Source organism: Spiroplasma endosymbiont of Eupeodes luniger, assembly GCF_964019525.1.
Taxonomy (GTDB): Bacteria; Bacillota_I; Bacilli_A; order Mycoplasmatales; family Nriv7; genus Nriv7.
This window is the reverse complement of sequence record NZ_OZ026453.1, coordinates 403,700-461,370: the sequence shown is the minus strand read 5'-3', so window position 1 is coordinate 461,370 and position 57,671 is coordinate 403,700. Positions and strand designations below refer to the sequence as shown.

General features: G+C 28.2%; 69 protein-coding genes, 3 rRNA genes and 1 pseudogene (1 of these 73 cut by a window edge). 18 read left to right on the top strand and 55 right to left on the bottom strand.

Annotated elements, in window-relative coordinates:
• Positions 1 to 22 precede the first annotated feature (22 nt).
• The 4 genes from AACK86_RS07265 to AACK86_RS02670 all read right to left on the bottom strand — a co-directional run bounded on the left by AACK86_RS07265 (position 23) and on the right by AACK86_RS02670 (position 1,812).
• Positions 23 to 415, bottom strand: coding sequence for a transposase family protein (locus AACK86_RS07265; RefSeq protein WP_422398306.1), 393 nt, complete (start codon positions 413 to 415; stop codon positions 23 to 25).
• The gene (locus AACK86_RS07260) at positions 400 to 852 is read right to left on the bottom strand and encodes a transposase family protein (protein ID WP_422398289.1); all 453 of its coding nucleotides are present in this window, start codon (positions 850 to 852) and stop codon (positions 400 to 402) included. The genes AACK86_RS07265 and AACK86_RS07260 overlap by 16 nt, the downstream gene beginning before the upstream one ends.
• Before the next feature lie 140 nt (positions 853 to 992).
• On the bottom strand, positions 993 to 1,169 hold the full coding sequence (locus tag AACK86_RS02675; RefSeq protein ID WP_338982468.1) for a hypothetical protein: 177 nt from the start codon (positions 1,167 to 1,169) through the stop codon (positions 993 to 995).
• Between the two features lie 79 nt (positions 1,170 to 1,248).
• Complete coding sequence (locus AACK86_RS02670) at positions 1,249 to 1,812, bottom strand: hypothetical protein (RefSeq protein ID WP_338982466.1); 564 nt, start codon at positions 1,810 to 1,812, stop codon at positions 1,249 to 1,251.
• A 535-nt stretch (positions 1,813 to 2,347) separates the two neighbouring features.
• Here AACK86_RS02670 and AACK86_RS02665 point away from each other — a divergent pair.
• Positions 2,348 to 2,704 (top strand): transposase family protein, encoded by a 357-nt coding sequence (locus AACK86_RS02665; RefSeq protein WP_338982464.1) that lies wholly within the window; start codon positions 2,348 to 2,350, stop codon positions 2,702 to 2,704.
• A gap of 286 nt (positions 2,705 to 2,990) precedes the next feature.
• Here the strand turns inward: AACK86_RS02665 and AACK86_RS07255 are convergent, their stop codons facing one another.
• The 19 genes and pseudogenes from AACK86_RS07255 to AACK86_RS02590 all read right to left on the bottom strand — a co-directional run bounded on the left by AACK86_RS07255 (position 2,991) and on the right by AACK86_RS02590 (position 12,254).
• Positions 2,991 to 3,131, bottom strand: a complete 141-nt coding sequence (locus AACK86_RS07255) for a hypothetical protein (protein WP_422398206.1) — start codon at positions 3,129 to 3,131, stop codon at positions 2,991 to 2,993.
• An 8-nt stretch (positions 3,132 to 3,139) separates the two neighbouring features.
• A complete protein-coding gene (locus AACK86_RS07250; protein ID WP_422398344.1) occupies positions 3,140 to 3,382 on the bottom strand; it encodes a transposase in 243 nt (80 codons plus the stop codon).
• Positions 3,367 to 3,822 (bottom strand): helix-turn-helix domain-containing protein, encoded by a 456-nt coding sequence (locus tag AACK86_RS07245; RefSeq protein WP_422398288.1) that lies wholly within the window; start codon positions 3,820 to 3,822, stop codon positions 3,367 to 3,369. The genes AACK86_RS07250 and AACK86_RS07245 overlap by 16 nt, the downstream gene beginning before the upstream one ends.
• A 123-nt stretch (positions 3,823 to 3,945) precedes the next feature.
• A complete protein-coding gene (locus AACK86_RS02655) occupies positions 3,946 to 4,671 on the bottom strand; it encodes a hypothetical protein (RefSeq protein WP_338982462.1) in 726 nt (241 codons plus the stop codon).
• A 109-nt stretch (positions 4,672 to 4,780) separates the two neighbouring features.
• Positions 4,781 to 5,029 (bottom strand): hypothetical protein, encoded by a 249-nt coding sequence (locus tag AACK86_RS02650; protein WP_338982460.1) that lies wholly within the window; start codon positions 5,027 to 5,029, stop codon positions 4,781 to 4,783.
• A gap of 261 nt (positions 5,030 to 5,290) precedes the next feature.
• Positions 5,291 to 5,682 (bottom strand): annotated as a pseudogene (locus AACK86_RS07240) (transposase family protein).
• Complete coding sequence (locus AACK86_RS07235) at positions 5,667 to 5,816, bottom strand: hypothetical protein (protein ID WP_422398285.1); 150 nt, start codon at positions 5,814 to 5,816, stop codon at positions 5,667 to 5,669. Before AACK86_RS07235 ends, AACK86_RS07240 begins: the two are co-directional and overlap by 16 nt.
• Complete coding sequence (locus tag AACK86_RS07230) at positions 5,779 to 6,120, bottom strand: helix-turn-helix domain-containing protein (protein WP_422398287.1); 342 nt, start codon at positions 6,118 to 6,120, stop codon at positions 5,779 to 5,781. Before AACK86_RS07230 ends, AACK86_RS07235 begins: the two co-directional genes overlap by 38 nt.
• Positions 6,121 to 6,201: 81 nt before the next feature.
• The gene (locus AACK86_RS02640; RefSeq protein ID WP_338982458.1) at positions 6,202 to 6,720 is read right to left on the bottom strand and encodes a hypothetical protein; all 519 of its coding nucleotides are present in this window, start codon (positions 6,718 to 6,720) and stop codon (positions 6,202 to 6,204) included.
• 54 nt (positions 6,721 to 6,774) lie between these two features.
• Positions 6,775 to 8,661, bottom strand: coding sequence for a hypothetical protein (locus AACK86_RS02635; protein ID WP_338982456.1), 1,887 nt, complete (start codon positions 8,659 to 8,661; stop codon positions 6,775 to 6,777).
• Between the two features lie 271 nt (positions 8,662 to 8,932).
• On the bottom strand, positions 8,933 to 9,325 hold the full coding sequence (locus tag AACK86_RS02630) for a hypothetical protein (RefSeq protein ID WP_338982454.1): 393 nt from the start codon (positions 9,323 to 9,325) through the stop codon (positions 8,933 to 8,935).
• 22 nt (positions 9,326 to 9,347) lie between these two features.
• On the bottom strand, positions 9,348 to 9,596 hold the full coding sequence (locus tag AACK86_RS02625) for a hypothetical protein (protein WP_338981900.1): 249 nt from the start codon (positions 9,594 to 9,596) through the stop codon (positions 9,348 to 9,350).
• Between the two features lie 2 nt (positions 9,597 to 9,598).
• Positions 9,599 to 9,883: a hypothetical protein gene (locus AACK86_RS02620; protein WP_338982453.1), complete on the bottom strand. Its 285-nt coding sequence runs from the start codon at positions 9,881 to 9,883 to the stop codon at positions 9,599 to 9,601.
• Positions 9,884 to 9,886: 3 nt separating this feature from the next.
• Positions 9,887 to 10,873: a hypothetical protein gene (locus AACK86_RS02615; protein ID WP_338982451.1), complete on the bottom strand. Its 987-nt coding sequence runs from the start codon at positions 10,871 to 10,873 to the stop codon at positions 9,887 to 9,889.
• A gap of 24 nt (positions 10,874 to 10,897) precedes the next feature.
• A complete protein-coding gene (locus AACK86_RS02610; protein ID WP_338981903.1) occupies positions 10,898 to 11,143 on the bottom strand; it encodes a hypothetical protein in 246 nt (81 codons plus the stop codon).
• Between the two features lie 165 nt (positions 11,144 to 11,308).
• A complete protein-coding gene (locus AACK86_RS02605; protein ID WP_338981904.1) occupies positions 11,309 to 11,539 on the bottom strand; it encodes a hypothetical protein in 231 nt (76 codons plus the stop codon).
• A gap of 3 nt (positions 11,540 to 11,542) precedes the next feature.
• Positions 11,543 to 11,704 carry a hypothetical protein gene (locus AACK86_RS02600; protein WP_338982449.1) on the bottom strand — a complete coding sequence of 54 codons (162 nt, stop codon included), beginning with the start codon at positions 11,702 to 11,704 and terminating at the stop codon, positions 11,543 to 11,545.
• Positions 11,704 to 11,925, bottom strand: a complete 222-nt coding sequence (locus AACK86_RS02595) for a hypothetical protein (RefSeq protein WP_338982447.1) — start codon at positions 11,923 to 11,925, stop codon at positions 11,704 to 11,706. Before AACK86_RS02595 ends, AACK86_RS02600 begins: the two co-directional genes overlap by 1 nt.
• Before the next feature lie 2 nt (positions 11,926 to 11,927).
• Complete coding sequence (locus AACK86_RS02590; protein WP_338981773.1) at positions 11,928 to 12,254, bottom strand: hypothetical protein; 327 nt, start codon at positions 12,252 to 12,254, stop codon at positions 11,928 to 11,930.
• Between the two features lie 516 nt (positions 12,255 to 12,770).
• On the opposite strand from AACK86_RS02590, the gene AACK86_RS02585 reads away from it, so the two are divergent.
• The gene (locus tag AACK86_RS02585) at positions 12,771 to 13,499 is read left to right on the top strand and encodes a hypothetical protein (protein ID WP_338981908.1); all 729 of its coding nucleotides are present in this window, start codon (positions 12,771 to 12,773) and stop codon (positions 13,497 to 13,499) included.
• A 266-nt stretch (positions 13,500 to 13,765) separates the two neighbouring features.
• Here AACK86_RS02585 and AACK86_RS07225 read toward each other — a convergent pair whose 3' ends face one another.
• From AACK86_RS07225 to AACK86_RS07215, 3 genes are all read right to left on the bottom strand, one after another.
• Positions 13,766 to 14,020, bottom strand: coding sequence for a transposase family protein (locus tag AACK86_RS07225; protein WP_422398286.1), 255 nt, complete (start codon positions 14,018 to 14,020; stop codon positions 13,766 to 13,768).
• 123 nt (positions 14,021 to 14,143) lie between these two features.
• Positions 14,144 to 14,293 (bottom strand): hypothetical protein, encoded by a 150-nt coding sequence (locus tag AACK86_RS07220; protein WP_422398285.1) that lies wholly within the window; start codon positions 14,291 to 14,293, stop codon positions 14,144 to 14,146.
• The gene (locus tag AACK86_RS07215; RefSeq protein ID WP_422398284.1) at positions 14,256 to 14,597 is read right to left on the bottom strand and encodes a helix-turn-helix domain-containing protein; all 342 of its coding nucleotides are present in this window, start codon (positions 14,595 to 14,597) and stop codon (positions 14,256 to 14,258) included. Before AACK86_RS07215 ends, AACK86_RS07220 begins: the two co-directional genes overlap by 38 nt.
• A 137-nt stretch (positions 14,598 to 14,734) precedes the next feature.
• Between AACK86_RS07215 and tpx the strand changes: the two genes are divergently transcribed.
• Positions 14,735 to 15,211 (top strand): thiol peroxidase, encoded by a 477-nt coding sequence (gene tpx, locus AACK86_RS02575; RefSeq protein WP_338982445.1) that lies wholly within the window; start codon positions 14,735 to 14,737, stop codon positions 15,209 to 15,211.
• Positions 15,212 to 15,280: 69 nt separating this feature from the next.
• Here the strand turns inward: tpx and AACK86_RS02570 are convergent, their stop codons facing one another.
• Entirely contained in the window at positions 15,281 to 16,015 is a 735-nt protein-coding gene (locus AACK86_RS02570) for a hypothetical protein (protein ID WP_338982443.1), read from the bottom strand.
• A gap of 407 nt (positions 16,016 to 16,422) precedes the next feature.
• On the opposite strand from AACK86_RS02570, the gene AACK86_RS02565 reads away from it, so the two are divergent.
• The 9 genes from AACK86_RS02565 (at position 16,423) to AACK86_RS07200 (ending at position 20,191) form a co-directional block, all read left to right on the top strand.
• Entirely contained in the window at positions 16,423 to 16,764 is a 342-nt protein-coding gene (locus AACK86_RS02565; protein ID WP_338982441.1) for a hypothetical protein, read from the top strand.
• Positions 16,677 to 17,519 carry a rolling circle replication-associated protein gene (locus AACK86_RS02560; RefSeq protein ID WP_338982438.1) on the top strand — a complete coding sequence of 281 codons (843 nt, stop codon included), beginning with the start codon at positions 16,677 to 16,679 and terminating at the stop codon, positions 17,517 to 17,519. The genes AACK86_RS02565 and AACK86_RS02560 overlap by 88 nt, the downstream gene beginning before the upstream one ends.
• A gap of 65 nt (positions 17,520 to 17,584) precedes the next feature.
• Entirely contained in the window at positions 17,585 to 17,797 is a 213-nt protein-coding gene (locus tag AACK86_RS02555; protein ID WP_338982436.1) for a hypothetical protein, read from the top strand.
• A 164-nt stretch (positions 17,798 to 17,961) separates the two neighbouring features.
• Positions 17,962 to 18,192 (top strand): hypothetical protein, encoded by a 231-nt coding sequence (locus tag AACK86_RS02550; protein ID WP_338982434.1) that lies wholly within the window; start codon positions 17,962 to 17,964, stop codon positions 18,190 to 18,192.
• A 15-nt stretch (positions 18,193 to 18,207) separates the two neighbouring features.
• Positions 18,208 to 18,450: a hypothetical protein gene (locus tag AACK86_RS02545; protein ID WP_338982432.1), complete on the top strand. Its 243-nt coding sequence runs from the start codon at positions 18,208 to 18,210 to the stop codon at positions 18,448 to 18,450.
• Positions 18,451 to 18,481: 31 nt separating this feature from the next.
• A complete protein-coding gene (locus AACK86_RS02540) occupies positions 18,482 to 18,943 on the top strand; it encodes a hypothetical protein (RefSeq protein WP_338982430.1) in 462 nt (153 codons plus the stop codon).
• 419 nt (positions 18,944 to 19,362) lie between these two features.
• Positions 19,363 to 19,815: a transposase family protein gene (locus AACK86_RS07210; protein ID WP_338982632.1), complete on the top strand. Its 453-nt coding sequence runs from the start codon at positions 19,363 to 19,365 to the stop codon at positions 19,813 to 19,815.
• Positions 19,800 to 20,042 carry a transposase gene (locus AACK86_RS07205; protein ID WP_422398343.1) on the top strand — a complete coding sequence of 81 codons (243 nt, stop codon included), beginning with the start codon at positions 19,800 to 19,802 and terminating at the stop codon, positions 20,040 to 20,042. The genes AACK86_RS07210 and AACK86_RS07205 overlap by 16 nt, the downstream gene beginning before the upstream one ends.
• Before the next feature lie 8 nt (positions 20,043 to 20,050).
• The gene (locus AACK86_RS07200) at positions 20,051 to 20,191 is read left to right on the top strand and encodes a hypothetical protein (RefSeq protein ID WP_422398206.1); all 141 of its coding nucleotides are present in this window, start codon (positions 20,051 to 20,053) and stop codon (positions 20,189 to 20,191) included.
• Positions 20,192 to 20,304: 113 nt separating this feature from the next.
• Here AACK86_RS07200 and AACK86_RS02530 read toward each other — a convergent pair whose 3' ends face one another.
• The 10 genes from AACK86_RS02530 to AACK86_RS02490 form a co-directional block, all read right to left on the bottom strand.
• Entirely contained in the window at positions 20,305 to 20,466 is a 162-nt protein-coding gene (locus AACK86_RS02530) for a hypothetical protein (protein ID WP_338982428.1), read from the bottom strand.
• A gap of 207 nt (positions 20,467 to 20,673) precedes the next feature.
• Positions 20,674 to 20,797: ribosomal RNA gene (rrf, locus tag AACK86_RS02525) — 5S ribosomal RNA — on the bottom strand.
• Positions 20,798 to 20,870: 73 nt separating this feature from the next.
• Positions 20,871 to 23,792 (bottom strand): 23S ribosomal RNA (locus AACK86_RS02520).
• Positions 23,793 to 24,002: 210 nt separating this feature from the next.
• Positions 24,003 to 25,527: ribosomal RNA gene (locus tag AACK86_RS02515) — 16S ribosomal RNA — on the bottom strand.
• Together the 16S, 23S and 5S rRNA genes form the textbook arrangement of a ribosomal RNA operon.
• Positions 25,528 to 26,000: 473 nt before the next feature.
• A complete protein-coding gene (locus tag AACK86_RS02510; RefSeq protein WP_338982427.1) occupies positions 26,001 to 30,356 on the bottom strand; it encodes a PolC-type DNA polymerase III in 4,356 nt (1,451 codons plus the stop codon).
• A 15-nt stretch (positions 30,357 to 30,371) separates the two neighbouring features.
• On the bottom strand, positions 30,372 to 31,322 hold the full coding sequence (locus tag AACK86_RS02505) for a phosphatidate cytidylyltransferase (RefSeq protein ID WP_338982425.1): 951 nt from the start codon (positions 31,320 to 31,322) through the stop codon (positions 30,372 to 30,374).
• Between the two features lie 467 nt (positions 31,323 to 31,789).
• Positions 31,790 to 32,182, bottom strand: coding sequence for a transposase family protein (locus tag AACK86_RS07195; protein WP_422398306.1), 393 nt, complete (start codon positions 32,180 to 32,182; stop codon positions 31,790 to 31,792).
• Positions 32,167 to 32,619, bottom strand: a complete 453-nt coding sequence (locus AACK86_RS07190) for a transposase family protein (RefSeq protein ID WP_422398283.1) — start codon at positions 32,617 to 32,619, stop codon at positions 32,167 to 32,169. The genes AACK86_RS07195 and AACK86_RS07190 overlap by 16 nt, the downstream gene beginning before the upstream one ends.
• Positions 32,620 to 32,724: 105 nt before the next feature.
• A complete protein-coding gene (locus AACK86_RS02495; RefSeq protein WP_338982422.1) occupies positions 32,725 to 33,447 on the bottom strand; it encodes an IS5 family transposase in 723 nt (240 codons plus the stop codon).
• 39 nt (positions 33,448 to 33,486) lie between these two features.
• Positions 33,487 to 33,813 (bottom strand): SGNH/GDSL hydrolase family protein, encoded by a 327-nt coding sequence (locus AACK86_RS02490; RefSeq protein ID WP_338982420.1) that lies wholly within the window; start codon positions 33,811 to 33,813, stop codon positions 33,487 to 33,489.
• A 91-nt stretch (positions 33,814 to 33,904) separates the two neighbouring features.
• On the opposite strand from AACK86_RS02490, the gene AACK86_RS07185 reads away from it, so the two are divergent.
• Together AACK86_RS07185 and AACK86_RS07180 are read left to right on the top strand one after the other, a co-directional pair.
• The gene (locus AACK86_RS07185) at positions 33,905 to 34,207 is read left to right on the top strand and encodes a helix-turn-helix domain-containing protein (RefSeq protein WP_422398282.1); all 303 of its coding nucleotides are present in this window, start codon (positions 33,905 to 33,907) and stop codon (positions 34,205 to 34,207) included.
• Between the two features lie 134 nt (positions 34,208 to 34,341).
• Positions 34,342 to 34,734 (top strand): transposase family protein, encoded by a 393-nt coding sequence (locus AACK86_RS07180; RefSeq protein WP_422398342.1) that lies wholly within the window; start codon positions 34,342 to 34,344, stop codon positions 34,732 to 34,734.
• Between the two features lie 166 nt (positions 34,735 to 34,900).
• Here AACK86_RS07180 and AACK86_RS02480 read toward each other — a convergent pair whose 3' ends face one another.
• From AACK86_RS02480 to AACK86_RS02450, 7 genes are all read right to left on the bottom strand, one after another.
• The gene (locus AACK86_RS02480) at positions 34,901 to 35,029 is read right to left on the bottom strand and encodes an NAD(P)-binding domain-containing protein (protein WP_338982418.1); all 129 of its coding nucleotides are present in this window, start codon (positions 35,027 to 35,029) and stop codon (positions 34,901 to 34,903) included.
• A 65-nt stretch (positions 35,030 to 35,094) separates the two neighbouring features.
• Positions 35,095 to 35,652 carry an elongation factor P gene (efp, locus tag AACK86_RS02475; RefSeq protein WP_338982416.1) on the bottom strand — a complete coding sequence of 186 codons (558 nt, stop codon included), beginning with the start codon at positions 35,650 to 35,652 and terminating at the stop codon, positions 35,095 to 35,097.
• Positions 35,653 to 35,666: 14 nt separating this feature from the next.
• Positions 35,667 to 36,332, bottom strand: a complete 666-nt coding sequence (locus tag AACK86_RS02470; protein ID WP_338982414.1) for a class I SAM-dependent methyltransferase — start codon at positions 36,330 to 36,332, stop codon at positions 35,667 to 35,669.
• A gap of 2 nt (positions 36,333 to 36,334) precedes the next feature.
• Positions 36,335 to 37,687: a sigma-70 family RNA polymerase sigma factor gene (locus AACK86_RS02465; protein ID WP_338982412.1), complete on the bottom strand. Its 1,353-nt coding sequence runs from the start codon at positions 37,685 to 37,687 to the stop codon at positions 36,335 to 36,337.
• Positions 37,688 to 39,469 (bottom strand): DNA primase, encoded by a 1,782-nt coding sequence (gene dnaG / locus AACK86_RS02460; protein WP_338982410.1) that lies wholly within the window; start codon positions 39,467 to 39,469, stop codon positions 37,688 to 37,690.
• A 24-nt stretch (positions 39,470 to 39,493) separates the two neighbouring features.
• Positions 39,494 to 40,867: a glycine--tRNA ligase gene (locus tag AACK86_RS02455; protein WP_422398341.1), complete on the bottom strand. Its 1,374-nt coding sequence runs from the start codon at positions 40,865 to 40,867 to the stop codon at positions 39,494 to 39,496.
• Between the two features lie 390 nt (positions 40,868 to 41,257).
• Positions 41,258 to 41,593, bottom strand: coding sequence for a Panacea domain-containing protein (locus AACK86_RS02450; protein ID WP_338982406.1), 336 nt, complete (start codon positions 41,591 to 41,593; stop codon positions 41,258 to 41,260).
• Positions 41,594 to 41,753: 160 nt separating this feature from the next.
• Here AACK86_RS02450 and AACK86_RS07175 point away from each other — a divergent pair, with 160 nt between their 5' ends.
• The 4 genes from AACK86_RS07175 (at position 41,754) to AACK86_RS07160 (ending at position 43,572) form a co-directional block, all read left to right on the top strand.
• Complete coding sequence (locus tag AACK86_RS07175; protein WP_422398281.1) at positions 41,754 to 41,945, top strand: hypothetical protein; 192 nt, start codon at positions 41,754 to 41,756, stop codon at positions 41,943 to 41,945.
• A gap of 245 nt (positions 41,946 to 42,190) precedes the next feature.
• Positions 42,191 to 42,583 carry a transposase family protein gene (locus tag AACK86_RS07170; RefSeq protein ID WP_422398306.1) on the top strand — a complete coding sequence of 131 codons (393 nt, stop codon included), beginning with the start codon at positions 42,191 to 42,193 and terminating at the stop codon, positions 42,581 to 42,583.
• 240 nt (positions 42,584 to 42,823) lie between these two features.
• Positions 42,824 to 43,195: a helix-turn-helix domain-containing protein gene (locus AACK86_RS07165; protein WP_422398280.1), complete on the top strand. Its 372-nt coding sequence runs from the start codon at positions 42,824 to 42,826 to the stop codon at positions 43,193 to 43,195.
• Positions 43,196 to 43,218: 23 nt separating this feature from the next.
• On the top strand, positions 43,219 to 43,572 hold the full coding sequence (locus tag AACK86_RS07160; protein WP_422398340.1) for a transposase family protein: 354 nt from the start codon (positions 43,219 to 43,221) through the stop codon (positions 43,570 to 43,572).
• A 459-nt stretch (positions 43,573 to 44,031) separates the two neighbouring features.
• Here the strand turns inward: AACK86_RS07160 and AACK86_RS02435 are convergent, their stop codons facing one another.
• The 11 genes from AACK86_RS02435 to AACK86_RS02385 form a co-directional block, all read right to left on the bottom strand.
• A complete protein-coding gene (locus AACK86_RS02435; protein ID WP_338982404.1) occupies positions 44,032 to 46,257 on the bottom strand; it encodes a RelA/SpoT family protein in 2,226 nt (741 codons plus the stop codon).
• A gap of 19 nt (positions 46,258 to 46,276) precedes the next feature.
• A complete protein-coding gene (locus AACK86_RS02430; protein WP_338982402.1) occupies positions 46,277 to 46,789 on the bottom strand; it encodes an adenine phosphoribosyltransferase in 513 nt (170 codons plus the stop codon).
• A gap of 25 nt (positions 46,790 to 46,814) precedes the next feature.
• Complete coding sequence (gene secDF / locus AACK86_RS02425) at positions 46,815 to 49,646, bottom strand: protein translocase subunit SecDF (protein WP_338982400.1); 2,832 nt, start codon at positions 49,644 to 49,646, stop codon at positions 46,815 to 46,817.
• A 12-nt stretch (positions 49,647 to 49,658) separates the two neighbouring features.
• On the bottom strand, positions 49,659 to 49,934 hold the full coding sequence (locus tag AACK86_RS02420) for a hypothetical protein (protein WP_338982398.1): 276 nt from the start codon (positions 49,932 to 49,934) through the stop codon (positions 49,659 to 49,661).
• 124 nt (positions 49,935 to 50,058) lie between these two features.
• Positions 50,059 to 50,793 (bottom strand): YebC/PmpR family DNA-binding transcriptional regulator, encoded by a 735-nt coding sequence (locus AACK86_RS02415; RefSeq protein ID WP_338982396.1) that lies wholly within the window; start codon positions 50,791 to 50,793, stop codon positions 50,059 to 50,061.
• A gap of 17 nt (positions 50,794 to 50,810) precedes the next feature.
• Positions 50,811 to 52,187: a dihydrolipoyl dehydrogenase gene (gene lpdA, locus AACK86_RS02410; protein ID WP_338982394.1), complete on the bottom strand. Its 1,377-nt coding sequence runs from the start codon at positions 52,185 to 52,187 to the stop codon at positions 50,811 to 50,813.
• A gap of 11 nt (positions 52,188 to 52,198) precedes the next feature.
• Positions 52,199 to 53,458 carry a dihydrolipoamide acetyltransferase family protein gene (locus tag AACK86_RS02405; RefSeq protein WP_338982392.1) on the bottom strand — a complete coding sequence of 420 codons (1,260 nt, stop codon included), beginning with the start codon at positions 53,456 to 53,458 and terminating at the stop codon, positions 52,199 to 52,201.
• A 19-nt stretch (positions 53,459 to 53,477) separates the two neighbouring features.
• Complete coding sequence (locus AACK86_RS02400; RefSeq protein WP_338982390.1) at positions 53,478 to 54,479, bottom strand: alpha-ketoacid dehydrogenase subunit beta; 1,002 nt, start codon at positions 54,477 to 54,479, stop codon at positions 53,478 to 53,480.
• Entirely contained in the window at positions 54,479 to 55,567 is a 1,089-nt protein-coding gene (locus tag AACK86_RS02395) for a thiamine pyrophosphate-dependent dehydrogenase E1 component subunit alpha (protein ID WP_338982388.1), read from the bottom strand. Before AACK86_RS02395 ends, AACK86_RS02400 begins: the two co-directional genes overlap by 1 nt.
• A gap of 16 nt (positions 55,568 to 55,583) precedes the next feature.
• On the bottom strand, positions 55,584 to 56,570 hold the full coding sequence (locus AACK86_RS02390; RefSeq protein ID WP_338982386.1) for a lipoate--protein ligase: 987 nt from the start codon (positions 56,568 to 56,570) through the stop codon (positions 55,584 to 55,586).
• Between the two features lie 15 nt (positions 56,571 to 56,585).
• Positions 56,586 to 57,671, bottom strand: partial view of an FAD-dependent oxidoreductase gene (locus AACK86_RS02385; protein ID WP_338982384.1) — the 3' portion only. 327 nt of this gene lie beyond the right edge of the window; only the last 1,086 of its 1,413 coding nucleotides appear in the window; the start codon falls outside the window, past its right edge — the gene reads right to left on this strand; the stop codon is at positions 56,586 to 56,588.

The following is a 57,671-nucleotide window of genomic DNA, read 5'->3' as shown; positions in this document are numbered from 1 at the left end:
AATTTTAAATAAATCTTTTATGTTAAATTAATAATTGCAAATTATAAATTGAGGCAATTAAATTAAATCTTAAACCAAATCTTTTTCTACGATTACGATATTTTTCTGTCATAATTTTAAATTTTTTAAGAATAGCAAAAATATTTTCAATAATAATTCTCATTTTTGAAACTAGTCTATTATGTTGTTTTTGTGCTTTATTTAAATGGTTTTTCTTTGTTTTCTTTGTAGGTATTAGAACATTATTGTGAATTTTTTGTATTCCTTGATAACCACTATCAACTATTAATTTGGTATTTTTTAAAATTGGGATTTTTGATTCTTTAAATAAAGCATAATCATGTTTTTTCCCAAGTGAAAAACTTGTTGCAATAATTTTTCTGGTTTCTTGTTCGATAATTACTTGTGTTTTAATGGTGTGTTTTTTCTTTTTACCAGAATAAGATTGTTTTTGTCTTTTTTTGGGCGTTGGATTGGAGTTTCGGTAGCATCAATAATAATAGTTTTATCATTAAAATAATCATTTATTAGTGCTTTTTTACCAGCAAGTTGTTGAAAATCAGAGTTTTTAATTAAAATATCTTCAATTCACTTGATATTCAGATAACAATTAGCTTCACTAATTCCGAAATTTTTACCAAGATGAAAATAAGTCTGATATTCTCGTCAATATGATAAAGTCATCAATAATCTATTTTCTAGTGATAATTTATTAGTTTTACCACCTTTTTTAAATTTTTCTATTTCAGCTAATTGTAAAATATCTAACATTTTATTAAAAGTGGATTTTTTTATTCCTGTTAATCTTAACCATTCTTTATCATTAAGAGTATTAAATTTATTATTGTTCATATTTTGATATCCTCATAAATTATATTTTATAAGAATATTTTAATAAAAAAGGTATCGCAAGAAGTCTATTGAAGCACCTGTGCCACATCCATTACTAACTTCCGCCATAATACTACCCTGAATTAATAAGGCCGCAGCAATTATCGGCAATGCAGGGGCAACTGCTGCAACTTCCCTAATAATACTTTATTAAGAGCGGCAACAATCGTTTGAAAACCACCATTTATTATGCCACCAATAGAAATACATTTAACAATTGATTCATCAAGATAAAAATTAAATCCTCACCAAAAAAAATCAATTTTATTAAGCCCCATATAAGAAGAATTAAATTCCTTACTAAATGAAATATTATGAACAATTTTTAATTTCTTATATCACAGTTACCAAACAAATTTAATAAGAAGGCGACTCAAGAGGATCATATTTAGGTAAAAATTGGGTAAAAAACTTATTTAGTAATTCTCACATTATCGTTTTATATTCTTCTTCTGTTAATAATCATTGTGAAAAAGCTTTAGCAAAAAGTTCTCGCAAACTATTAGTTCGACCATAATTACTTCTAATAATAGACCACGCAAACAATCTTTTTTGCATAATTTCTTCAATACCAATTTGATGAGCAAGTCATTCTACTAAATAATCACTAGCTGTTTGAATTCTTTTTTCATCACTACCATTTTTAAAGGATTTTAAAGATGAAAAAGTACTATTATTAGGGCAAGCATTACCATAATATTTTCAACGCATTCCTATTGAAAGGTTTAAATTTTTATCTTCACAAGGATAATAATTACTATTAAATCTACTTCTAGTATGGAATAATGAATTTAAAAAGTTTTCAATCGCATGTCCATATTCATGAACAATAACAGTTGTAATATTATTTGCTGACCAATATCCATTTTCAAATTGATCTCTAATATTTTCATAATTATTAAAATTATTAGAAAAAACCATATACTGTCATAAACGAGTAACATTTGCTCTTGTAACAGCAACATTATTATTATTATTAAAATTATTAATTTTAATAATAATAATTTTAAAATACTATCTTTATCATAATAATGTGCAAATCTATTATAAAACTTTAATAACTCTGCTTTCATCATTATTTTATTACTATTATTAAGATTATCCAATAATTCATTTCATCTAATATCAACATTAATAGATGATTTCAATTTTGTATTATTAAAATCATTTTGTAATGCATCAAAACTTTTAAAATTAGTTAAACTTTTATTAACTTTATTAAACTCTTCACTACTTTTTAAAGAAGCTTTTTAAAAAAGCACTGCTTCACAATTTAGTAAAAATTTAACATCATACTTTGTTAAATTACGAATTACAAAATTAGTTTCACCCTTTGCGCCTCGTTCTTGTTGAGCAATTTTCAATTCTTGAAAAACATCAGGATTTAATAGACTTCTTGCGATACCTTTTTTATTAAAATATTCTTATAAAATATAATTTATGAGGATATCAAAATATGAACAATAATAAATTTAATACTCTTAATGATAAAGAATGGTTAAGATTAACAGGAATAAAAAAATCCACTTTTAATAAAATGTTAGATATTTTACAAGTAGCTGAAATAGAAAAATTTAAAAAAGGTGGTAAAACTAATAAATTATCACTAGAAAATAAATTATTGATGACTTTATCATATTGACGAGAATATCAGACTTATTTTCATCTTGGTAAAAATTTCGGAATTAGTGAAGCTAATTGTTATCGGAATATCAAGTGAATTGAAGATATTTTAATTAAAAACTCTGATTTTCAACAACTTGCTGGTAAAAAAGCACTAATAAATGATTATTTTAATAGACTTCTTGCATAACCTATTAAAAAAGTTACAAATATTTGTAAAAAGACAGTAATAGAAAAATATAATTTTAATTAATTATGTCTTTTATCTAAAAAATTAATATTTTGCCACAACAAAAAATGAATTTATTAGACTTCTTGCATAACCTATTAAAAAAATTACAAATATTTGTAAAAAGACAGTAATAGAAAAACATAATTTTAATTAATTATGTCTTTTATCTAAAAAATTAATATTTTGCCACAACAAAAAACGAATTTATTATTTAAATTCTTTAATTTTAAATAAATCTTTTATGTTAAATTAATAATTGCAAATTATAAATTGAGGCAATTAAATTAAATCTTAAACCAAATCTTTTTCTACGATTACGATATTTTTCTGTCATAATTTTAAATTTTTTAAGAATAGCAAAAATATTTTCAATAATAATTCTCATTTTTGAAACTAGTCTATTATGTTTTTTTGTGCTTTATTTAAATGGTTTTTCTTTGTTTTCTTTGTAGGTATTAGAACATTATTGTGAATTTTTTGTATTCCTTGATAACCACTATCAACTATTAATTTGGTATTTTTTAAAATTGGGATTTTTGATTCTTTAAATAAAGCATAATCATGTTTTTCCCCAAGTGAAAAACTTGTTGCAATAATTTTTCTGGTTTCTTGTTCGATAATTACTTGTGTTTTAATGGTGTGTTTTTTCTTTTTACCAGAATAAGATTGTTTTTGTCTTTTTTTGGGCGTTGGATTGGAGTTTCGGTAGCATCAATAATAATAATAGTTTTATCATTAAAATAATCATTTATTAGTGCTTTTTTACCAGCAAGTTGTTGAAAATCAGAGTTTTTAATTAAAATATCTTCAATTCACTTGATATTCCGATAACAATTAGCTTCACTAATTCCGAAATTTTTACCAAGATGAAAATAAGTCTGATATTCTCGTCAATATGATAAAGTCATCAATAATCTATTTTCTAGTGATAATTTATTAGTTTTACCACCTTTTTTAAATTTTTCTATTTCAGCTACTTGTAAAATATCTAAAATTTTATTAAAAGTGGATTTTTTTATTCCTGTTAATCTTAACCATTCTTTATCATTAAGAGTATTAAATTTATTATTGTTCATATTTTGATATCCTCATAAATTATATTTTATAAGAATATTTTAATAAAAAAGGTATCGCAAGAAGTATATTATATAAATAATATCTTAAAAAGTCAAATATTCCCCTACTCTAGCGGTTTTTAATTACTTTTCTTTTCGTTCATATATTTTATTATTTATATAACAATAAAAGATATTAACAACAACAAATAAAATCAAAATAATGATACTAGCAATAATAACTAAGACAACTAACAATCAATTTGCAACATCTAATTTAGGTAAATAAGGGAAATACAATAAAGTTGTTTTATCATCTAATACTCCCATATACAAGCGAAGAATAATATATAAAAAGTAAAATAATGGATAAAGAAAATTAATTCATAATTTTTTCTTTAAATATTCTTTAATAACAATTGGTTTTTCACCAATATGAAAACACATATAGAAAATTACTAATAATGGAACAATTAAATGCTGACTCATATTTTCAAATCAAGTAATTGGTGTCATTGTTGTTGTCGCAAAAGGGAGCATCATTGTCATATATGTTATAAAAGTAATAGAAATATATAATGAGATGACAATTAAACCACCTTGTCTTAAAATTAGTGGTTTATCACTTTTAAAATGATAAATTGCTGCCAATAAAAATCACACAAAAACAATAATATTACTTTGAATTGTAAAATAACTAAAATATTGACCTTGAAAACCCGTATAAGAAAAAGATTCATCAATACTTCTCATTCAAGTTTTAGTTATTAAATGTTCAATATAACCAAAAATTAAAACTGATAATGTAAAAACTGCAATTACGATTTCATAAATGATGCTTCATTTATTAGAATCTTTAATAATTTTCATAAAATATCCTCCTTTAAATTAAAAATAATTAACTATTATTTATTCGCGGAAATAATATTTGTTTCAAATTAATTTGAACATTATCTAAGTCTTGAAAATTAGTTAAATTTTACAAATTTAACTGTTCATAATTAATATTTAATTGTTGAAAAATAACAATGCTTTTTGTTACTAAAACAGGTTGTAATAAATACGCACTTACTTTTAAAACTTGTAATAAATTATTAATAACTTTATTTAAATTAACATCATGATTAGTAAATAATATTCAAGGAGTTCTTTCTTCAATATACTTATTAGTATAATGTAATAATTCAATTACTGCTTTAACAGCATCATTAATTAAATATTGATCCATTTTTGCTTCATAACTTTCAATTGTTAAATGAATGTGTTGTTCTAATGCCTTATCTAAATCATTAGTACTAGGAACATACTGCGGAATAACATTAGACTTCTTGCATAACCTATTAAAAAAATTACAAATATTTGTAAAAAGACAGTAATAGAAAAATATAATTTTAATTAATTATGTCTTTTATCTAAAAAATTAATATTTTGCCACAACAAAAAATGAATTTATTATTTAAATTCTTTAATTTTAAATAAATCTTTTATGTTAAATTAATAATTGCAAATTATAAATTGAGGCAATTAAATTAAATCTTAAACCAAATCTTTTTCTACGATTACGATATTTTTCTGTCATAATTTTAAATTTTTTAAGAATAGCAAAAATATTTTCAATAATAATTCTCATTTTTGAAACTAGTCTATTATGTTGTTTTTGGCTTTATTTAAATGGTTTTTCTTTGTTTTCTTTGTAGGTATTAGAACATTATTGTGAATTTTTTGTATTCCTTGATAACCACTATCAACTATTAATTTGGTATTTTTTAAAATTGAGATTTTTGATTCTTTAAATAAAGCATAATCATGTTTTTTCCCAAGTGAAAAACTTGTTGCAATAATTTTTCTGGTTTCTTGTTCGATAATTACTTGTGTTTTAATGGTGTGTTTTTTCTTTTTACCAGAATAAGATTGTTTTTGTCTTTTTTTGGGCGTTGGATTGGAGTTTCGGTAGCATCAATAATAATAGTTTTATCATTAAAATAATCATTTATTAGTGCTTTTTTTACCAGCAAGTTGTTGAAAATCAGAGTTTTTAATTAAAATATCTTCAATTCACTTGATATTCCGATAACAATTAGCTTCACTAATTCCGAAATTTTTACCAAGATGAAAATAAGTCTGATATTCTTGTCAATATGATAAAGTCATCAATAATCTATTTTCTAGTGATAATTTATTAGTTTTACCACCTTTTTTAAATTTTTCTATTTCAGCTACTTGTAAAATATCTAACATTTTATTAAAAGTGGATTTTTTTATTCCTGTTAATCTTAACCATTCTTTATCATTAAGAGTATTAAATTTATTATTTTTCATATTTTGATATCCTCATAAATTATATTTTATAAGAATATTTTAATAAAAAAGGTATCGCAAGAAGTCTATTGAATTTAGTTATTATGGATTTTCAATTTCAATTTCAAAATTATTTGTTTTATTTAATCTATAATTGTTAGTATCATCATGTTCAAAAGTTAATAATTCTGTTCCTTGTGCTTTAATTCTAATTGTTTTATTGGGTATATTAATCATTCAGGTATAAAAATTTAAACCCGAAGTATCTATTTTTGTTCCATAAGTATTTGTTATTTTTTGAAAGTCTTTTTGTTTAATTATATTATTTACAAGCTCTGCATTAAACTCTAAACTAAAAGTTTTTACATTTTTTAAATTTGGTAATTGTTTATCTATATTTGCATTTATATTTTCTTCTGTTCTTATCTCAACTTTTAAAAGGTCATGGTCTTGCCTTTCTGTTAAAAATCTTACTTTTTCTAAGTTTCTAATTTCAAAATCATAAACTTTGTTTTCGTTATTTTTATTTTTTTGTTCTACTGGTTCATTTCCTTTTTTAGAACAGCTAACTATTGGTAATATTGTTAATGTCAAAATAGTTATTACATTTAAAATTTTCATTATTTTAATTCCTTTATTATCTTATTTTTTCAATATATATATATATATAATATATTACAGGAAAATCCTTAAAATCATTAGAAAAACGGCAAAACCGATTAAAAATTGAAAGGTATAGTAAAAAGCTGGTACTGTTTTAAAAAATGGAAAAATGGCGGTTGAAAAGTTAACTGTTGCTTTTGCAATAATTGCTAACGGGCGTAAAATTGTAATGATTTGTGACGCTGTTAGTATTCAGTTTAGCATTTTAATGCTAGCATTTTGAATGGCACAACCAATATCATTAAAAGTTGGTATTCAGCGTCCGGAATATTTGCAATTTGGTGGCAGAATTAGGTCATCCCATTCTGAGTTGGTTGAACCATCGGGGATAAATGCTGTGGAATTAAGAACATTAAAGTCATAAATTTTAAAATTGTAGTTAGAGATGTTGCCTTTGTGATAAAGTGGAAAGGTTAAGGTAAAAATATTAATACCATAACGAATATCAATATCATTATTGAGGTAATTGATATTGTTAGCGGCCTTGCTGGTTGGCAAGGTAATTAGTTTATTATCATAGGATTTTAAGACATTAAAATCAATTTGATAGATACTATTATTGTTTTTAAAGGCATCATAATTCTCTTGATGCGTTTTTTTGTCAAAAGTAAAGAAATAACTTCTTAGTAATAATTCTGAGTTTCCTATAATATTTACTAAGTATTTTTTGGGATAAAAGGTAATTAACGAGCGATAAAAGAAACCAATTTGAATAAAGTAATCTTTGTTATAGTTGTCTACTCCTTTAAAAAAAATTTCAGTGTAAGTTTTTTCATCCATATCGAAAGTGGCATAAAATAAACTAGCAAAGAAGTTACCAAGGATTTCATAGATTTCGTCAAAAATATTTTTGTAATCGCTGTTGTTAATACTAGGAATGTTGTTTTTAAAATAAATGTAAATGTCATTCCGCAAGTCAGGGTCGTATCTCAAAAAACTAAATCTAACATTGAGGTAATTTAAGGTACCAAAAAGATACTTAATTAAGTAATAATCGTTAGCGCTCGCAGGGTCATATTTTCAGATTTTCTTTTCACCATGTAATAATTGTAAATAGTTATTACCTGCAATTAAAGTTTTGTTAAATGCCTTAATTTTCAAAACATTCTCATTTACTACATTTTTATCACTAGAGGTCTTATGATAAAAATAGCTTTCATCTTTAAAGCCGTGATTTTTAATCATAAATTCTTTATAGTAACCTTTTTCTAAGGTGTCAATGAAATTAAATACCGGCGTTCAATAGAGGTAGGAGTAATTAAATTTATCAAAATCACCACGGTGAATCATTAAATAGTCAAGATTATCAATAACATCGTTATAGTTATGGTTACCGTCAAATTTGGTGTTTGTTGTTGGCAATTCAATATCAGTACTATCTTTTTCAATTTCAATTTCAAAATTATTTGTTTTGTTTAATCTATAATTGTTAGTATCATCATGTTCAAAAGTTAATAATTCTGTTCCTTGTGCTTTAATTCTAATTGTTTTATTGGGTATATTAATCATTCAGGTATAAAAATTTAAACCCGAAGTATCTATTTTTGTTCCATAAGTATTTGTTATTTTTTGAAAGTCTTTTTGTTTAATTATATTATTTACAAGCTCTGCATTAAACTCTAAACTAAAAGTTTTTACATTTTTTAAATTTGGTAATTGTTTATCTATATTTGCATTTATATTTTCTTCTGTTCTTATCTCAACTTTTAAAAGGTCATGGTCTTGCCTTTCTGTTAAAAATCTTACTTTTTCTAAGTTTCTAATTTCAAAATCATAAACTTTATTACCTTGTCTTTTATTTCTAATTAATGATTGTGTTGTTATTTCGTCATTGTTAATGTTTTGGGGAATAGTAAAAATGTTATTGAAACTAATAATTAACACGGTAAATATTTTCATAAACATTTTTATCATTCCTTTTTAAAATATTTTATTTTTCATTATTATTTTATTTTTAATCTTTTTTAATATAAAACGAATTAAGCAGTTTACTATTTCTGATATGGTTACTAATACTAATGAATAACCTATAATCATTAACTTACCAATTGCTCCAAAATTTTTAATAAATTGTTGCAAATTTTCAATATCTGTATGTAATAATAAAACTATACTTAAAGATATGAATATAATGTAATTAAGTATTATTCATCAATATCTTTTTAAAAAATTAATTAACTTGTTTATTTTCATTTTTTAAGGCTCTTTTTGCTTTAACTTTCTGAATAATCAAGCGGATTAATTTTTCAAATTTAATTGCAAAATATATTGCTCCGCTTCATCAGAAAATAAATATTCCTGCGAGCATAATGCCACTATTAAATTTGCCAAAGAATTTAACCATCTCTTCATTCATAAATTTATTAAATTCTTCACTTGTTCCGGTTATTCATTTAGTATTGATTGCTGTTAATGCACAAATTAATAAGCTTATAAAAATGAAAATGATACTTAATGCTATCTTTAACCACTGTTTTTTAAAAGAATTTTTAATTCTTAATTTTAACGGCAATTTTTCTTTTGAATTATCTTTTTTAAATAATTTTCTTAAAAGTTTTTTCATTTTAATTCTCCTTTCATATTTTTTACCGTCCTTTAATCACAATAAATAAAGCAATAAGTACACAAGTAACACCAAGAATGGTAAAGATTGGATGTTGAGAAAATGTCCGAGCCATTGGTTTAAATAGTTCTAAAATTTTTAAATTGCTAGTAATAAATTTTTGGAAATTGGCAAGGCCTTCGCTAATATAGTTAGTTAAAGTTTCAAAATGGCTACCAGCTAAAAGTCCAAGAACAGTTATTAAGATAAAAATAATAATTAGTTTAAACATTGTTAGTTAACTTGTTTTGTTTTTATTGGTTTTATTTGTTTTTTGACTTTTCCTCATGCACTTAAACGACCACTATTTTTAACCGCATATTGGCGTTGTTTTTCTAAATTAACTTGTTGACTACCAAATCCAAGAATAATTGCCATAAGAAATTCTACAGCCAGCGTTAAGAATAAAGGAAATATCAGTTGAATATTCGTTCCCGGAACTTCTAAACTTCAAATTAAGTCAAAAACTTTATAAAGCATTTGAGCGAGAAAGTCAGCCATTTTTGCAAGATTTGCCATTTTTTATTGTTCCTTTTCTTTCATTTTTCTTAAAAATTTGCTAAATTTATCCATTTTTAAGTATTCTAAGTCTTCTAAATCAATTGCGGTGTCATTATAGTATTTGTCTTTATAGTCAGGATTTACTTTTGAATTTAAGTAATCTCTTAAAAATGCTAAGTAAAAAGAATTGTAAGTGTTAAGTATTGGTAGAGGAATTTTTAGTTTAAAAAAATAAATATCAAGTTCAGGAATATCACGATATTTAATACGACGACCCTTTTTACTATTTTTAGCATCAATTAAGGTGTTTCGTCAGCGTTCATATTCTTCAATGCTCGTAAAGGTACCATAGATGACTTTTAAGTAGGGGCGAAAAATATTAACGGGCTTTTTACGAATGCCCACAATCACATTATTGGCAATATCACGAACTTTAACTCAAATATGTTTATCTCTTTGACCGCTAGCGAGCACAATATGACCAAAATGGCGTGCTAAGGCAAAATATTCTTGGATACCGGTTTCTTCGTTTTTGGCATTATTTTTTTCTCAATCGGTTCCTTCTAAAAATAAATTGGTTTCATCTCATAAAAGTAAGGTTTTGTCTGGCAATACCGGATAATCAAAGTCTAATAATCCCATATGCCCTAAACTTAATTTTTGGGTTTCTAGCAATGGAAAGGTTGAGGCGATGTGATATTTCTTCTTTTTTAGTAATTTTGATGCATATACTAGAAAAGCAGTTTTTCCAGTTCCTAATGAACCAATAACAATATTTAATGGTGAGTTTTTTAAGAAGTTAATAACTTTGTTAATTTGTGTTAAATTACTGATTTTAAAAAGAAAAATTAAAATATAACCCGCTAAAAATAAATAGCTCACAATGTTTTTAAAATAACCGTTGTAAATATATCAAATTGCTCCCCAATGTCATAAAATTAAAAATGAGGTGCGATTTAATTCAATAAAATGGTTATTTTTTTCTATTATTCATTTGCAAAATTTCATCTTTCACCTCACTTTATTTTTTTATTAGCGGACTGCTCCAAGTAATTTTTCAAACATTTTAAAGCAAATAAAGAATATTGCCAAAATAAATGGAAAAATGAATATTCAGTAGTCAGCAAAGAAGTTACCGACTTGTGGCATATTAACAGCAATAATTTCTCACATTTTAGTAAACGCCGTTATAATTGCATTTCACAATTTAGTCATTGCGTCACTAGCTGTTATTTTTTCTACTGTTACTGGTGTATCGGCCAAGAAAGTTCCAAACATATAATCACCCCCTTTCTTTTTAAAGCATTCATCATTTATATTCAAAGTTTTTCTTAAATTTGTTAAAACCACGGTTAACCTTAACACGACTGTATTTTTTCCTAATTAATTTTGAATTTCTTTGGAAATGCATCACAATATAACTTCTTGACATTAATTTTGTCTCTATCTAAATACTGATATGGTTTTTCAAAATAACATTAGAATAAATCACACTATAATCGCTGTTAGTAATCAAAAGGCAATGTTTACTATTAAAAGTCAAAGTGTTTCTTGGGTTAAATCAATTTCTTTACCACCACTAATATGAGCCGGAATAGTTGTAATTTGAATAAATAAATCTCAGAAAGTTTGTTTAATTTGTTCTCAATTAAATTCTTTTAAATTTACTGTCATTTTTTATCTCCCAAAAATCATTTTTATTAGTAAATACATAATTGAAATTAATGTGAAAAGAAAAGTAATGATAATAATTAATCCGGCAATAAACGCCACTTGTGCAGGCATTTTTTCTATCGGAACAAACAGTTTTAAGAATTCCATAATAATTTCTCAAAACATTATTTTTTGTTCTCATTATTTTCTTTTGAATTAGGAGCTTTAACTCATTCTTCAAAGCGAGCAATAAATACTTTTTCGTCTTTTGTAAAATTACCAGTATTATTTTTAATGGCATTTTTGTATTTAATTCGCGTTTTTATTTTTGCATAAATTTTATAAGCAAAATATGCCAGTAACATTATGCAAATGATTATAAATATTAGTCCAATTGTAGTATTCATTTTTAAACTCCTTTAAAATAGTTATAATTTGTATCTTTTTTGTTGTTTTCTTTTTCGGTAATGAAGAAACTTAATAATTCTTGTCCTTTAATTAACTTGGTTTCTTGCTCAGATTGATTAATTGAAATTACTTGGTATTCATTATTCTTGATTATTCCGATGCAAATGGAATTTTCATATTTTCCTTTATAAACAAATCGCTTTGGAAATCAAATACCGATTTGTTTATTAAATCAGGGAATTTTTGGTGCTTTGATTAAAATGGCGTTTTGAGTTTCTTTTAAGAGATATTTTTTAGTATTTAAGAAAATGTTTTCAATGTTTTTCATAGTAAATTACCTTTCTATAAAATAAGTTATTTAACTAAGTTTTTTAAACATTTATATATCGCAGATTTGAATGTTTAACAAGTTTTGTTAGTAAACTTCGTTTACTAATTAACTTAGTTTGATTTTATGGGTGCAAAAAAATATAAGACATAATTAAAAATAATAAGTGTTAATTTAACCTTATATTTCTTGCAATAAATAAATGAGCTCATATTTATTTATTGATTTTGTGTAAAACTAACATAAGTGTGTGCTTTACACAGTTTCTACAAAAATATGTAATATACCATAGACTTATGACAAGAACAAGAGGATTTTTAAAAAAGGGGTGGATTTAATTTTTTATTTAAAATTTTTATAAATAACGACAAATTCTAAGGAAGTTTTTAAAAATAGTTTATAATTAAATTCCAAGACAAAAAGATTATAGATTGTTTTTTGGTAGAGAGGCTGTTGATTATTGAATAAATTTTATTATTAATTACTAAAAAATTTATGAAAAGGAAATTAATTAGTATGAAACAATTACTATCAATTTTAGGAACAATAACAATAGCAGGAAGCGGAATGGCGGGACTTCTTGGCAATGCCCCAGCAAAAAATAATATTATTTATCAACAAACAAGTAATTTAAAAAAATTTAGCAGAGTAAAAAGACAATATCAAACAGATATTTCTACTTATGTTACACAAACTGATTTGGGAACAATCCGTCCAGGAAGCAGTTCTGGGGGGAGAATATCTGATTTGAGGATTTTAAATGCATTTGTAAGAGCAAATCCAAATTTACCAAACGAATTAAGAGCTACAGCCGGAAGAAACAGAATAATATATGTTTCAGTAAATTATGGGGATAGAGCTATTATTGATGTTCACTCAGGAACTTCATATACGGGTAGTGTTCAAGTAACTTTTAATGGTGGACAAACACCAACACAAGATAATTATTCATTTGGTCTGCCTTCAAATTGAGGTAGTAGATTAAGTTTATCTACTTTACCGAATTTAAATAGAAATTTAGGTAATATTCTCGGTACAAGTGAAGAACGCATTATTCAAACATTTATGTTTAATAATCAACATTTGCCAAATGAACTGATAAATATTTTAAGAGTTCGAGATATAACAAATAGTAGTGCAAGACTTTATGTTCCAGCAGGAAATAACCGATATGAAGGCGATTTAGTTGTTTTCTTTAGTGGAAGAAGTAACACTACTTATTTGTGACCGGGTGAATATAGTTAACTATTAAAATTACTTTGTTAAAAGTTCTCGTAATTTTTGAAAAGGAGTTTTAGTGTTTAATGATGAATGATGGCGTTCAAAGTTATAAAAGTAATAATAGACTTCTTGCATAACCTATTAAAAAAATTACAAATATTTGTAAAAAGACAGTAATAGAAAAATATAATTTTAATTAATTATGTCTTTTATCTAAAAAATTAATATTTTGCCACAACAAAAAACGAATTTATTATTTAAATTCTTTAATTTTAAATAAATCTTTTATGTTAAATTAATAATTGCAAATTATAAATTGAGGCAATTAAATTAAATCTTAAACCAAATCTTTTTCTACGATTACGATATTTTTCTGTCATAATTTTAAATTTTTTAAGAATAGCAAAAATATTTTCAATAATAATTCTCATTTTTGAAACTAGTCTATTATGTTGTTTTTGTGCTTTATTTAAATGGTTTTTCTTTGTTTTCTTTGTAGGTATTAGAACATTATTGTGAATTTTTTTGTATTCCTTGATAACCACTATCAACTATTAATTTGGGATTTTTTAAAATTGGGATTTTTGATTCTTTAAATAAAGCATAATCATGTTTTTTCCCAAGTTAAAAACTTGTTGCAATAATTTTTCTGGTTTCTTGTTCGATAATTACTTGTGTTTTAATGGTGTGTTTTTTCTTTTTACCAGAATAAGATTGTTTTTGTCTTTTTTTGGGCGTTGGATTGGAGTTTCGGTAGCATCAATAATAATAGTTTTATCATTAAAATAATCATTTATTAGTGCTTTTTTTACCAGCAAGTTGTTGAAAATCAGAGTTTTTAATTAAAATATCTTCAATTCACTTGATATTGCGATAACAATTAGCTTCACTAATTCCGAAATTTTTACCAAGATGAAAATAAGTCTGATATTCTCGTCAATATGATAAAGTCATCAATAATCTATTTTCTAGTGATAATTTATTAGTTTTACCACCTTTTTTAAATTTTTCTATTTCAGCTACTTGTAAAATATCTAACATTTTATTAAAAGTGGATTTTTTTATTCCTGTTAATCTTAACCATTCTTTATCATTAAGAGTATTAAATTTATTATTGTTCATATTTTGATATCCTCATAAATTATATTTTATAAGAATATTTTAATAAAAAAGGTATCGCAAGAAGTCTATTATATTACATCATTTCTTTATATAATTAAATTATACATACCCTAAGGATGACTAATATGGAAGTAAAAATGAAAGGAAAACCTTTACAATTAATTAAAGAACCAATTAAAATTGGTGAAACTCTTGATTTTATCGCCACTAATCTTAATATGTCAGACTTTAAAATAACTGACATCGTCAATAAAAAGAAAGTAATCTCAGTTGTCCCCAGTGTTGATACTAGCACTTGTTTAAACCAAACTAAACATATGAACGAAAATATTAGTAAACTAGAAAATATGCAACTAATTACAATTTCAAGAGACCTACCCTTCGCCCAAAATAAAGCTTGTGAAAGTTTTAAAGACAATAACCACATCCTTATATCTGATTACAAATACCGTGATTTCGGCATTAAAACTGGTTTAGTAATCCAAAAACTAGAACTTCTAGCAAGAACCTTGTTAGTATTAGATGAAAATAATATAGTTATCTACATTGATATTAACGAAGAAACATCAGTGGAACCAAATTACGCTAAACTATGAGACTTTTTAAACAAATAATCACATATATTAAAAACACACTTTGTATAAAGTGTGTTTTATTTATTTTATTATTAACTTATATAAGTTTTATATATGTGAAAGTCCTTCTAAATATAAACTTAATGAAACTTCATCTAAACTACCAACTTTAACAGTTAAATCAAGATCTGTTTCACCAAAAAAAGAAGTTAATTTATTATTTTTTGAAATTGGTGTTCCATCCTCAATAATTACTTGATCATAGTTTATTTTTCCCAAATATTTTTGTAATTGTTCTTTTAAAAGAGCAATAGCTTCGCTCCTTGAGTTTGTAAGTTCCTTCAAACCTCAGTTATAGCGAATTTTTAAAAAATTTTTAACTTTAGTTAAAATTTCTTCATTTGATTTTCTAATAAAACCAAAATTTTTTACTTTAAAACGAATCGTTGCCGTTTCTTTACCAATAGTAATATCCATATCGTATCATTCTGAATTACCAGTTAAATTATCAGTTTCTGAACCTTTAAATGAAATTTTTAAAAGTTGATAATCATCACCTAATAAAGTTTTAATTAATTCTTTTGCCTTATTATACGCATCTAATCTGGTATTACCCGTATTTAATTTGTGGATATTAAAATCAAACTCAGTTTCAAAATACAATTTAATAAGTTGTATTATTAAACTATGATTTTCGTTAATTAAATCTTTTCGTTCACCAATTATTCGTAAAAATTCAGCTTTAATATGGGCAATTTTACCCTTTCAATCAGTTTTAGAACCCATAAAAGGTTTAATATCCTTTAATTTATCTTTCCCAAAACTATTAACTAACTCATCCAATTTTTGTAAATCAGCATTTAAAAGTGCTAATTCATCTTGGTATTTTTTAATTTTAATTTCTAATTTGACCTTAATATTTTCTAGTTGTGCAATAGTTAAATCAATATTTATGACAAGATTTTGTTTTCTACAAACTTTTAGGGGGTGTTTTCTTTTGGCAGTAATATTTTGTATTGAATGCGACAGCGAAAGCTATGTCATTGGTAATAAAAATACAGTTGGAATCTGTAATTCTTGCGATGAAAAGGGTTTTTAAATTTTGAAAGGAAAGATAAATTATAAAATATGTCGCTGGTGTTTACATCTATTTAGTGATAAACGATATTTGCATGTTGCTTGTGAGAAAAAATTTATTAATCATATTAAAAAAATTTTAAAAAATAAAAGTAAAAGAAATTTAGATAATAATGTTTAAAGTTAAATTAGTTAGTATAAAAAGAAAAATATTTAAAAATAAAGATGGCTCTATGATGTCAGGTTATTCTGCCGAATTTTTGCCTTATGAAAATGACTTATTTGAGCCTACCGGCGAACAAAAGGCTTTATGAATTGATGATAACAATCTAGAACAACAAGAAATTTATAAACTGTTAAAAGAAAACGTTAAATCATTTTTTAGTTGCGAATTAACTTTTGAAAAAACCCCCAAAATAGTTAACATATGAATTTACAACCTCAAAATCAGACTGATTTTTATATGAAAACGATTTATTACGGTCAATACATTCGTAATATTGTTATGCCTTTAGAACGCATCAAAGCAAATAACCGCAATGCTAGCGGTTTAAAAAATAAAGGTAATTGTGATACAAAACTCCTTAATAGCAATATTCTTGCAAAATCTAATGTTATTCAGAAGGCATATCATAATTTTTGAGACTGTAAAAAACTTACATTCTTAACTCTTACTTATGCTGATGTTAATGAATTTGATATTAGAAAATGTAAGCGTGATTTAAATAAATTTTTTAAAAAATTAAAATATTGATTTAAAGTTAAAAATAAAAATATTAAGTATTTGTATACCTATGAATATCAGAAACGAGGAGTTATTCATTTTCATATTTTAATTACCGAAAAAATACCTCATAAAATTATTTTACAATTTTGACCTTATGGAATTAATAAAAATATTAGAGTTCGTGAAAACACTAATGAAATGGTTGTAAAATATTGCTCTAAATATATAACTAAAAATGTCCTGAACGAAAAGTCATTAAACCAGTATGACTTAAATATCAAGGCTTATCAATTCTCATATAACTGTCAAAACCCTATTACTAGAAAACAAGTATTTACCGACACTTTGAATAATATTGTTAATCGAACTGTAAATTCTGAATTTGTAAAATACTTAAAATCAACAGTTAATAAATTTAAAACCAAAATGTGCGGAGCAATCTATGAATTTAAAAATATTAATTATATAGACTTTGAGAGTGCAAATTATGCTTCATTAGAAAGTTTAAGATTTAGAAATCAACTAAGAAAAATGAAACATTAAGAGTTAAAAAATGAAAGAAAAATTGCAATTTAAAATAAGAATTAAAAATTAAGGAGAAAAGAAAGATGAGTATATTTGGGTTAGTGTTCTTTACGATTTTAACATTATTACTAGCATACTATATTGCGGTTAATATTTATCTTTTTTTTAAAGATAAAAAGAAATATGGTAGTGAAGCAAAGCGGTTGCCAAAAGATTTTACTTATGCACAACGAATATTTATTGCAAAGTTTAAGCGAAATTTATTAGAACAAGATGAAAAAGAAATTAAAAAGTAGGTTTAGAAAATGTTTAAAAAAATAATTATTGAGTTAATTGAATTAATTTATCCAACTGCCGATTTACCACCCCAAGTTGTATTTTTGTTTTCAATTTTAATAATTGTAATGCTGTTCTCGGCCATTATTTTTCTACTCTTTTAACCTTTTAAGCGTTAATTATTATGTTTTTAGTTACTTGAAAAGATTTAGATTGAGAAATGACAAAATTGTATTTTTGAAATTTATTTATTCAAATTAAAATTATTCCGGCGTGAGTTTGTGGTAAAGAAATTGATTTAACTAAAGAACTACTTTGACTTTTAATAGCGAATATTGCCTTTTGAATTGTATTAGTATTCATTATCTTATTTATGGTTATTTTATTTTATAAGGTTAAATCATATTTTGTTTAGAAAGGGGGTGATTATATGATTAGAACTTTCTTAACAGAAGTGGTTACGCCAGTAGCTGTTACTGGTGAACAAGCGGTTACTAACTTATGAAAAGCATTAATTAAAGCGTTCGGTAATATTTGAACTGAAATTATTGGTGGTAATATGCCAAACCTCGTTAATTTCTTTGCTACATATTGAGTTTTCTTGCTAGGGGTGATTATTGGTTTATTTTTAATCGCTTTCAAAATGTTTGAAAAATTAATGCCCAGCAGATAATAATAAAAATAAAGAAAGTGTGATTTAAGTGATGCTATTGTTTAAAAAAATAAATTTAAGATTATATGATTTTGTTGCTTTAAATCGCACTTTATTTATTATTGCGTGATTCTATGGTGCGATTTTGCATTATTATAATCCTCAGAGTTGACGAATGCTATTTGATATTATTTATTTATTAATTGCTTTGTATATTTTATATACTAAAATTTCTCATTTCTTTGCTCGTCGTAGTTTTATTAATTTCTTATTAAGTTCACCCTTAAATTTAGTCATTGGTGCTTTAGGGACAGGAAAAATCGCTTTAATGGTTTTAGTTTCTTACTTATTAAGTGGTTGAAAAACGATTTCTACTTTTCCGATTGCGGATAAACAAATGCTTTCATTAGGGCATATGTCTTTATTAGATTATAATTATCCAATTTTAGATGAAAAACATTTACTGTTATGAGATGAAACTAACTTATTTTTAGAAGGAACTGATTATAAATAAAATGATAGGGTACCCAAGGCTTACAAGAATATTTCGCTTCGGCTCGCCAATTTACCCATATCGTATTAGCAAGCGGACAACGAGCCGAACATATTTGAGTTAAAGTTCGTGATATTGCTAATTCAATAATTGTTGGCATTAGAAAAAAACCGTTAGTATCTTTCGGCCCTATTTACAAGTTATTTATGGCACTTTTAAATCGGTAAGCGAATACGAGCAATGACGATTAACTCTAATTAATGCTAAAAATGATAAAAAAGGTCGCAAAATTAAGTATCGCAGCATTCCGGAATTAGATATTTATTTCTTTAAATTGAAAATCCCAATGTCAATTTTAAATCTTTACGATAATAGACTTCTTGCGATACCTTTTTTATTAAAATATTCTTATAAAATATAATTTATGAGGATATCAAAATATGAACAATAATAAATTTAATACTCTTAATGATAAAGAATGGTTAAGATTAACAGGAATAAAAAAATCCACTTTTAATAAAATGTTAGATATTTTACAAGTAGCTGAAATAGAAAAATTTAAAAAAGGTGGTAAAACTAATAAATTATCACTAGAAAATAGATTATTGATGACTTTATCATATTGACGAGAATATCAGACTTATTTTCATCTTGGTAAAAATTTCGGAATTAGTGAAGCTAATTGTTATCGGAATATCAAGTGAATTGAAGATATTTTAATTAAAAACTCTGATTTTCAACAACTTGCTGGTAAAAAAGCACTAATAAATGATTATTTTAATGATAAAACTATTATTATTGATGCTACCGAAACTCCAATCCAACGCCCAAAAAAAGACAAAAACAATCTTATTCTGGTAAAAAGAAAAAACACACCATTAAAACACAAGTAATTATCGAACAAGAAACCAGAAAAATTATTGCAACAAGTTTTTCACTTGGGAAAAAACATGATTATGCTTTATTTAAAGAATCAAAAATCCCAATTTTAAAAAATACCAAATTAATAGTTGATAGTGGTTATCAAGGAATACAAAAAATTCACAATAATGTTCTAATACCTACAAAGAAAACAAAGAAAAACCATTTAAATAAAGCACAAAAAAACATAATAGACTAGTTTCAAAAATGAGAATTATTATTGAAAATATTTTTGCTATTCTTAAAAAATTTAAAATTATGACAGAAAAATATCGTAATCGTAGAAAAAGATTTGGTTTAAGATTTAATTTAATTGCCTCAATTTATAATTTGCAATTATTAATTTAACATAAAAGATTTATTTAAAATTAAAGAATTTAAATAATAAATTCATTTTTTGTTGTGGCAAAATATTAATTTTTTAGATAAAAGACATAATTAATTAAAATTATATTTTTCTATTACTGTCTTTTTACAAATATTTGTAATTTTTTTAATAGGTTATGCAAGAAGTCTAATAAAGAATTTTCTTTACGAATTGAATCATTAACAATTTGTTCAGAAATTTCTAATACTTTAATATTACAACTAACATTATCAGTTTTAATGTTATTATAAGTCATGGGATTAAAATTAACATAACTTAATAAAAGTCCCTAAGTAACTGAAAACATAACAAAACCAATAATAATGACTATTAATGTATTAGATACTTTCCGAATCATTAATATCAACACCTTTTTAAAATTTTTTTATTAAAAATATAATACAATTATTATTAACTATTGTATTATATTTTTAATAAAAAAAGTGAATTAATAAATTAAAAAATCTGGCACCGTCTTATTTTCCCTGTGAAATAATTTTCACCATAAAGGTATCGTCAGCGCAGGCATGCTTAACTTCTGTGTTCGGAATGGGAACAGGTGTGACCACGCCGCTATAGGCACCAGATTGAGAGATTGCTCTCTCAAAACTAGACATAAACATTATTTTAGACTTTCAACAATAGGAATTACTTTTAAAATAAAGTAAGCCCTCGACCTATTAGTATTGGTTAGCTAAATATGTCACCATACTTACACAGCCAACCTATCAACCTCATAATCTTTAAGGGGTCTTATTCCATTTCTGGATGGGAAGTCTCATCTTGAAGTTTGCTTCGTGCTTAGATGCTTTCAGCACTTATCAATTCCCTACATAGCTACCCAGCTGTGCCATTGGCATGACAACTGGAGCACCAGAGGTAGGTCCATTCCGGTCCTCTCGTACTAAGAACAGATCTCCTCAAACTTCCTACGCCCACAACAGATAGGGACCAAACTGTCTCACGACGTTCTAAACCCAGCTCACGTACCACTTTATTGGGCGAACAGCCCAACCCTTGGAACCAACTTCAGCTCCAGGATGTGATGAGCCGACATCGAGGTGCCAAACCTCCCCGTCGATGTGAACTCTTGGGGGAGATAAGCCTGTTATCCCCGAGGTAACTTTTATCCGTTGAGCGACGGCCTTTCCACTCAGGACCGCCGGATCACTAAACCCAACTTTCGTTCCTGTTCGACTTGTAAGTCTCACAGTCAAGCACCCTTCTACTTTTGCGCTCTGCGTATGATTTCCATACATACTGAGGGTACCTTTGGGCGCCTCCGTTACTCTTTAGGAGGCGACCGCCCCAGTCAAACTACCCACCTGACACTGTTCCTATTCAGGATAACTGAATAAGGTTAGATTTTCAAAATAATAAGAGTGGTATCCCAACGTTAACTCCATAGATACTAGCGTATCTACTTCAAAGTCTCCCACCTATCCTGTACATAGTAGATCAAAAATCAATATCAAGTTATAGTAAAGCTCTACGGGGTCTTTCCGTCTAGTTGCGGGTAACCTGCATCTTCACAGGTACTAAAATTTCACCGAGTCTATAGCCGAGACAGCGCCGGGATCGTTACGCCTTTCGTGCGGGTCAGAACTTACCTGACAAGGAATTTCGCTACCTTAGGACCGTTATAGTTACGGCCGCCGTTCACTGGGGCTTCAATTCTGAGCTTCATAATAAATTATTAACCCCTCCTCTTAACCTTCCAGCACTGGGCAGGCGTCACCCCCTATACATCGTCTTACGACTTAGCAGAGAGCTGTGTTTTTGCTAAACAGTCGCCCCGGCCTCTTCACTGCGGCTCACATAATTACTTATATGAGCATCCCTTCTTGCTAACTTACGGGATGATTTTGCAGAGTTCCTTAGCTATAGTTATCTCGCTTGCCTTAGGATTTTCTCCTTGACCACGTGTGTTCGTTCTCGGTACGAGCACCATGATAGTTAATAGTAGAAGTTTTTCTTGGAAGCGTGGCATCAGACTCTTCGCTACTTGCCGAAGCTTTCACTCCCCATAACGCTTCAAGGTTATGCCATAAAATTTACTAAATGACCCTCTTTGCGCTTAGCCCGGAAATCCATTAACCGGGATATCTTAGCCTTCTCCGTCACTCCATTCCATACCATGGTGGTACAGGAATATCAACCTGTTGTCCATCGACTACGCCTTTCGGCCTCGCCTTAGGTCCCGACTAACCCTGGGTGGACGAACCTTGCCCAGGAAACCTTAGTCAAACGGCATGAAAGATTCTCACTTTCAATCGTTACTCATGCCGGCATTCTCACTTCTAAACAGTCCAGTAGTCCTTACGATCTACCTTCGTCCCGTTTAGAACGCTCCCCTACCACTTTAAAATAATTTAAAATCCATAGTTTCGGTACAATGCTTAGCCCCGGTACATCTTCGGCGCAGAATAACTCGACTTGTGAGCTGTTACGCACTCTTTAAAGGATGGCTGCTTCTAAGCCAACCTACAAGCTGTTTAAGTCATTCCACATCCTTTTACACTTAGCATTGATTTTGGGACCTTAACTGATGATCTGGGCTGTTTCCCTCTCGTCCATGGACCTTATCACCCACAGACTGACTGCCAAACATACAACAACGGCATTCAGAGTTTGATTGCATTCAGTACCCCGAGGTGGGGCCATCATACATTCAGTGCTTTACCTCCGTTGCGCTAATTTTGACGCTAGTCCTAAAACTATTTCGGGGAGAACCAGCTATCTCCAGGCTCGATTGGAATTTCACCACTAGCCACAAGTCATCCACGGTCTTTTCACGAACGTTGGTTCGGTCCTCCATTAAGTATTACCTTAACTTCAACCTGCTCATGGCTAGATCGCCTGGTTTCGGGTCTACGACTACATACTAAACGCCCTATTAAGGCTCGCTTTCACTACGGCTCCATGTTTTCCACTTAACCTTGCATATAATCATAACTCGCCGGCTCATTCTACAAAAGGCACGCCGTCACTCATTAACGAGCTCCGACTTCTTGTAAGCATATAGTTTCAGATACTATTTCACTCCCCTCTCGGGGTACTTTTCACCTTTCCCTCACGGTACTGGTTCACTATCGGTGATTAGGTAGTATTTAGGATTACGCAGTGGTCTGCGCATATTCCGACAAGATTTCTCGTGTCTCGCCGTACTCCGGATCCCATCAAGAGACTTTTCAATTTCGTATACGAGGCTTTCACTCTCTATGGCATCGCATCCCAGCGATTTCTACTATCAAAAAATTTTCTAAAACTCTATATAGATGGTCCAAACCCACATTCAGAAGAATGGTTTGTCCTGTTCCCTCTTCGCTCGCCGCTACTAAGGGAATCGCATTCGCTTTCTTTTCCTCTAGGTACTAAGATGTTTCATTTCCCTAGGTATCCCATCAATATGACTATGTATTCATCATATGACACTATTCGATTAAGAATAGTAGGTTACCCCATTCAGAAATCCCTGGCTCAAAGCTTACTTCCAGCTCCCCAAGGCTTATCGCAGGTAGTCACGTCTTTCATCGGCTCCTAATCCCAAGGCATCCACTATATGCTCTTATTAACTTACTAATTTTTCTTTGTCAAAAGAAAAACCTATTGCAATTATAAAAATAAATGTTTATATCCAGTTTTCAAAGAACAATGCTCATAGAAATTACACTGTAATTTCTCATATTGCGTTTGAGAGATAAATAATCTCTCAAAACTAAACAGAACATCCTCAACCAAAGTTATTTGTTAAAATCTAATGTAATTAGTTTATAAATATAAACTCCATAGAAAGGAGGTGATCCATCCGCACCTTCCGGTACGGATACCTTGTTACGACTTCACCCCAATCGTCAATCCTACCTTGGGTTGCTCTCTCAGTAAACTGTTAAGATACAAACTTCTGGCATTACCAACTCTCGTGGTGTGACGGGCGGTGTGTACAAGACCCGAGAACGTATTCACCGCGGCATTGCTGATCCGCGATTACTAGCGATTTCAACTTCATGGAGTCGAGTTGCAGACTTCAATCCGAACTGAGATCGGCTTTTTGAGATTAGCTTGCCCTTGCGAGTTTGCGACTCTTTGTACCGACCATTGTATCACGTGTGTAGCCCCAGACATAAGGGGCATGATGATTTGACGTCATCCCCACCTTCCTCTAGCTTGCACTAGCAGTCTCATTAGAGTCCTCAACTAAATGTTAGCAACTAATGATAAGGGTTGCGCTCGTTGCGGGACTTAACCCAACATCTCACGACACGAGCTGACGACAACCATGCACCACCTGTCTCAGTGTTAACCTCCACTATATTTCTATAGCATTGCACTGGATGTCAAGTCTGGGTAAGGTTCTTCGCGTTGCTTCGAATTAAACCACATGATCCACCGCTTGTGCGGGTCCCCGTCAATTCCTTTGAGTTTCACTCTTGCGAGCATACTACTCAGGCGGAGTACTTAATGCGTTAGCTGCAGCACCGACATTAAAGCCGACACTTAGTACTCATCGTTTACGGCAGGAACTACTAGGGTATCTAATCCTATTTGATACTCCTGCTTTCGTGCCTCAGCGTCAGTTACAGGCCAGTTAGTCGCCTTCGCCACTGGTGTTCCTCCATATATCTACGCATTTCACCGCTACACATGGAATTCCACTAACCTCTCCTGAACTCTAGTTATACAGTTTCCAAGGCAAATCGAAGTTAAGCTTCGATCTTTAACCTTAGACTTATATTACCGCCTACGCACCCTTTACGCCCAATAAATCCGGATAACGCTTGCCACCTATGTATTACCGCGGCTGCTGGCACATAGTTTGCCGTGGCTTTCTGGTAAGGTACCGTCAAATAAGAATCATTTCCTATTCTTACTATTCTTTCCTTACAACAGACCTTTACAACCCGAAGGCCTTCATCAGTCACGCGGCATTGCTCCATCAGGCTTTCGCCCATTGTGAAAAATTCCCTACTGCTGCCTCCCGTAGGAGTCTGGGCCGTGTCTCAGTCCCAGTGTGGCCGTTCACCCTCTCAGGTCGGCTATGCATCATCGTCTTGGTAAGCCATTACCTTACCAACTAACTAATGCAGCGCATCCTTATCTTTTTGTAGTGCAAACGCACCTTTAATTATCATTAGATGCCTAACGATAACCTATGCGGTATTAGCCGTCGTTTCCAACGGTTATTCCCCTCAAAAAGGTAAATTAGATACGTGTTACTCACCCGTTCGCCACTAGAGTGCAAGCACTCTCGTTCGACTTGCATGTATTAGGCATGCCGCCAGCGTTAATCCTGAGCCAGGATCAAACTCTCATTAAAAAGTGAAAATAAAAAAACATTTTATATTAATGTTTTCAATTTTTATTGTTTGTTTCATAACTCATCAGATTGACAGATTGTTCTGTTTAGTTTTCAAAGATCATTTCGTAATAGTAAGAATCTTAACGACTTAATTACTAGTACATTTAAGATAATACTGAATTTGGAAATAAATGTCAACATAAATTTAAACTTTTTTTAAAATAATTCTAATTATCTTTTAAACCAATATTTAATCAATTAAATTCAATATATATCTTCGGAATGTTTTAAAACCGTAAATATATATTACCACAAATTTTAACTATTTAACGATATAAATTAAATATTTTTAAAAAACTAAACTATCCATTTTAGATACAATTTTAATAAAAGAAAAGCAACAACAAAAACTTTTGTTTAACATCTTACAGAAAAAGTAAAACCTATTAAGGTTTTACTTAACTCTTAACTAATTCATTTTTTACTTTTAATTATTCAAAAAAGTTCAAAGATATTTGATCAAATTTATCTAAACCTGATAGAATACCCATCTCCTCAAATTCCTTTAAATGCGTTTTAGTAATACTAGTTCTTTTTTGCAAATCTTCCAAAGAGGCAATCGCTCTTTCAGTTCTAGCTTCAACAATTGAATTAGCAACAGTACTACCCAGACCATCTAATGCTGATAATGGCGGAACAATCTTTTTAAGACCAGCAAACTCTTGAACAACAAAATTTGTTGCTAAAGAATGTTCTAAATTAATACCAATAAATTCAATTTTGCGAGCATACATTTCTAATGCTACTTCCAACACTGGTACTAAATCCTTCTCCTTTTGAGTTAACTTATTAACAACATTATAACCATTATCCATCCGTGATAAGATATCGGTTAATTTTGTTAAAACAGCATTCCTTCCCTTAGCAATCGTCTTAATATCAAAAACATCACATCGTGTTGAAAAATAAGTCGCATAATATTCGTGCGGATAATTAATTTTATATCAAGCAATTCGCAACGCCATTAGAACATAAGCTGTCGCGTGCGCCTTAGGAAACATATACTTAATTTTTTGACACGATGCAATATATCATTGGGGAACATTATGACTAATCATAATTTTTTGGTGCTCATCAGTGATACCTTTTCCCTTACGAACGGTTTCCATAATGTTAAAAGCAATATTTGACGGAATCTCACGATGAATTAAATAAGTCATAATATCATCACGACAACCAATAACATCTTTTAATTTTAAATCTTGATGGGTAATTAATGTTTGGGCATTATTTACTCACACATCAGTACCATGCGATAAACCAGAAATTTGCACTAAATCAGCAAAACTCGTCGGATTTGTTTCTTCTAACATTTTACGAACAAATTGGGTACCAAACTCAGGTAAGCCCACAGCTCCAGTTTTTTCATTATTAATATCACTACTAGTAATCTTCATAATTTCTGGGGAACTAAATAATGAAAGTACTTCGGCATCATTACACAAAATATTTTGCGGATCATATCCAGTAAGGTCATGTAACATTTTTAATGCTGTGGGATCAACATGTCCCAAAATATCTAACTTTAACAAGTTATCATGAATGGCATGAAAATCAAAATGCGTTGTTTTTCACTGAGAAGTAATATCATCGGCTGGGAAATTTACTGGCGTAAAATCATTAACATCATAGTTCTTAGGAACAACAATAATTCCCCCCGGATGTTGTCCGGTTGTTCGTTTAACACCCTCACAACCTTGTGCTAATCATTCCAAATACGCCTTTTTAACAAAATGATTACCTTTCACATCTTCTAAATAACCACGAGCATAACCAAATGCTGTTTTTTGTGCCACAGTAGAAATTGTTCCCGCCCGAAACACATTATCCTCGCCAAACATCTCTTTAGTAAAATTATGAGCAATCATTTGATACTCACCAGAAAAATTCAAATCAATATCCGGTACTTTATCACCATCAAAACCTAAAAAGGTTTCAAAAGGAATATCATGACCATCACCAGTTAAAAGATGACGACATTGTGGACAATTTTTTGGTGGTAGATCATAACCACTACGAATATTTTCATCACTAACAAATTCACTATATTGGCATTGCGAACACACATAATGTGGCACTAATGGATTTACTTCGGTAATCTTCGCCATTGTCGCAACTAGTGACGACCCCACAGAACCACGAGAACCAACCAAATAACCATCATTTAATGACCTTGTAACTAACAAATGAGCAATTCAATAAACAACCCCAAAACCATGCTTTAAAATCGCATCTAACTCCCGAGATAACCTTTCTTCTACCATTATTGGCAATACTGCACCATAAATTTTTTTCGCGTTATCATAACATAATCTTTTCAAATTGCTATCAACATCACCATTATCAATTACTGGGGTATACAAATCATCTTTAATCGGTCGCAACCACGAAATTTGCTCATTTAAATAATTAGGGCTAGTAATAACCAATTCCTTAATTAAAACTTCATCTTCTAAAAAACTAAACTCATTTAACATCTCAGCAGTGGTTCTTAAATGTTGCTCAGGATTATTTTTAACACGACCTTTACGGTCAAATAAAGGATGCATTCTTCCTCCTAAACCCTTAGTATTAATATATACATCACGAAAAATCTTATCTTGCGGATTTAAATAATGAACATCAGAAGAAGCAATAACCACTTTATTAAGTTTCTTTGCAGTATGAACAATATTTTTTACAATCCGCATTAAATGTTCAACTGTCATCTCACCACTTTCAACTAAATGATTGTAAACACTTAGAGGTTGTACTTCAATATAATCATAAAATTGCATTATTGCTTCAAATTCTTGTTGACTCCGATTACGAGCAAACTCAAAAACCTGACCATTAACACAACCAGAACCAATAAAAACATTAGCACGCATTTCTTGCAATGCCGCAATCGTAATTTTAGGACTACTATAAAAGTACTTAGTATGCGATAACGAAACTAACGAAAATAAATCTTTCAATCCTTGCTCATTTTTAGCAATTACTGTCGTATGATTACCAAATAACTTGGCAAAAATTGGTTCATAATTAATTTTTTCAATATCTAATAATGTTTTTACTTGATAATTATCTTCTAAATCCGTTAACATCACAGCAAACACATCAGCTAATATTTCAGCATCATAATCAGCACGATGAGCAATTTCTTCATTATACTTAATATTATATTTTCTAGCAACCGTTCCTAAACGATGATAGCGTAACTGTTGTTGTAATAACCGTGATAATTGCAAGGTATCAATAATCGGATTAGTAAGTTTTCCATAACCCATTTGATTTCACAATTCTTGAATAAAACCAATATCAAATGATGCATTATGAGCCACAAGAACAGCATCTTGTAAAACTTCTTTAATCTCAGCAGCCACAATTTCAATTGGGGGCTTATCTTGTAACATTTCGTTACTAATCCCAGTTAATGATTCACTAAAAGCACTAACATTACTTTTAGGTTTAATTAAAAAATCATATCTTTTATCACTTAACCCCCGACCCTCAATAACTACCGCTCCAAATTCAATAATTTCATCATAACGACTAGACAATCCTGTTGTTTCAATATCAAAAATAACAAACTTACAAGCATTAATCGCATCACTAGTAGCATTAGTAATCGCTTTAACACTACTATCAATCATTTGCATTTCCACACCATAAATAACCTTAACAGCAGGATATTTCTTTTGGGCGATTTGCGCATCAGGAAATGATTGAACATTTAAATGATCAGTAATCGCAATTGCTGAATGTTTTCAAAGACTTGCTTGTTTAATATATTCACCAATACTTGTAACCCCATCCATCGCACTCATTTTTGTATGTAAATGAAATTCAATCCGCTTTTCTACCATATCATCAGTTCGTAAATGCGGATCAGCAATCTTTTGAATTTTATTTACTCACAAAACTTGTTCACGAGAAAAATTATCAAACCGCACATTACCTTTAACAACAATTCAATCCTTTTCTTGTAGTTCTTCTAAAAGCTTGTCTTTTATATCATCACTTGTAAAATATCTTAAAGCAATCGCATCACTAAAATCACTAATTAATATTGAATAAATTCATCGTTTAGTTTTTGTTAATTTACAATCTTTACGAAAAATTTGTCCTTGAATAGTAACCCCCCGAACATCTTCTTCCAATTCTGAAATTTTACACGATACTTGCGACAATAAATTATCACTACTAGACAAATTGCCTTTAAAAGCCCGTTTTTTTGCAGGCAAAGCCTTTACTTGTTGTTGTTCTCTTTGTTGGACTTTCATTCGTTCTTCTTCTTCAATTTGTATCATTGCTGGATCAACAGAAACATCATATTGTTCAATTTTTATTTTTAAAGACAAGTTTTGAAAACCATACCGACGCATTCGCTCTTGATAATATTTTAAATGCCGATTAGTCAATGCCGCTTGTGATTCATTATAAACTTTAATAAGCAAATCATTATTTTCCAACACTAAATTATCACAAGAAATATTACTATTAATGTACTCTTTTTGTTTTGTCTTAGTTTGCTTAATATATTCTCAATAATCAACAATTTGTTCCAGTACATAATTAGCATCTATACATAAAAAAGTTATTTTACTACGAAAATCAAGTTTCAATAAACATTGTTCAAGTTCTCTAATAATTTCAATTGGTAAAATTTTGTTAATTTGCAATGTAAAATACAGCGTATCATTCTTTTTCTTAAATTCTATTTTCAATAATTTTGCTTGTTGTAAAATATCATTTTTTAAAGAAAACTTCATTATTTTTCACAATTGCTGTAAATTCTTTTCCATACTTTCACCCCTGACTTAAATTGTTGAAAAACTCTGGATTAACATAAAAAATCCAGTAAATATTAATACCAACGACAAACTATCAATCCGGTCCAAAAATCCTCCGTGACCTGGTAAAACATTAGAAAAATCTTTTACATTATGATTCCGTTTAATAAATGAAAAAAGTAAATCACCCATATGACTTATTAATGACAAAAATAAAATTAACAAGAAATAAATTACATATTTATAATCATCTGTTTTCGTTGTAAAAAAGTTAGCAAATGGCTGATACTTCGTAAACTCCGTTAATAACACAATATATCCTAAAACAAGCACCAAGGTTACTAAAATACCAATAATCGCCCCTTCTCATGTTTTACTAGGACTAATTTTTGGAGCAAGAGCATTTTTGCCAACTAATGTTCCGCCAATATAAGCAAATGTATCATTACTAATAGTAATTAATAAAACCACACTAACTGCTGGTCAACCAAACCCTGGTTGGAGCATAATATAATTCATTGCTTTAAAAGCAAATACTAAATAAAGTGTCATACAAAATATAAATAACGCATCATTAGCACTAAACTTCTTAAAAACTTTCACCATTACTAAAATAACTAATAAAAATATCATATAAATTAACAATACCATTCATGATTGTCATCATTCAATACGACTTGGACCATCGTACTTATTTCAATACGGTTCATACTTAATATTCTCTGCTATGGGAAACCATAATAATATAATTGCAAAAACAAAAATAATAGCTTTAATAATTCAATTAAAACTTTCTCCTTTCCTTAAATTCATCACCTCAAAAATTGTAATCCGTAATAAAATACTATTAAATATTAAAAATGCATACGGCATATATCAAACATCAAAACCTTTTCACTCTTGAAATATCGCCCCAACAAATAAATATAAAATTGCAAAAGAAATTAAAAAGATACTAGTAATAATTCGCTTTTTCATTTAATCACTCCTTCTATCAATATTAACTAATTATAACTGATAATTAAATTGAAAGAATAAAATCGCATCTAATTGTGAAAATATATTCAGACAATCAATGCTATAATAAAATTTAATAAGGAGAGGTTTTGACCAAATTAAAAAATATTTTTGCTTTTTAAATAAAAGACTTCTTGCATAACCTATTAAAAAAATTACAAATATTTGTAAAAAGATAGTAATAGAAAAATATAATTTTAATTAATTATGTCTTTTATCTAAAAAATTAATATTTTTCCACAACAAAAAACGAATTTATTAGACTTCTTGCATAACCTATTAAAAAAATTACAAATATTTGTAAAAAGACAGTAATAGAAAAATATAATTTTAATTAATTATGTCTTTTATCTAAAAAATTAATATTTTGCCACAACAAAAAATGAATTTATTATTTAAATTCTTTAATTTTAAATAAATCTTTTATGTTAAATTAATAATTGCAAATTATAAATTGAGGCAATTAAATTAAATCTTAAACCAAATCTTTTTCTACGATTACGATATTTTTCTGTCATAATTTTAAATTTTTTAAGAATAGCAAAAATATTTTCAATAATAATTCTCATTTTTGAAACTAGTCTATTATGTTGTTTTTGTGCTTTATTTAAATGGTTTTTCTTTGTTTTCTTTGTAGGTATTAGAACATTATTGTGAATTTTTTGTATTCCTTGATAACCACTATCAACTATTAATTTGGTATTTTTTAAAATTGGGATTTTTGATTCTTTAAATAAAGCATAATCATGTTTTTTCCCAAGTGAAAAACTTGTTGCAATAATTTTTCTGGTTTCTTGTTCGATAATTACTTGTGTTTTAATGGTGTGTTTTTTCTTTTTACCAGAATAAGATTGTTTTTGTCTTTTTTTGGGCGTTGGATTGGAGTTTCGGTAGCATCAATAATAATAGTTTTATCATTAAAATAATCATTTATTAGTGCTTTTTTACCAGCAAGTTGTTGAAAATCAGAGTTTTTAATTAAAATATCTTCAATTCACTTGATATTCCGATAACAATTAGCTTCACTAATTCCGAAATTTTTACCAAGATGAAAATAAGTCTGATATTTTCGTCAATATGATAAAGTCATCAATAATCTATTTTCTAGTGATAATTTATTAGTTTTACCACCTTTTTTAAATTTTTCTATTTCAGCTACTTGTAAAATATCTAACATTTTATTAAAAGTGGATTTTTTTATTCCTGTTAATCTTAACCATTCTTTATCATTAAGAGTATTAAATTTATTATTGTTCATATTTTGATATCCTCATAAATTATATTTTATAAGAATATTTTAATAAAAAAGGTATCGCAAGAAGTCTATTATTTAAATTCTTTAATTTTAAATAAATCTTTTATGTTAAATTAATAATTGCAAATTATAAATTGAGGCAATTAAATTAAATCTTAAACCAAATCTTTTTCTACGATTACGATATTTTTCTGTCATAATTTTAAATTTTTTAAGAATAGCAAAAATATTTTCAATAATAATTCTCATTTTTGAAACTAGTCTATTATGTTGTTTTTGTGCTTTATTTAAATGGTTTTTCTTTGTTTTCTTTGTAGGTATTAGAACATTATTGTGAATTTTTTGTATTCCTTGATAACCACTATCAACTATTAATTTGGTATTTTTTAAAATTGGGATTTTTGATTCTTTAAATAAAGCATAATCATGTTTTTTCCCAAGTGAAAAACTTGTTGCAATAATTTTTCTGGTTTCTTGTTCGATAATTACTTGTGTTTTAATGGTGTGTTTTTTCTTTTTACCAGCAAGTTGTTGAAAATCAGAGTTTTTAATTAAAATATCTTCAATTCACTTGATATTCCGATAACAATTAGCTTCACTAATTCCGAAATTTTTACCAAGATGAAAATAAGTCTGATATTCTCGTCAATATGATAAAGTCATCAATAATCTATTTTCTAGTGATAATTTATTAGTTTTACCACCTTTTTTAAATTTTTCTATTTCAGCTACTTGTAAAATATCTAACATTTTATTAAAAGTGGATTTTTTTATTCCTGTTAATCTTAACCATTCTTTATCATTAAGAGTATTAAATTTATTATTGTTCATATTTTGATATCCTCATAAATTATATTTTATAAGAATATTTTAATAAAAAAGGTATCGCAAGAAGTCTATTAATTCATTACCACCAATATTAATAATAACTAAATCATTTTCAGTTAATTGATGATGTTTAAGCAAAGCCTTTGCTTGTTTAGGCAAAGAAAAATTATTGCAGAAAATACTTTTAAGTTTTCAAAAAGGTAACTTTGTTATTTGTGCACCGGCAACAGCATAATTATTACCAATCTTTTCATAAATTTGTTTTAAAAACTTAAATCTTCAAGCAGGAACTAATTTGATTCCTAATTTATTAGCTAAAATTTGTGAATATGTCGGACCATTACTACAAAAATGTTTGTAAAGTGGCACTTCAAACTCTTGCGATTTAAAAATAGACTTCTTGCGATACCTTTTTTATTAAAATATTCTTATAAAATATAATTTATGAGGATATCAAAATATGAACAATAATAAATTTAATACTCTTAATGATAAAGAATGGTTAAGATTAACACGAATAAAAAAATCCACTTTTAATAAAATGTTAGATATTTTACAAGTAGCTGAAATAGAAAAATTTAAAAAAGGTGGTAAAACTAATAAATTATCACTAGAAAATAGATTATTGATGACTTTATCATATTGACGAGAATATCAGACTTATTTTCATCTTGGTAAAAATTTCGGAATTAGTGAAGCTAATTGTTATCGCAATATTAAGTGAATTGAAGATATTTTAATTAAAAACTCTGATTTTCAATAATTTGCTGGTAAAAAAGCACTAATAAATGATTATTTTAATGATAAAACTATTATTATTGATGCTACCGAAACTCCAATCCAACGCCCAAAAAAAGACAAAAACAATCTTATTCTGGTAAAAAGAAAAAACACACCATTAAAACACAAGTAATTATCGAACAAGAAACCAGAAAAATTATTGCAACAATTTTTTCACTTGGGAAAAAACATGATTATGCTTTATTTAAAGAATCAAAAATCCCAATTTTAAAAAATACCAAATTAATAGTTGATAGTGGTTATCAAGGAATACAAAAAATTCACAATAATGTTCTAATACCTACAAAGAAAACAAAGAAAAACCATTTAAATAAAGCACAAAAACAACATAATAAACTAGTTTCAAAAATGAGAATTATTATTGAAAATATTTTTGCTATTCTTAAAAAATTTAAAATTATGACAGAAAAATATCGTAATCGTAGAAAAAGATTTGGTTTAAGATTTAATTTAATTGCCTCAATTTATAATTTGCAATTATTAATTTAACATAAAAGATTTATTTAAAATTAAAGAATTTAAATAATAAATTCATTTTTTGTTGTGGCAAAATATTAATTTTTTAGATAAAAGACATAATTAATTAAAATTATATTTTTCTATTACTGTCTTTTTACAAATATTTGTAATTTTTTTAATAGGTTATGCAAGAAGTCTAATATTGAAAACTTTTATCACTATTAATAACGACTTTAATATTTTCATTAGTAAAAGCATTAGTATTTAATAACCCATCAATAATTGCTTTCCCCATATTACCAGCACCTAAAAATCCAATTTTCACTTTATTTAACTCCTTTATATGTTTGTAATAATTATGACATAAAAAAAATAACCTTTTAGGTTATTTTAAGCTCGGTGCTGATATTTACCATCAACTGTGGAAACAACAATATAATCATCAGTATTAATAAATAATGGTACTTGTAATGCTAATCCAGTTTCAACAACTGCTCTTTTGCTTGGCGAAGAACTACTATCACCTTTAACAGCATGTTCAGCTTCAATAATTTTTAAAGTTACTTTATCTGGTAACGAAATCGTTAAAATTTCATTATCATATTGTAATACTTGAACTTGTAAATTAGAAGTTAAAAACTTTAATTCTCATACCATTTTTGTTTTATTAATTTCAACTTGTTCATAACTTTCATTATCCATAAAAATCAAGTTATTGCCATCACTATATAAATATTGCATCACGCGTTTATCAAGATGCGCCCGTTCAACTTTATCACCACTAGTAAAAGTTAAATTAATAATTGCATTGCTTCGCAAATTTTTAACTTTAGCTTTAACATTTGCTTGGCCTCTTCCTGCTTGAGCACGACCAGTATCTAAAACTAAAAATAAGTTACCACTATGTTTAAAAGTCATGCCGTTGCGTAAATCATTAACATTAATCATCTTTATTTCTCCTTTTACTTTTGCAATTTATTTCTAATTAACAAAACTTGTAAATTCATTATGGCATTAACTTGATTTGGGGTTAATTTATTGATAATATTTTCATAATGAAAAAGTTTGTCGGTTCACATTTTCTTAAATAATAACTCATATTTATTTTCTAAATTTAGTCCAAACATAATTTGTTCATCGTTAACAATTAAACAACCGTGCGTTTTATTAATAACAATAATCTCATAAATAAAATTATTATCTTTAATTAATAATTCGTCTTCAATAAAATAATTGTGGTCTTGCACTCATTTACGAATTTTAGACATTTCATTATTTGTTTGAATTATATAACGATTAATTGATTGATAATCATTAGTTAAAATATTAATAATTGTCTTGGCACCTAATCCCGCAATAATAACACAATTAATGTTATTACTAGCACTAATTCATTTAGTGCCATCCCCTAAAATTGGAAAAATATTATTTTGTAATTGATTTTGAATAATATTTTTCTGAGCTTGAGCTAATGCTTTAAGATTAATATCACTAACAAAAATATTATTCATTCCTTTTTTCTTTACTAAGTAAATAGCAACTAAACCGTGGTCACAAGCAATATCAGCAACAATATCATTAGGATTAACTAAATTAGCAATTGTTGCTAAACGATGAGATAGTTTCATTATTAACCTTTATAAAAATCTTTCAAAACTCTTGACTTTGAAGGACTTCTTAGTTTGCGACAAGCTTTAGCTTCAATTTGACGAATTCTTTCTCTGGTAACACCAAATTCACTACCAACTTCTTCTAATGTTTTTGGTGAATCATACTTAGTTAAATGTTTATCAATAACATAATCATTTAAATTAATTACCTTTTCAATTGGCGTATCAAACTTAAAATCTAAATTCATTATTTCACTAATTAATTCATCTTTTTCGCTTCCTTCTTCTGCTAAATCAACTAGCGATCGAATTTTAGTTGGTAGTAAACCAAAACGCATCCGAATAACCTTTTCCTCGCGTTTATTTAAGATTTCTTCAAAAACCTTATCTAATTGTTCTCGTAATGATTCTCGTTCAGCATAATCATCTGGTGAAAAAATATCTTTGTCTTCAACAAAATCAGCAAAGTGTGTATCATCTTCTTCGCCAATTGGCTTTTCTAAAGAAACTGGTTCCATTGATAATCGTTTAATTTCACGAACTTTTTCAGCAGTCATTCCCAAACCAATTTTTTCGGCAACTTCAGTGTGGGTTGGTTCCCGACCTAATTCTTGAGTTAATTGGCGTTCAATTCTTGTTAATTTATTAATAGTTTCCACCATATGAACCGGTATTCTAATCGTTCTTGCTTGATCAGCAATCGCTCTTGTAATTGCTTGACGAATTCATCAAGTTGCATAAGTAGAAAATTTAAATCCTCGGCGATAATCAAAACGATCAACTGCTTTCATTAAACCAATATTTCCTTCTTCAATTAAATCTGAAAAATCTAAACCACGATTAGTATGCCTTCTAGCTACTGAAACAACTAACTTTAAGTTAGAAATAATTAACTTATTTCGTCCATATTGTTTAATTTCAAGATCAGATGAATCCAACATTCTTGCATATTTTACTTCTTCTTCTTTTGTTAAAATTTTACTTGAACCTAAACGATTAAAATAGGCTTTAATAATGTCATGAATTTTAGTTTCATTAGAAATACTTGGACCATTATTTTTAAAGTTAATAATAATATCATCATCTTCATCAAAAATAGCTCGCTCTTTAACAATATCATCTTCTTCAAAATCAGAATGTTCTAAATCAATATCAACTTCAACTTCATCATCAACTAAATCGGTTAAAAAAACACCATCATTTTGTAGTTCATTAATAAAAGATTCTAAGAGTCCATCTTCAATATGTAACATTTCAAATGCTTTTAAAACCTTTTCTTGACTAATATGATTATCATTTTTTTTAATCTTTTTTAATAAGTCATACTTAATCTCATCAAAAGTTTTTATTTTTTTAAATATTCTTTTTCGCATCTATTGACCACTCTTTTCTCTTTTAATATTTTTTGACAAACTAATAATTTTTTGCCCAATTGCTATTTTTTCATTAACATTATTAGTTGCTAATCATTTTTTTGCTCATTTATCTTTTTCTAATTTAATTAAGTAATTATAAATAGTTTCTTGACAATCACTAATTAACTTAGGGCGATAAACAAATTCTTGTTTATTATAAAGACTATAAATCATTTCTAACGACTTTTTTACTTGCTCTTGTTGTAATGATTTTAGAAAATCTTCATAATTTACTTTCTCTGCTTGCGGATTTTTATCATATCAACTAATAATTTCTGATAATAAAACTTTTTTAATGGGATCAATTAAGGAAAAATTATTTAATTCGCTATTAGTTAATGTGTCTTTTGTATAAAGTAACGAAAATATAATAATATTTTCCGATTTTTCAATCGGATTTAAATATAAATTCTTATTAACCCCAGCATTTTTAGGATTTATTTTATCAGTAGTTCCTATTGTTTGCTTAGCAAATAATGTTTGTTCAAGGATTTTTTTATCCAAATTAGTTATTGTTTCTAATTTATTTAAATAAAAGTTTACTTCAACAGCACTATGTAACAACTGAAAAAATGGAGTAACTTTTTTTAAAAGTTCAGTCACATTGTCAATTTTCTTTAAATCTAAATTATTTTGAAAATAATTTAAAACAAAGTCTAAAGGATGAATACTATTTTTAATTAAAGCACGAACGGCTACTGCACCTTCTTTTTTAATTAAATCATCGGGATCCAATTTTGTTGGATTGTTTACTACTTTAACATTAAATTTGTGATACCATAATTCACTAATCATTTTAAACGCAGCTATAATTCCAGCATCATCACCATCCAAAAATAAAATAATTTCATTAGTAACCTTTTTTAATATAGAACAATGTTGTGCACTTAAACTTGTTCCCATAATGGCAACAGCATTGTTAATGCCAATTTTGCTTAAAGCAATAATATCCATAAATCCTTCACAAATTAATAAATACTTATCTTGATGCAAATTATTTTTTGCAAAACTTAAGTTATACAATAATTGATTTTTTTTAAAAATATTAGTTTCTACGGTATTCATATATTTTGGTTGTTGATTTTCCAAATATGAACGGCTCGAAAAACCAATGATATTATGTTCCATATCACGAATCGGAAACATAATCCGATTTCTAAAATAATCATTAAAATGATTATTTTGATAAACAACTAAACCAGAAATAACTAATTCACTAGGTTTATAACCTTTTTGTTCTAAATATGCTACTAGTCCATCTTCGCTAGGAGCCAATCCAATACTAAATTGTTCTCTTAACTTATTATCAATATTTCGCTGTTCTAAATATTTTTTTGCTTGAATACCAATTTTGCTATCTAAATGATACATAAAGTATTCACAAGCTAAAGAATTAATCGCAAATATTTTCAGAGTTTCATTATCATATTTATTTTTTGTTCATTGCTCTAATTCTTGTAAATCAATATTTACAAGTGTTGCTACTTCTTTTAAAGCTTCTAAAAAGGAAATTTTTTTATATTTTTGCAAAAAAGTAAAGACATTCCCAGAAGCTTGACAAGAAAAACACCGATAAATTTGTTTTTCAGGAGAAACACTCATTGAAGGTGCATTGTCTTCGTGAAAAGGACAAACTGTTCAATAGTTACGACCTTTTTTTTGCAATTTTAAATATTGACCAATAATTTCAGTAATATTAGTTCTCGTTCTAATGAGAGAAATTTTTTCAGGATTAACCATACTAGTTCTATTTCTCCTTACACTTTAATTTTGCTCTTGCAAGTGTTTAAGGTACTTTCTTAATTTTCTAACTTTTACTCGTTTTTGCACCATCGTGTCACGAAAACGCACCGTTACACTTCTTCTTCACCGTCTAAGACTTTTAAAATCAACTGTAATACAATAAGGCGTTCCAATAGCATCTTGACGGCGATATCTTTTCCCAATATTTTGCGTTTCATCATAAGTTGCTAAAAAATCATTCGCTAACTCTTCATATAATTTATAGGCTTCTTCATTTAATTGCTTACTTAAAGGTAAAATAGCAATATAATAAGGAGCCAAATTGTGATTTAATCGCAATATCGTGCGTTTACTATTATCTGGCAAAATCTCAACATCATAAGCATCATTTAAAATAGCCAATATTAATCTGCCAACACCGACTGACGGTTCAATAACATTCGCGAATATCTTCGCATTTAATTCTGAATCTAAATAACTTAAATCTTCGCCACTATGTTCACTATGCGTTTTTAAATCAAAAGAGGAACGATTACTAATACCCCATAACTCTTGCTTACCAAAAGGAAAATTATATTCAATATCCACAGTTCGCTTCGCATAATGAGCTAAAACATTATCTTCGTGTTCATTTAAACTAAAATTACCGTGTTTAATACCAACATCTAATAAAAATTGCTGACAATAACTTAATCAATAATCAAACCACTCAGTTTGATCATTAGGATTAAAAAAAAATTCCAATTCCATTTGCTCAAATTCTCTTGTCCGAAAAATAAAGTGTCCCGGAGTAATTTCATTACGAAAAGCTTTTCCAATTTGACCAACTCCAAAGGGCAATTTCTTTCTTAAACTTCGTTGAATATTTTTGAAATTTACAAAAATTCCTTGTGCTGTTTCTGGTCGTAAATAAACAACACCTCGATCATTTGCTAAAACCCCTTGTTGAGTTTTAAACATCAAATCAAACGAACGAACCGATGTAAAATTATTATTTTTACAATTAGGGCACACAACTTGATGTTCTTTTAATAAGGTTTGCAATTCATCAGCACGCAATTTTTGAAAATCAACAGTCACATTGCTTAACAAATGATCCACTCGAAACCGCTTAATACAACTTTTACAATCCACAAATAAATCGTAAAAATTATCAAGATGCCCCGAAGCCTTCCAAACACTACTGTTCATAACAATTGCACTATCCAGTCCAACATTCAAAGGATGCTTCGTCACAAACCGTTCCCATCACAAATGTTGCAAACGATTTTTCAACTGTGCTCCCAACGGACCATAATCCCAACTATTACTTAACCCACCATAAATTTGTGAACCCTGAAAAACAAAGCCATACTCCTTCAAATGATTAAGTAACAATTCCATTCTCTTATTAATATCCGCCATAGCAACCCCGCTCTAAAAAACAAAGACCCAAGACATTATTCATTCAAATACTACTTAAATAAAACCCGAGTTCTTCACAATAAATTATATTAAATTTTTATTTATTTTTATATATGCAATAGCAATATCTAATGCACCAAACAATTATAGAATATACCGTATATTTTGTCAACCTATTATAAGGGTGTGTTGTTGTGGTTGATACACACATATTACACAAAGATTCACATTGTTAAATTAATTTTAACACAACTTAATAAAAATAAGTTAGCAAAAAGAAAAAATATTAGCAATTACTTTAATAATAAAAAATGGCTTTTGTTTAGCCATTTAATTAGTTTTAATTTTTAAATATTGCTTATTTGATTAAAAAATCATATTTTAAACTAAAGAAATTTGGTTATCACTTGGTTCATTTTCTTGAATTCCATTTCTGGCCTTAATTCAAGGACTTGTTTTATGAGATTCATCAACTAAATCTCTAGGTGACATATTACCATATTGTTCTCAAGTTTTATCTATTACATTAATTATTTCCTGATCTGTTAAATCACTAATAATTTTTTTATCTACAGAAATATTTTTTATTGCATTATTTTCAGTAATAACTTTTGTTGATAAAACATAAGAAAAATTAAGACCGAAATCTCTAGTATGTAAATAAACCCTTCGTAATACTGGACCTAATATTCAAGCCTCAAACTTCTCATTAAACATTAATTTCCCAGTATCATTATAAAAATTCAAGTAAGAAAAATACATTAATTTTTGTAACTTAACCGGACTAGTTAATTTATACTTATCAACAATAGACTTCTTGCGATACCTTTTTTATTAAAATATTCTTATAAAATATAATTTATGAGGATATCAAAATATGAACAATAATAAATTTAATACTCTTAATGATAAAGAATGGTTAAGATTAACAGGAATAAAAAAATCCACTTTTAATAAAATTTTAGATATTTTACAAGTAGCTGAAATAGAAAAATTTAAAAAAGGTGGTAAAACTAATAAATTATCACTAGAAAATAGATTATTGATGACTTTATCATATTGACGATAATATCAGACTTATTTTCATCTTGGTAAAAATTTCGGAATTAGTGAAGCTAATTGTTATCGCAATATCAAGTGAATTGAAGATATTTTAATTAAAAACTCTGATTTTCAACAACTTGCTGGTAAAAAAGCACTAATAAATGATTATTTTAATGATAAAACTATTATTATTGATGCTACCGAAACTCCAATCCAACGCCCAAAAAAAGACAAAAACAATCTTATTCTGGTAAAAAGAAAAAACACACCATTAAAACACAAGTAATTATCGAACAAGAAACCAGAAAAATTATTGCAACAAGTTTTTCACTTGGGAAAAAACATGATTATGCTTTATTTAAAGAATCAAAAATCCCAATTTTAAAAAATACCAAATTAATAGTTGATAGTGGTTATCAAGGAATACAAAAAATTCACAATAATGTTCTAATACCTACAAAGAAAACAAAGAAAAACCATTTAAATAAAGCACAAAAACAACATAATAGACTAGTTTCAAAAATGAGAATTATTATTGAAAATATTTTTGCTATTCTTAAAAAATTTAAAATTATGACAGAAAAATATCGTAATCGTAGAAAAAGATTTGGTTTAAGATTTAATTTAATTGCCTCAATTTATAATTTGCAATTATTAATTTAACATAAAAGATTTATTTAAAATTAAAGAATTTAAATAATAAATTCATTTTTTGTTGTGGCAAAATATTAATTTTTTAGATAAAAGACATAATTAATTAAAATTATATTTTTCTATTACTGTCTTTTTACAAATATTTGTAATTTTTTTAATAGGTTATGCAAGAAGTCTAATAAATTTAATACTCTTAATGATAAAGAATGGTTAAGATTAACAGGAATAAAAAAATCCACTTTTAATAAAATGTTAGATATTTTACAAGTAGCTGAAATAGAAAAATTTAAAAAAGGTGGTAAAACTAATAAATTATCACTAGAAAATAGATTATTGATGACTTTATTATATTGACGAGAATATCAGACTTATTTTTATCTTGGTAAAAATTTCGGAATTAGTGAAGCTAATTGTTATCGCAATATCAAGTGAATTGAAGATATTTTAATTAAAAACTCTGATTTTCAACAACTTGCTGGTAAAAAAGCACTAATAAATGATTATTTTAATGATAAAACTATTATTATTGATGCTACCGAAACTCCAATCCAACGCCCAAAAAAAGACAAAAACAATCTTATTCTGGTAAAAAGAAAAAACACACCATTAAAACACAAGTAATTATCTAACAAGAAACCAGAAAAATTATTGCAACAAGTTTTTCACTTGGGAAAAAACATGATTATGCTTTATTTAAAGAATCAAAAATCCCAATTTTAAAAAATACCAAATTAATAGTTGATAGTGGTTATCAAGCAATACAAAAAATTCACAATAATGTTCTAATACCTACAAAGAAAACAAAGAAAAACCATTTAAATAAAGCACAAAAACAACATAATAGACTAGTTTCAAAAATGAGAATTATTATTGAAAATATTTTTGCTATTCTTAAAAAATTTAAAATTATGACAGAAAAATATCGTAATCGTAGAAAAAGATTTGGTTTAAGATTTAATTTAATTGCCTCAATTTATAATTTGCAATTATTAATTTAACATAAAAGATTTATTTAAAATTAAAGAATTTAAATAATAAATTCATTTTTTGTTGTGGCAAAATATTAATTTTTTAGATAAAAGACATAATTAATTAAAATTATATTTTTCTATTACTGTCTTTTTACAAATATTTGTAATTTTTTTAATAGGTTATGCAAGAAGTCTAATAAATAAAAATTACAACTATCTTATACTGAAAAATATAACCACAAAAAGCGAGCAATAATTTATCATTGATATAAGTTATTTTTCATCTAACTATTCTACATAAGAAGAAAGGAGACAATAAAATGAACAAGTGTAAGGACTGCAAATGTTCTTGTTCTGAGGGACATAATTGCAAGGACTGTAAGAAAGATAGTACTAGTAAACATAGTTGCTAACAAATTAAGACAATAAAATAAAAAATAAGTCTCTAACAAAGAAATTTAGTTAGAGACTTATTTTACTATATATCTAGTTTTCCATTACAACGACATCATACACATGGGGTATTTGTCGTAATGATGACAACAATTGTTGAAGAAGAACCTTGTTGGCAATTTTAATAACAAGATTAATACTGTATTTATTATCCGAACTTGTTTCAATATGAATTTGTTGAATGGAAGCATTTAAATTAGCAAGAATATTGGTAATATTAGCCATTAAACCATCACGGTCATAACAAATTACTTTAATATTACTATAATATTGATGACGCTTAATGACATTTTCATTCCACCACACTTCCAGAAGTCGCCCTTGGTGTTCTTCTGGAAGAATATTATGGCAATTAACGCGATGCACACGAATTCCACCAAGTTTACTAACATATCCCGTAATTGGTTCTAATGGCACTGGCATACAACAATGAGCTAAAGTTGCTTTAATATTATCAGCACCTTTAACAATAAAGTCATCTTTCAAGTTAATTTTTTCAACTTTTTTTTCTTGAAGATGATTCAAATAAGTATTAGGACTAGTTTCATTACTTGCTAATAAAAGATTAATCGCATCATCAAGTTGATATTTCTTATTGGCAACATCTAAATAAAAATCTTCTAAAGTATGATATTTTAATTGCTTTAAGCGATGCATTAGTTCTTTTTGGGAAACTAACTTCCATTTTAATTTCCGTTGCGTTAAAACATCATCAATCGCTTTTTTAACATTTTTAATTTTTTTAAGATTTTTAGATTCATTATCTTTATGAGTTTCATCAAATTCTTGTTCTTGTTTTTTTAAAAATCTTTTAATTTTATGCAATGCATAACTAGTTTTAGCAATAACTAGTCAGTCACGGGATGGTCGCATATTTTTACTAGTTTTAACTTCCACAACATCACCAGATTTTAAAACAGTACTAACAGAAACATAGTTACCATTAATCTTACCACCCGTAGTTTTCTCACCAATATCAGTATGAACTTTATATGCAAAATCTAAAATTGTTGACCCAAAAGGCAAAGTAATAACTTTACCATTAGGAGTTAAAACATAAATTAAAGAAGTAAAAATATCACTCTTAACGGCTAACTCCATATTTGGTTTTTCATTACTTTCTAACTCTTCATTGTTAATATTTTCTAAATCTAAAATCCGATTAAAAATATCTAAGCGCTCATCAATATCAGCTTGGCGTTTTTTAGTATTATAGATTTCGCCCTCTTTGTATTTTCAATGCGATGCTGCTCCATAAGTTGCCTTTTCATCCATATCAACAGTTCGAATTTGAATCTCATAAATTGTTGCATCTTGAATAACTGTTGTATGTAATGACTGATATAAATTATATTTAGGCGTTGCAATATAGTCCTTAAATCTTCCTGGTAAAGGTGGAAATTGCTGATGCAAATAACCTAAAATAGTATAACATTCATCAATCGTATTAGTAATAATTCTTATCGCTAATAAATCATGAATATCTTCAAATTTACGACCAAAATAATACATCTTACGATAAATTGAATAAATACTTTTGCTACGACCAGAAATTGTTGCTTTAATATTCTTACTATCTAATAATGACTTAATATTGTTAATCATTACGGCCATTAATGATTCTAAATGTTCTTTTTCCAAATCAACATTGCGAGAAATTCTTTTATATTCAACAGGATTTAAAATTGCGAAAGACAAGTCTTCTAAAAGACTTTTTACTTGTCGCATCCCTAACCGGTGCGCAATTGAAGAATAAACTTCTAAAGTTTCTTTCGCAATAACTTTTTGTTTTTCTGGTTCCAAATATTCAATTGTTTGGATATTATGCAAACGATCTGCTAACTTAATAACAATAACACGAATATCATGCGCCATACTTAAATATAACTTTCGCAAATAATTAGATTTAATTTCACTACGATTCATTTTAGCAAAATAAGATACTTTCGTGACAGCTTCAACTAAAGTTGATATCTCAATACCAAACTCTTTATTCAAGTCTTCGAAAGTTGTCGGTGTGTCTTCTAGCACATCGTGTAATAAACCAGAAATTAATGTTGCTAAATCCATATGCCATGTTGCCAAATAATAAGTTGTTCATAAAGGATGATTAATATAAGGTTCACCACTTTTTCTTAACTGCTGATCATGTTTATTATAAGCATAGGCATATGCGCGTTTTATTTCCTCAATATCTTTTTCATTACTAATATAGGTTTTAACTTTATCTAAAACTTGTTTAAATGTTATCGATTTCATAATATCAAACTCACTTATTTTAATACTGAATTAAGCTTTCAATTTTTAAATTAGGAAATTGTTCGCGGGCTTTAAAACTAGTCAATTCAATAACAAATACTGCGGCAATAACCTCGCCCTGTAATTCTTCAATTAAATTAATAATGGCATCAATCGTACCGCCGCTGGCTAACAAATCATCAACAATAACAACTTTCATTCCGGGAACAATCGCATCCTTATGAATTGCTAAAGTACTTTTATTATATTCTAATTCATAACTTTTATGAATAACTGCTCGCGGTAATTTATCTGACTTACGAATGGGAACAAATCCCAATCCCAATCCACTAGCAACCGGAGTTGCAAAAATAAATCCTCGGGCTTCGGGTGCCACAATAACATCCGATTTAAATGATTTAACAATTTCTTCTAATTGCTTAACAACCTGTTTAAATGTTACACTATTAGCCAATAATGGTGTTATATCCTTAAATTGAATTCCTGGTTTTGGAAAATTAGGAACATCAATTATTAATTTTTTTAAATCCATTAACTAACTCATCCTTCCAACATTATTAATCATTAACACCGATAACAATTTGCTCATCAGGTCCAGTTAATGATTTATAAATTTTTTGCTTTTTATTTCGTAAAAGTTTTACTTTAATGTTAGCAAAATATACTCATAATCATCGCAATAAAATTGTTGAAGAATAAATACCAATAACACTACCTAATAAAAGACCAAATGCTGCCCCAATATTTTGACCAATAACAAATAACGCCATCGACAATAACAAGACTAACGATAAAACAATTAAACTACTTTTTAAAGTCATTGTAAATCCCGTATCTACCAAATCCGATAAATTACTCTTATTGATTTTCGTACTATCCAAACCAATTTTATTTTCCCGAACACGGTCAAAGATAATTATTTTATGAATAATAGCAAAGATAACTACTGCTAAAATAGCTGTAACAACTTCAATCGTTACTTCAAAACGACAAATAATTATCAAAGAACAAGTTAATAAAACATCATGAATAATTGTCAATATTAATGGTAGAATAAAGCTTCAATCAAAACGAATAATTAAATAAATTAGAATAATCACCATAATAACTGCTAACACAATAACCCCATTAATGACCACGCTACCACTAGTTTCATTTCATAAAGAACCATAACTAACATCATTAATTCTAATTTCAGATTGGAAATTATTTTCTGATAACCAAGTTTGTAAGGAGTTAACATATTTATTATCAATTAAGGAAGTTTTAATAAAAATATTATATCCACGATCTTCCATCCGCCTAAATACTGCTAGGGAATAACTATGTGCTGAATAATCGGTTTTAAATTTACTAATAATTTCATTTTTAGTTTCTGCAATCACTTTTAGAAACGCCTCATCATCAGCACTATCATCACTCGCAATACTATGTCCAGAAGTTTGCACTTGAAAAATTGTTCCCCGCGTAAATTCTAAACTCATACCCGGTCCCACAGTTGTAACAACAATAACACCACACGAAATAATAATCGTAGAAAGTAAAACTAATCATTTAAAACTTTTTTGATAACTAAATTTCTTAGAAAATTGTGTTATCCGATTAAAACCAAGCTTTTTAATAAGATGATGAATTTTTTGCTTTATAATTACAGAATTAGTCATTACTAAATCTTGACGGGTATTAATCCAGTTTAACGATAATAGCGAATAATAAATTCCTCGGATTAAAACAATACCAAAAATAAAAGCTCCTAAAATACTAATAATTAGCATAATCGCAAAAGATTTAATAATACCGGTTCCAAATCAATAAATAAAGAAACTAATTATCAATGGCAAAACAGTCGTATCAAAAACTGTTGATATTGATTTTCGATTAGCATCTAAAAAAGATTGAATTAAAGATTTACCCCCATTAAACTCAGTTTTCATTCGTTCTAATAAAATAATACTACTACTTAAAGCAACCATCATACCTATCAGCATAGCAATAAACACTTCTCAGCCATAAATCCCTAATAAAACATTAAACACAACCATTGTAACAACGACCATCGTTGCTAAAATAAGACCCAAAATAAGACCCAAAACACGATAAAATAATGCCAAAATAACTAATATTATTAACAAAATAAAACTAATAGTAATAATCATCATCACCTTTGTGGCATTACTAATTACGGTATCGGATACTGAATATGACTCAACTTGGTAGGCAATTCCTTTAATGCCGGCACTAAAAATCTTAGCTAAACCAGCGGCTGCCTCTTCACCACTAATTTCAATAAAAGCAATATCACTTACTTTATCACTATTATTAGGTTTAAGCTGTAATGATGAAGATGTAATTAAATACTTATTTTTATATTTGTTATTCATAACATCTTTAAATTCAGTATTAACAAGTTCTACTAAAAAAGGACGAAACGGATTTAAATATGTTTGCTTATCATAAGTATCATCTTCATTATTAATATCAATTGTTAAATCACTATTTGGCGAATTCTTATTATAGCTAAGAACCTCATTAAAAGTAACATCAGCGTTTTGAAAATAGTTATAAATATCAGAATCCGTATTAACACTTTGATCAGCTAAATTTACTTCTTTAACATCACTATTTTCGCGATTACGAACACTAGCCGCTAAGAGACTTCGCAGAGCATTTCTCAATTCTTGCGCTTCACCACCTTGTAAAGCTACCGCTTTAGCATTAATAAATTTTCTAAGTTTTATCAAATCGTTATAATTGCTCCGCATCTCATCTAACATTTGCCCAAAATCTTGTCAAACATAAACTGACTTTTTATCTTGATATTTTAAAATCGCATTATATAACTCTAAATTTTTAATTTTGAATTCAATTGATGGCTTATTTATTCCCGAAATTAAAGAATGTTTGATTGAACTACTATCAATAAAATCTTTTAAAACAATTCTTTTACCATTCTTCTTTGCTGGCTTGTAAGTTTCACCTGTCCCTGTACCAACAAGTAAATCATCACCTTTATCATCTAAAAAGAAAATTGATCCGCTGCGTTCAACATCTCGTAAAAAATCAGCAATATTACCATAATTAGCTTGCGGAACGATAACATTTAAACGACTTCCCCCAATATTACTAGTAAAACGACTAATATCCATTCGTTTTTTTCTTAAAGGATCAATTTTATCTTGCAAAGTATTAACAGCCTCATGACGATTTTTCGCATTTTCATAACTAACAATTGTTTGATATGCCCCCCCAACTAACATTCCTGAACGAAAATTATTATCAACAAAAAAACTACCCGTAATTAAACCAGCAATAGTACTTAAAATTAAAATAATAAATAAACCAAATTGAATTCAAAGGTTTCGTTGCGTTCCTTTAATATTATTTTTCATATCTATACCTCATTATTTCTTTTCAAACATTTCTTTAAAATCATCTAACGATATTGTTTTATCAGTAATTAATTTATTATTAATATATTCAATAACAATATTTGGTTTAATATTAAATATATCATATGTTGCTTGTTGCAAACTAGTAGCTTGCCGTTTATGCAAAATCACTTCCAAATAATAAGTTGCCAGATCAACGATTGACAGCGAAGAAATTTCTAATTTCAATTCCATAGTTTTTAATTCTAATAATTTAAGAACATAACTATACAAATAAGACTTTTCCATTACTTTTTCCAGCCTTATTGTCAAATCATTTATAATTATACAATATAATTTTTAAAAGTGAAAAAATAATTCTCGCTAACAACTATCGGCAATGTTCTTCCGTATTAGTAATATAATTTCCTTTTTAATTATCATCTTCCACAAAGTTATAATAAATATTTTGCACATCATCATCAGCTTCTAAGGAATTAATTAACTGCCAAAACTGTTCAATCGCAATTTTATTTTCTAAGGATACTGTTTTGTTCGGTTGAAAAATAATTTCACTAACATCAAAGGCAGTAACACCCTTAGATTCTAAAAAGGTTTTGGTTATTCAAAACCTATCAACAGTTGTCGTAATAATAAATGTTCCTTCATAGTTATTAATATCAATAGCCGCAATTTCTAAAGCTCATTCAAAAACTTCATCCACACTAACCATCTTATTAGTAAAAACTAATAATCCTACCCGAGTAAAAAGATAACGAACACTGCCAGTAACACCTAATGTTCCTTTAGCTTTATTAAAAATACTCCGAACATTAGTCGCCGTACGATTACGATTATCAGTTAAACATTCAACCATAACAGCAATATGTCCCGCAACAAAGCCTTCATATATAATTTCTTCATAATTAAGATTACTATTATCTTGACTAAATTTCTTTAAAGCATGGTCAATATTTTCTTTAGGCATATTAACTGTTTTTGCTTTTTCAATGAGCAATCGCAATTGATTGTTAGTTTCAACATTAATCCCACCGTTTCTTACCGCAGTATTTAATTGGCGCAAAATTTTTTGAAAAATTTTACCACGAATTTTATCTTGGGCTGCTTTACGATGCTTAATATTTGCTCATTTTGAATGTCCTGCCATAATAATTCTCCTTTAAATTAACCATGAATTGGTTTATCTATAATTCCATGCGCAGCTTCCATCACAACTTCTGATAAAGTTGGATGAGGATGAATTGTTTTTGCCAACTCATAAATTGTTCCTTCACTAACCATTGTTGTTGTCACTTCCGTAATCATATCCGTTGCTGTTCCCGAAATAATATGAGCCCCATAAATCTCACCAGTTTGTTTATTGGCTAAAATTTTAGCAAATCCCGTTATTTCACCATCAGCTAATGCTTTACCATTACCCGATAAAGGAAACTTAAAACTACTAAACGATAATTGTTTATCTTGACATTGTTGCTCTGTTAAACCAACACTAGCAATTTCTGGAAACGAATAAATACAACTCGCAATATAATCCATATCCATTTTACTATTCTTACCTAAAATATTTTCCACCGCAACAATTCCTTGTGCTGATGCCACATGAGCTAACATCTTATCAGCAGCGACATCACCAATAGCATAAATATTTTCCACATTAGTTTGACAACGGTCATTAATTTTAATATTTTTTCTAGGTTCTAATTCAAGATTTAATGCTTCTAACCCCTTAGTTACAGGAATTCTACCAACAGAAATTAATATAAAATCACTAGTAAGTTGCTTTTCTTGTCCCGCTTGCATAAACACTAATGTTTTATCTTTAATTGCTGTTATTTTAGCATTAAGTTCAAGCTTAACGCCCATTGATTTTAATACTTTTGTCATTTCTAAACTAATATCATTATCTAATAATTCTAAAATCTTATCCACTCCTTGAACAATGGTAACTTCTGTTCCTAAAGTACTAAATAAACAAGCAAACTCAATGCCAATAACACCACCACCAATAATTGTTAACTTTTTAGGAATTTCTTTTAATGATAAAATTTGCCGACTAGTAATTAAAAAATTATTTTCTTTCGCTTCTTTAAAACCAGGTAAATCTAAAACTCGTGATACCGAACCAGTAGCAATAATTAAATTATTACCAGTATATCTTTTACCATTAACTTCCACAGTATTTTTATCAATAATCTTAGCTTCACCAAATACTTTTTCAACTTGATTTTTTTTCAATAAATGTTCAACACCTTGGGTTAATTTTTTAACAACCCCAGATTTTCTAATTTGCATTTCATCTCAATTAGGTTTAATTGTTGCCTCATTAACATCAACACCATAACTTTTAGCATGCTTAAAATAATTTAAAACTTTAGCACTTTTTAATAATGCTTTTGTCGGAATACAACCAATATTTAAACAAACACCACCTCATCATTGTTTTTCAATAATAAGGGTTTTTAAACCAACTTGGGCTGCTTTAATCGCAGCCACATATCCACCAGGACCACCGCCAATAATAATTACATCAAATTTATCCATTTATTTTCTCCTTAATATGAAATTAGCAATGAAGTTGGTGCTTCTAATAATTTCTTTAAATACAACATAAATCTGCCAGCATCAGCACCATCAATTATGCGATGGTCAATTGATATTGATAGCGGTAATAAATCATTAACAACAATATTGCCACTGTCATCAACAACCGGTGTTTTTTTAATTGCCCCAATACCCAAAATCGCTGCTTCTGGATAATTAATAACTGGCGTTCCAAAATCTAAACCAACAGAACCATAATTAGTAATCGTAAAAGTTCCATCTTTCATTTCCGAAGGAATTAATTTCTTATTTCTAACTCTGGCAACTAAGTCATTGTAAACAACAGCTAAATTAAAAATATCTTGTTGATCAGCAACTTTAATAACAGGAACAATTAATCCCGCATCAGTATCAGCAGCAATGCCAATATTATAATAATTATGATAAACAATTTCTTCTGTTTCTTCATCTAATCGGGCATTAATTATTGGAAATTCTTTTAAAGCCATAGTAACTGCCTTAATAAAAAATGGCATATAAGTTAATTTAAAATCAGGTTTAATAACTGTCGTTTTTAATTGTGTTCGTAATTGCACTAAAGCAGTAACATTTACTTGTGTCATTAAACTAGTATGCGGAATTGTAAATACTGAATTCTTCATTGCTTTAGAAATTGTTTTTCTGGTTGGGGTCATTTTTACCCGCTGTTCTACTTGTGATGCTGGCTTTGAAGAAAAATCATCACCACGAGATTGCATTGGTGGAACAACCGCTAACGGTTTTTCTGTTACTAATTTTGATGATTTAGCTTCACTAGATAAAGAATGCCCACCGACTAAATCTTGTTTTAATACTCTGCCGTTAGGTCCTGTCCCCTTAATAGTTGTAATATCAATCCCTAATTCACGAGCCATTCTTCGCGCTAATGGGGTTGCTAATACTTTCTTATTTGATTTTTCAGGATTAGTTTCCATCACATTTGATAAAACTTGTTTATTAATAATTTCTTCTGACTTATTAGATGAAGTAACATTATTAGTAGAATTACTACTAGCAAAGACATCACCGGCCTTAATAATATCGCCAATCGCAAAATTAATTTGACCAATTTTACCATCAAATTCAGCAACTATTGGTTGAGAAAGTTTATCTGCTTCTAACTCAAATAAATCTTGACCTTTTTTAATATCATCGCCAACCTTAACATAAATTTCTGTTATTTGACCTTCATTAATATCACCATCAAGACCTAAAAATTTAAATTCTATCATATCTCTACTCCTTTCTCACTTAAGCTAAATATGTCATCATTGTTTTTACTTTATCAATAATTCTTTTTTCAGTAATTTTAAATCAATGTTCACCTTGATATAAAGGAACAGTCACATCATAACCTGTTAATCTCGCTGGCGGACATTGTAAATATTCAAAACATTTTTCATTAATTGTTGTAATAATTTCTGAAGATACTGAAAAAGATTTAACTGCTTCATGCACTACTAATATTCTTCCTGTCTTTTTAACAGAAGCAACAACTGTTGCCTCATCTCACGGATGAATTGTCATTAAATCAATTAATTCAATTTTCATTCCTTCTTGTTGCAATTTAGCAACAGCAGTTTCACAATCATAAACTAACGGTCCATAAGTAACAATTGTTAAATCAGGATTATCACTAGCTTCTCATTTAATAATTTGTTTTGCCTTACCAATTTCAATTGTATAATGACCATCAGCAACTTCTTCTTTGGGCGTATAATAATTTCTTAACGGTTCTAAAAATATTACGGGATCATTACATTCCACTGCAGCTAACATTAATCCTTTAACATCACTAGGTTTAGACGGAATAACAACTTTGAAACCAGGCGCATGTGCAAACATTGCTTCAATCGCTTCAGAATGATGTTCTAAACCTTTTAATCCTCACAAATTAACTGGCATTCGGATAACCATTGGACAAGTAAATCTTCCTCTTGTACGATTACGAAATCGAGCTATATGACAAAATAATTGTTGAAACGCCGGATAAGCAAACCCTTGAAACTGTAATTCTACAATCGGACGAAGTCCATTAAAAGCCATTCCAGCAGCAATTCCTACTAAACTAGCTTCAGCAATTGGCGCATCAAAACAACGATTTTCACCATGTTTCTTTTGTAAACCTCTCGTTGCCCGAAACACGCCACCAGCAAAACCAACATCTTCACCATAAGTAACTATTGTCTTATCGCGTTCCATTGCAATGTCTAATGCATTAGTTAATGCTTGAATATTACTATATAGTGCCATTAGTTATTACCTTCCTTTGCAAAATATGCTTGTGCTTCTGCTAATTGTTCTTCTAATTGTGGTGTCATTTTTGCATATGTATATTGAAAAATATCTGCTAATTTTGTATCTTTTTTATTCATTGCATTATTAATTTCATTACGAATTAATACTTCATTTTCAACATCTAATTGTTTTTGTTTAGTTTCATCTCATTTTTTATTGGCAATTAAATAATTTCTTAACCGGTCAAGCGGATCTTTTTTTAATCATTCAGCTTCTAATTGCGGATCATAATAATCTTTTTTAATATCCGATGCTGAATGCGCAAAACGCCGATAAGTAATTGCTTCAATAAAGGTTGGCCCTTCACCAGATTTTGCACGAGCAATTGCTTTTTCAACCATTGCATAAACTGCAAAAAAATCATTGCCATCAACTTGCGCACTAGCAATCCCAACACCCACACCTCTAATTGCTAAAGATGCCGTTGCTGATGCCTTTTTTCGCGGCGTAGTTAATGACCACTGATTATTTTCCACCATAAAAATTACGGGTAATTTATGAATCGCAGCAAAGTTCATTGCTTCATAAACTTCACCTTCACTCGTTCCCCCATCACCAATAGTAGTAATAACAACACCATCACTTTGTTTAAACTTTTCAGCAAACGCAATTCCGGTTGCATGAGAATATTGCGTCCCAATCGGGATATTAACTGGTAAAACATTAATATCTTCGGGAACTTTACTTCCTGCTTCATTTCCTAATCAATACAAGTAAATATTTTCAATTGGAAACCCAGCTGTAATTCAAGCAGCATTGTTACGATATGCTGGAACTAATCAATCAATACCTTTTCGTAAATGAATCGCATACCCCACTTCGGTTGCTTCTTGTCCTGCTGATGCTAAAAAATTAAGATTTTTACCCCCCTCACTAATTTCAGTTTGAATTTCTTCTTGTTTTCTTGATAAACACATAAAACGATACGCTTTTAGTAATAACTCATCACTAATTTTTGGCATCAAATCAGGCTTAACAATTTCACTTTTTTCATTCATAATTTGAAATACTTCAAACTTCAAATCACTATAATCACTAAACATTTAAATAATTCCTTTCTTAAATTATTAAATCAATAATTTCCGAAGCAATAAAATTAACTCCAAAAATTTCTTCAATATTTATATTTTGCAATTGCCCAGCAATATGTTCATAATCATACTTACAACCAACTAACTGTTGTTCAATAATCTCAGTACCATAATAGCCCATAAAATCACCAGAAATTTTAATATCAGTAATAATACCAGCATTAACATTTAAACCAACAGTAACAGTTCCTTTATGCTCATAAAGTTTCTTATTTTGAATTTGAAATTTAGGAGCAATACCATAATTCCATTCTCATGATGCATACTTCGCTATTGCTAATTTATTAATTTCCTCCAATTGTTCAGAAGATAAAATAACCTTTTTATTTTCCCCTTTTAATAACTCAGTAATAATCAAATCTTTAAATTCCATAATCGTAATTTTATTTTTTAATAGCGGTAAAATATTAGTAACGCGTGCCTGCACAGACTTAATCGCCTTAGACTGCATCTTTAATGGATCAACATTAAGGTATGCCCCTAACTTTAATAAATCCACATTAAAAAGTATTGTTCCATGATGTAATATTTTATTACTATTTGCATACTGAGCATTACCAGAAATCTTTTTACCAGCAATTAAAATATCATTTTTACCAGAAAATTCAGCATATATTCCTAATTTTTGCAAAACACTAATTATTGGTTGCAAAAAATGATAATAGTTATTAACAACATTTGAACTTCGTTTTTTTATAAAAGAAAAATTTAAATTCCCTTCATCATGATACACAGTACCACCACCAGATAATCGGCGAACTACTTTTACATTATCCACTTTTACTTGCTTAACATTAATTTCTTCATACGCATTTTGATTACGACCAATAACAATTGTATTATCATTTTGTCAAAGTAATAAAATATCATCATCATTCGGATAATTTTTCATTAAATATTCTTCAAGAGCTAAATTAAAATAAGGATTTTTACTATTATTTTCAATATAAATCATAACTAAAATTTATTCTTAATTATTATTATTTTCATCAACTAATTGATGAAAATAATCCATCCCTAATGCTTTTAAACCTGCTAAAGTTACAAAATTATATGGTTTATTAAAATGCGGTAAAAAGAAAATATCTACTAACGGTAACTCATCAATCGTTAAACCTTTCATAATTGCCAAAGAAAACATATAAATAACTTCCGTATGATTTGCTTTTGAAGCAATTTGTGCCCCAATAATTTTTCTAGATGTTTTTTCTCAAACAATTTTAATTTTTACCTTAAAATGCGGTTCTAAAAACTCAGGCCGATCATTATCTTCAAAAAATACTGTTTCAACATCCATCTGACTCATTTTTGCTACTGTTTCGCTAACACCAACACCCGCCATTTTTCAGCCAAATACTGAAATCGCATTCGCAGCTTGAAATCCCGGACTTGTTAATAAATTATCCCTAACGATATTAAAAGCAGTCACTAAACCCGTTCGTACCGCAGTTGTTGCTAATGCAATATTAGCATTTTCTTTTGTAGCATTATTATGAACCGCAACGCAATCACCAATGGCATAAATATCAGGGTCACTAGTTTGAAAATAACTATTAGTTTTAATCGCTCCCCTTGTTCCTAATTCAACAACATCTTTTAAAATCTTTGTTTCGGTATTAAAACCAACCGCTCAAAGCACCATATCAACAGCATATTCATTTTTATCAGTAATTACTTTAGTAACAATACCATTTTCTTTAATAAACTCTTTAACAGCTTCACCTGTACGAATAATAACACCTGCTTTTTCCATACTTTGTTGAACAGGTGTTGTAAACTCTTCATCATAGTATCGTGGCATAATCCGATCTTCAATATCAATTAAAGTTACCTTTTTATTATTACGAGTAAAAGCTTCAACTAATTCAATCCCAATATATCCAGCACCAACAACAACAACATTTTTAATTGCTGAATTATCAATTATTGCTTTAATTTGTTTTGCATGTTGAAACAATTTAACAATATTAATACCCGTACTAATAGTACCATCATCATTTTTAAGCCCCAGAACTGAAGGAATAATTGGTCAAGTACCAACACCAATAACTAACTT